The sequence below is a fragment of the Bartonella sp. MR100HLJHH genome (assembly GCF_042194215.1).
Taxonomy (GTDB): Bacteria; Pseudomonadota; Alphaproteobacteria; order Rhizobiales; family Rhizobiaceae; genus Bartonella; species Bartonella grahamii.
Window position 1 is genome coordinate 1 of record NZ_JBHIMR010000012.1, and the last position, 42158, is coordinate 42158.

At 36.3% G+C, this 42158-nt stretch carries 35 protein-coding genes, 3 tRNA genes and 1 pseudogene; 22 read left to right on the forward strand and 17 right to left on the reverse strand.

The genetic code is table 11. The annotated features are described in order from the left end of the window. Positions 1-364 (forward strand): annotated as a pseudogene (locus tag ACFIJ7_RS07565) (XRE family transcriptional regulator); the annotation flags it as partial. Between the two features lie 89 nt (positions 365-453). On the opposite strand, the gene ACFIJ7_RS07570 reads toward ACFIJ7_RS07565, so the two are convergent. The 3 genes from ACFIJ7_RS07570 to ACFIJ7_RS07580 all read right to left on the reverse strand — a co-directional run bounded on the left by ACFIJ7_RS07570 (position 454) and on the right by ACFIJ7_RS07580 (position 2755). Further along, a tRNA-Val gene (locus ACFIJ7_RS07570) sits at positions 454-528 on the reverse strand. 97 nt (positions 529-625) lie between these two features. After that, on the reverse strand, positions 626-988 hold the full coding sequence (gene cpdR / locus ACFIJ7_RS07575) for a cell cycle two-component system response regulator CpdR (RefSeq protein ID WP_005773448.1): 363 nt from the start codon (positions 986-988) through the stop codon (positions 626-628). An 849-nt stretch (positions 989-1837) separates the two neighbouring features. Continuing rightward, positions 1838-2755, reverse strand: a complete 918-nt coding sequence (locus tag ACFIJ7_RS07580; RefSeq protein WP_375644948.1) for an alpha/beta hydrolase — start codon at positions 2753-2755, stop codon at positions 1838-1840. A 279-nt stretch (positions 2756-3034) separates the two neighbouring features. Between ACFIJ7_RS07580 and ACFIJ7_RS07585 the strand changes: the two genes are divergently transcribed. Further along, the gene (locus ACFIJ7_RS07585) at positions 3035-3502 is read left to right on the forward strand and encodes an Hsp20 family protein (RefSeq protein ID WP_273788169.1); all 468 of its coding nucleotides are present in this window, start codon (positions 3035-3037) and stop codon (positions 3500-3502) included. A gap of 261 nt (positions 3503-3763) precedes the next feature. Here ACFIJ7_RS07585 and ACFIJ7_RS07590 read toward each other — a convergent pair. Further along, positions 3764-3840: transfer RNA gene (locus ACFIJ7_RS07590), tRNA-Pro, on the reverse strand. 569 nt (positions 3841-4409) lie between these two features. Here ACFIJ7_RS07590 and ACFIJ7_RS07595 point away from each other — a divergent pair. After that, positions 4410-4775: an iron-sulfur cluster assembly accessory protein gene (locus ACFIJ7_RS07595; RefSeq protein WP_015856470.1), complete on the forward strand. Its 366-nt coding sequence runs from the start codon at positions 4410-4412 to the stop codon at positions 4773-4775. Positions 4776-4844: 69 nt separating this feature from the next. Here the strand turns inward: ACFIJ7_RS07595 and mazG are convergent, their stop codons facing one another. The 8 genes from mazG to ACFIJ7_RS07635 form a co-directional block, all read right to left on the reverse strand. Then, positions 4845-5660 carry a nucleoside triphosphate pyrophosphohydrolase gene (gene mazG / locus ACFIJ7_RS07600; protein WP_375644949.1) on the reverse strand — a complete coding sequence of 272 codons (816 nt, stop codon included), beginning with the start codon at positions 5658-5660 and terminating at the stop codon, positions 4845-4847. Positions 5661-5693: 33 nt separating this feature from the next. Continuing rightward, on the reverse strand, positions 5694-6623 hold the full coding sequence (locus ACFIJ7_RS07605) for a lipid A biosynthesis lauroyl acyltransferase (protein ID WP_375636125.1): 930 nt from the start codon (positions 6621-6623) through the stop codon (positions 5694-5696). Between the two features lie 6 nt (positions 6624-6629). After that, on the reverse strand, positions 6630-7658 hold the full coding sequence (locus ACFIJ7_RS07610; RefSeq protein WP_375636044.1) for a zinc-binding dehydrogenase: 1029 nt from the start codon (positions 7656-7658) through the stop codon (positions 6630-6632). Positions 7659-7716: 58 nt separating this feature from the next. Further along, a complete protein-coding gene (locus ACFIJ7_RS07615) occupies positions 7717-8991 on the reverse strand; it encodes a beta-ketoacyl-ACP synthase (RefSeq protein WP_375644950.1) in 1275 nt (424 codons plus the stop codon). A gap of 14 nt (positions 8992-9005) precedes the next feature. Next, complete coding sequence (locus ACFIJ7_RS07620; RefSeq protein WP_375644951.1) at positions 9006-10181, reverse strand: beta-ketoacyl-ACP synthase; 1176 nt, start codon at positions 10179-10181, stop codon at positions 9006-9008. Between the two features lie 10 nt (positions 10182-10191). Continuing rightward, positions 10192-10476: an acyl carrier protein gene (locus ACFIJ7_RS07625; RefSeq protein ID WP_005773457.1), complete on the reverse strand. Its 285-nt coding sequence runs from the start codon at positions 10474-10476 to the stop codon at positions 10192-10194. Between the two features lie 189 nt (positions 10477-10665). Further along, positions 10666-12984 carry an NADP-dependent malic enzyme gene (locus tag ACFIJ7_RS07630; protein WP_375644952.1) on the reverse strand — a complete coding sequence of 773 codons (2319 nt, stop codon included), beginning with the start codon at positions 12982-12984 and terminating at the stop codon, positions 10666-10668. Positions 12985-14109: 1125 nt separating this feature from the next. Next, complete coding sequence (locus tag ACFIJ7_RS07635) at positions 14110-18669, reverse strand: hypothetical protein (protein ID WP_375644953.1); 4560 nt, start codon at positions 18667-18669, stop codon at positions 14110-14112. A gap of 647 nt (positions 18670-19316) precedes the next feature. Here ACFIJ7_RS07635 and hfq point away from each other — a divergent pair. From hfq to ACFIJ7_RS07655, 4 genes are all read left to right on the forward strand, one after another. Further along, a complete protein-coding gene (gene hfq / locus ACFIJ7_RS07640; RefSeq protein WP_005773461.1) occupies positions 19317-19556 on the forward strand; it encodes an RNA chaperone Hfq in 240 nt (79 codons plus the stop codon). A 54-nt stretch (positions 19557-19610) separates the two neighbouring features. Beyond that, entirely contained in the window at positions 19611-20954 is a 1344-nt protein-coding gene (gene hflX / locus ACFIJ7_RS07645; protein WP_375644954.1) for a GTPase HflX, read from the forward strand. A gap of 144 nt (positions 20955-21098) precedes the next feature. Next, on the forward strand, positions 21099-22925 hold the full coding sequence (locus ACFIJ7_RS07650; RefSeq protein ID WP_375636050.1) for a hypothetical protein: 1827 nt from the start codon (positions 21099-21101) through the stop codon (positions 22923-22925). Positions 22926-23071: 146 nt separating this feature from the next. Next, positions 23072-24148, forward strand: a complete 1077-nt coding sequence (locus ACFIJ7_RS07655) for a COX15/CtaA family protein (RefSeq protein ID WP_375644955.1) — start codon at positions 23072-23074, stop codon at positions 24146-24148. A 20-nt stretch (positions 24149-24168) separates the two neighbouring features. On the opposite strand, the gene argC is transcribed toward ACFIJ7_RS07655, so the two are convergent. Beyond that, positions 24169-25101 (reverse strand): N-acetyl-gamma-glutamyl-phosphate reductase, encoded by a 933-nt coding sequence (argC, locus tag ACFIJ7_RS07660; protein WP_375644956.1) that lies wholly within the window; start codon positions 25099-25101, stop codon positions 24169-24171. Between the two features lie 321 nt (positions 25102-25422). Between argC and glyA the strand changes: the two genes are divergently transcribed. The 6 genes from glyA to nusB all read left to right on the forward strand — a co-directional run bounded on the left by glyA (position 25423) and on the right by nusB (position 29959). Then, the gene (gene glyA, locus ACFIJ7_RS07665) at positions 25423-26736 is read left to right on the forward strand and encodes a serine hydroxymethyltransferase (RefSeq protein WP_375636053.1); all 1314 of its coding nucleotides are present in this window, start codon (positions 25423-25425) and stop codon (positions 26734-26736) included. Positions 26737-26747: 11 nt separating this feature from the next. Then, the gene (gene nrdR, locus ACFIJ7_RS07670) at positions 26748-27230 is read left to right on the forward strand and encodes a transcriptional regulator NrdR (RefSeq protein ID WP_015856456.1); all 483 of its coding nucleotides are present in this window, start codon (positions 26748-26750) and stop codon (positions 27228-27230) included. Continuing rightward, on the forward strand, positions 27223-28350 hold the full coding sequence (gene ribD / locus ACFIJ7_RS07675) for a bifunctional diaminohydroxyphosphoribosylaminopyrimidine deaminase/5-amino-6-(5-phosphoribosylamino)uracil reductase RibD (protein WP_375636054.1): 1128 nt from the start codon (positions 27223-27225) through the stop codon (positions 28348-28350). The genes nrdR and ribD overlap by 8 nt, the downstream gene beginning before the upstream one ends. Beyond that, positions 28332-28949, forward strand: a complete 618-nt coding sequence (locus ACFIJ7_RS07680; RefSeq protein ID WP_375644957.1) for a riboflavin synthase — start codon at positions 28332-28334, stop codon at positions 28947-28949. Before ribD ends, ACFIJ7_RS07680 begins: the two co-directional genes overlap by 19 nt. Before the next feature lie 81 nt (positions 28950-29030). Beyond that, positions 29031-29486, forward strand: a complete 456-nt coding sequence (locus tag ACFIJ7_RS07685; RefSeq protein ID WP_375636056.1) for a 6,7-dimethyl-8-ribityllumazine synthase — start codon at positions 29031-29033, stop codon at positions 29484-29486. A 2-nt stretch (positions 29487-29488) separates the two neighbouring features. Further along, on the forward strand, positions 29489-29959 hold the full coding sequence (nusB, locus tag ACFIJ7_RS07690; RefSeq protein ID WP_015856452.1) for a transcription antitermination factor NusB: 471 nt from the start codon (positions 29489-29491) through the stop codon (positions 29957-29959). Between the two features lie 78 nt (positions 29960-30037). On the opposite strand, the gene ACFIJ7_RS07695 is transcribed toward nusB, so the two are convergent. Beyond that, a complete protein-coding gene (locus ACFIJ7_RS07695; RefSeq protein WP_375636126.1) occupies positions 30038-30517 on the reverse strand; it encodes an outer membrane protein assembly factor BamE in 480 nt (159 codons plus the stop codon). 219 nt (positions 30518-30736) lie between these two features. Here ACFIJ7_RS07695 and ACFIJ7_RS07700 point away from each other — a divergent pair, with 219 nt between their 5' ends. The 5 genes from ACFIJ7_RS07700 to ACFIJ7_RS07720 all read left to right on the forward strand — a co-directional run bounded on the left by ACFIJ7_RS07700 (position 30737) and on the right by ACFIJ7_RS07720 (position 34630). Continuing rightward, positions 30737-31294, forward strand: a complete 558-nt coding sequence (locus ACFIJ7_RS07700) for a DUF177 domain-containing protein (RefSeq protein WP_375636057.1) — start codon at positions 30737-30739, stop codon at positions 31292-31294. Between the two features lie 150 nt (positions 31295-31444). Continuing rightward, entirely contained in the window at positions 31445-32515 is a 1071-nt protein-coding gene (gene plsX, locus ACFIJ7_RS07705; RefSeq protein WP_375636058.1) for a phosphate acyltransferase PlsX, read from the forward strand. Positions 32516-32564: 49 nt separating this feature from the next. Then, positions 32565-33539 carry a beta-ketoacyl-ACP synthase III gene (locus ACFIJ7_RS07710; protein ID WP_375636059.1) on the forward strand — a complete coding sequence of 325 codons (975 nt, stop codon included), beginning with the start codon at positions 32565-32567 and terminating at the stop codon, positions 33537-33539. A gap of 77 nt (positions 33540-33616) precedes the next feature. After that, on the forward strand, positions 33617-33931 hold the full coding sequence (locus ACFIJ7_RS07715) for an integration host factor subunit alpha (RefSeq protein ID WP_015856447.1): 315 nt from the start codon (positions 33617-33619) through the stop codon (positions 33929-33931). Between the two features lie 195 nt (positions 33932-34126). Next, complete coding sequence (locus tag ACFIJ7_RS07720) at positions 34127-34630, forward strand: MerR family transcriptional regulator (RefSeq protein ID WP_375644958.1); 504 nt, start codon at positions 34127-34129, stop codon at positions 34628-34630. Positions 34631-35680: 1050 nt separating this feature from the next. On the opposite strand, the gene thrS is transcribed toward ACFIJ7_RS07720, so the two are convergent. From thrS to ACFIJ7_RS07735, 3 genes are all read right to left on the reverse strand, one after another. Next, positions 35681-37657: a threonine--tRNA ligase gene (gene thrS / locus ACFIJ7_RS07725; RefSeq protein WP_375644959.1), complete on the reverse strand. Its 1977-nt coding sequence runs from the start codon at positions 37655-37657 to the stop codon at positions 35681-35683. 111 nt (positions 37658-37768) lie between these two features. Next, on the reverse strand, positions 37769-38119 hold the full coding sequence (yidD, locus tag ACFIJ7_RS07730; RefSeq protein ID WP_375636062.1) for a membrane protein insertion efficiency factor YidD: 351 nt from the start codon (positions 38117-38119) through the stop codon (positions 37769-37771). Then, entirely contained in the window at positions 38120-38548 is a 429-nt protein-coding gene (locus ACFIJ7_RS07735) for an iron-sulfur cluster assembly scaffold protein (protein WP_375636063.1), read from the reverse strand. Between the two features lie 125 nt (positions 38549-38673). On the opposite strand from ACFIJ7_RS07735, the gene folE reads away from it, so the two are divergent. The 4 genes from folE to ACFIJ7_RS07755 all read left to right on the forward strand — a co-directional run bounded on the left by folE (position 38674) and on the right by ACFIJ7_RS07755 (position 41526). Further along, positions 38674-39294, forward strand: a complete 621-nt coding sequence (folE, locus tag ACFIJ7_RS07740) for a GTP cyclohydrolase I FolE (protein ID WP_375636064.1) — start codon at positions 38674-38676, stop codon at positions 39292-39294. A gap of 139 nt (positions 39295-39433) precedes the next feature. After that, a tRNA-Leu gene (locus tag ACFIJ7_RS07745) sits at positions 39434-39518 on the forward strand. Positions 39519-39711: 193 nt separating this feature from the next. Continuing rightward, the gene (locus ACFIJ7_RS07750) at positions 39712-40884 is read left to right on the forward strand and encodes an alpha/beta hydrolase (RefSeq protein ID WP_015856441.1); all 1173 of its coding nucleotides are present in this window, start codon (positions 39712-39714) and stop codon (positions 40882-40884) included. Between the two features lie 135 nt (positions 40885-41019). Then, positions 41020-41526 carry a hypothetical protein gene (locus ACFIJ7_RS07755; protein WP_015856440.1) on the forward strand — a complete coding sequence of 169 codons (507 nt, stop codon included), beginning with the start codon at positions 41020-41022 and terminating at the stop codon, positions 41524-41526. Positions 41527-42158 lie beyond the last annotated feature (632 nt).

The window sequence follows — 42158 nt, forward strand, 5'->3', positions numbered from 1 at the left end:
TAAACTTCGCGTTGATCACTCAGAACGCCTCTTAGATATGGCTAAGAAATTAGACATATCTGTAGCATTTTTATCTTTTGTATAGATCAGAAAAAAATCTGTTCCTGTAGGACTGGAGGAAAAGATAATTGAACTCTATGCTTTAGATCAAGGGGTAGCAGAAATTTTGAGAAGAGAATCGGATGCTTGTCGCACAAGTTTTACAATCAAGACTTCTGATCTGTTGAGGCGTGAAATTGTTGGCATGTTTTCTAGATTTATAGATATTTTTACACAAGAGGATTTAGAAAAATTCAAACAAATACCAGAAGTAATTCGCGAATCAAAAAGAGAGAAAAATGCTACCTTTGTAGAGAAATGTTAAAAAACCCTATTCCTCTAACTTTATTCAGACATCCCTCACAGTAAAAAAGATGTATAAATACAGCAAGTTATAGGATAAGAAAAAGAATCTGGTGGGCGTGACAGGGATTGAACCTGTGACCCCTACGATGTCAACGTAGTGCTCTCCCGCTGAGCTACACGCCCATTCATTGATGTTGCATACACCATATAGAATGATAAACGTCAATGCCTAATTTCGTTTTCTCTTTCAAGAGATGCAAATAACTTAAAAAAATACTTTTTAAGCAGCGATAAGGATCTTTTCAACCTCATTGACGAGTTCACGTAAGTGAAATGGCTTAGAGAGAACCTTTGCATCAGGAGGGGCATCACTATTTGAATTGAGTGCTACCGCTGCAAAACCTGTAATGAACATTACTCGTAAATCAGGGTCAATCTCAGTAGCACGTCGTGCGAGTTCGATTCCATCCATCTCTGGCATCACAATATCAGTCAAGAGAAGGGAAAATGGCTCTTCTTGTAAACGTTCATACGCGCTAATACCATTATCGAAATCGGCGACTTCGTAGCCTGCACGTTCTAAGGCTTTTACGAGAAAGCGACGCATATCGTTATCATCTTCTGCGAGCAGGATTCGTTTCATGATTATGTTCCAATGGCTCCATTTGTCAGAGTTTTGCCGCATCAATTATACAATATAGAGTATTTATAAAAAAGACGGTAAAATGCTCATAATTGAAATGAATGGCAAAATGGTTAATTCTTACATTCTTATTCAGAATACAGCATATTCGTTGTGAGTTGGTTAAATTCAAAATATATGTGATTTTGAAAAAAGAAGGGGTTCTCTAAAACTTTTAAGATGATTCATTGCTATCTTTTCTTTTAAATTCGCTGATTATTATCAGAATTTCATTAAAAAACTTATGAAAACCGTTACTGTAGGGACTTGCTATATAGAGAAATTAGAAGAATATTATGTTAATTTATTGTTTTTTAAAAATTCTCTTAAGAAATAGAAATTTCATAGTTATTTGTTTTTATAGAGATTTGTAATAAATATTATAAGTGTGCTTTATTTTCAGTTTTTTCCTTAAATAGATGAAAAATATTATTTTTCTAGATATAATATTAAATTAACACTTAATAATAGATCAAAAATAGTATTTTGATGCTTTATTTATAAGTATGTATCATGTTATATTAAGCAGATTTATTATCTTCATTTTTATTAATTATACAAAACATTTTTTTATTAAGTTATTTTTTATGATGTAAAATAATGTTGTTTAATGTAACGATATACTTTGTATATTAGTTTTTTATTAGAATGCGTGGTGAATATTTAGGTCATGGCTTGCCTGTAGAGGCTAGAAAACGAATCATATGAGTGGTTGGAAAGTAAAATCCATTATATTAAAAAGTGTTTGTAGATCCAACGCTCGTAGAAATTTTCTTTTTTTATGGGCGGAGGGGAAATTAAGATTTAGTGTTATTTTACAAATACATTATCGGGAATAAATGCATCAAATGCAGCCCAAAATTGCTTTTTATAATTTTCGTTAACCATAATTGTATCCAGTTTAGCGCCTGTAATAGTAATACTTTCTGTCAGGCGTGTGTGTTGGCATAATTGCCGCACTTCAATGTTGTTTGCAATATTGTTTTGATTGGCTAGAATAAAGAGTGTTGGAATTCGTAAATCTCCGTGGAGTACATTTCTCTTCATAGAATCGATCGCATTAAATACCGATGCCATCCATTGGGATGTTGGGGGCTTAATGGAATGGAACGGCACTTTATGCATGTGTTCCGATTTTATATTGTTTTGTTTTTTTTTGTTTAATTTTTTCCCATCTTTCGCTGGTATAAAGCCAAGACCTATATCAGAAAGAAATTGTGTTAATTTATGTTGAAAACCATTCGTTTTATTACCGAATGGAGCAAAAAGGGGAGAAACACAGAGCAATTTATTAAACTGATAATTAATGAGATCTAATCCGCTAAGTGCTATCAATCCACCTATACCATAGGCGAGCATAGAGTAAGGAGGCGGACAATTAGGATAAACAATATTTTTAAGAAATTTATATAAGTCATTAATATCATTATTCATATCAAAACAATGATGTCGGCTTTGTTTTCTTATCTTGAAGGATTTTTTTTCTTGATCAAACCAGTCAAATATTGCTGTATGAAAACCGCGTTTAGAAATTTCATTTATTAATAAAAAATATTTTTCTAAAGTACTTGCGTAGCTTTTGAGAATAACAATTGTTCCCTTAGATTTTTCCACCTCAGGATATGTTATCGCAAAACGAATTTCGTGATCTATTGCTATTTTAAGAGTACCATGATGGATATTAGGAGGAGTGGAAGCCCAGTCTATGGGATAAATAGGTGTTTCCAATTGAAATCCTTTACAGTGTATTTGCCGCTTAGTGCAACGTGAGATAATGAGAGGACTTTGACATTTATGTAATGAAGAAAAAGGATTTAAAAAGGGGTATATTGCTTTTTAGATAGTTTTTATCAATTTAGGTTCCAAAGAGTTGAAATAAAGAAAAACAATTACCAGATAATATAGTGTGGTTGCCATGATGGGGCCGCAGGTTCACAAGTAAGTTTGCCATTTGGGAACTTTGTGAATTAATTATAAATTATAGTCGCTCTAGAGGAGGGCAATATTATGCGTCAAGTAGATTTTTCACCATTTTATCGTTCCACAGTAGGTTTTGATCATCTTTTTAACTGGTTTGATTCTAGAAGACAACCAGATGAAGTTTCTTCTTATCCCCCTTATAATATCGAGCGTTTAACTGAAGATTCTTATAGAATTTCTATGGCTGTTGCTGGTTTTTCTCAAGATGAAATTGATATTGAAACGCATTGTAACCAGCTGATCGTTAAGGGAAACAGAAAGTCTGAAAATGATGATGAAGAGCGAGAATTCCTTTATCGAGGCATTGCTTCGCGTGCTTTTGAACGGCGTTTTCATTTGGCTGATCATGTTAAGGTTATTGGAGCAGAACTTGGAGATGGGCTTCTTCATATTCAGCTTAAAAGGGAAATGCCAGCTGAATTAAAACCCAAAAAGATAACCGTACAGATGTCACCATCCATTACAAAAAATGATAATAGCGACATTGTCGTGTAGGAAAATTTAGAAAATATAAGACCGAATAATTATAAATTTTTCTGAAGAATAAAAAACGCGAGGCAAAAGGTCTCGCGTTTCGTGTGTGTGTTTTCCTAAGAACGAAGCTTATTTTAATAAAACAGCTTATTTCGAGTTTGTGATAAAATGTTATTGCACATTATTTTACGTTGAAGAAAAAATTCATGTATGTGCTAATTGAAATGCATAATAATTCACTTTTTAAGTAAGCTTATTTTTTATTTTATAGCATTTGAAAAATGGTCGGAGCGGCGGGATTTGAACCCACGACCCCTTGACCCCCAGTCAAGTGCGCTACCAAGCTGCGCTACGCTCCGAGTTTGTGTAAAACGATTAAATGACTGTTTCTTTAAAGGCAAGAGAAAAAATAAACAGAATAAAATCTAAAATGCTCTTGCACTTAGAGCTTTTGAAAGTAAAAAATTTTGGACATCAATATCTTGTTATCAATTCAAGATACGTAACAAATCTGTAAAATTCTTTGTAATCATTTTGTGAAGGGGTAAGATTGGTGGATTTAGGGGTATGAATTGGAGAAGGAGGGGAGAAAATGAGTACGGGGGGTATATTTTTTCCTTATCTAATCGTTACTTTTCTAAAAAGATAAAGATTTTTAAAAGGAGAGGAGTGAATGTATGGTATTGAAACGTTTTCCTTTGTTTAGAGTTTTTATAGACGAAGTATTTTGTGTTTTATGTGGACAAAAAATTGTAAGTTCTGGATTGTATAATCATAAATCTCATTTTATGGGTACGCGTTTTTATCCAAATAAACAAGGTCAGAATACTTTAATTTAGGTTTTGTTGTTTTTTTTCTAAAATACTAGATACAATATTATAGAGGAAAAACTTTCAAAATGTTTATTGAACTAAGAAAAGAGTAAACCATGAGCCGTTTTTCGGTAATAAATTTGACGGAAGCAGCAGTGGATCGTGTTAAAGCGATTATGGATGCAAAAGATGCACAGGGTATTCTTGTTGGTATCAAAAAAGGTGGTTGTGCAGGGATGGAGTATACAATTACTCTTGTCAAAGAAAAGGGGATAGATGCGGATGTTGTTGAAGTGAATGGTGCCCGTGTTTTCGTAGCACATGATGCGGTATTATTTTTATTAGGGACGCAGATGGATTATGAAGTGACAACGCTTCGTTCTGGTTTTGTCTTTAAAAATCCTAATCAAGTTTCAGCATGTGGGTGTGGCGAATCGGTGGAACTTCGTCCTGCTACGCAGGATCAATATAAAACAAATTGAGCTGAGCTGAATTATAATTCAGTAATTTTAGAGGGACTTGTTCTTTGAGGTAGAAAAAATCTAATATTTTTATTGTTCATTTTTAGCTTGTTTCCAAAGTGCTTCCATTTCATTCAAGGATGCGTCAGTGAGTGTTTTAGATTGAGTGGATAGCTTTTCTTCAATATAGACAAAACGGTTTCGAAATTTTATATTCGTTTTTTTTAATGCTTTTTGTGGATCAATCGCTAAGTGGCGTGCGAGATTAAGGAGAATAAAGTAGAGATCTCCAAACTCTGCTTCTATCTCTGAATTTTGTTTATTTTTGATGGCTTCTTTGAGCTCTTCGAGTTCTTCTTCTATTTTTTCAAAAACTTTATCACTTTTTTTCCAATCAAAACCTACTTTAGCTGCTGCTTCTTGTAAAGCAAGTGCCTCTTGGTTTGCTGGCTGGATTTGTTTTACTTGTGCGAGTATGCTTGTGGAGGAATTGTTGTTTTTTTCTTCGCGCAATTTTTTTTGTTCAACCTGTTCTCTTTTTTTTATATATTCCCACTCTTCTTTTATAAATCCTCGTTTTTTTTGCTCGGCATTTCCAAAAACGTGAGGATGGCGTCGAATCATTTTTGCCGTGATTGCATAAACAACATCTTCAAAAGTAAAGCTGCCTTCTTCTTGTGCAATGGTAGCATGATAGATAACTTGTAAAAGAAGATCTCCAAGTTCTTCACAGAGATCCTTTCGGTTTTTTCGTTCAATGGCATCGATTACTTCGTAAACTTCTTCGAGCATATAGGGTATGAGGGATTCAAAAGTTTGTTTTTTATGCCAGATACAACCGCTATCAGAATTTCGTAATGCACTGATAATTGCAATGAGATCTTTGATGTCTTTTGAAGCTAACATTTGCACTTCCTTTGTAAGCAATAGAGCTTTATGTTAGGTGTCCCAACGTCTATGTAACCACATCCATTGTCCAGGATATTCACGGACCCAAGATTCAACAATATCATTTAATTTTTGCGTAGAAGCAGCTATATCGATATCATTTTTTTCATCACGTGGAAGTTCTATATGTTCATATAACTCTAAACGATGACGTCCATTAGGCAAACGAATACAACGTGCTGGATAAATATCACAGTCATATTGTCGAGCGAGTTTTATAATTAAGGGATTTGTTTTAAGAGGTCTGTTAAAAAATGTTCCCATGATACCGCGGCGAAATTTTTGATCAACGAGCATACCAACATTTTCACCTTTTTCTAATTTGGCTGCTAATGCCCATGCTGCACCGGCCTTGGAGGGAATAAGATGCCCCATAGAAGTTTGTCGTGCTTTAAGGACTCGTTTGGCAACATAGGGATTATTGGGTGGTCTAAATAATACTGTAACATTAAGATCAAAACTTTGTGCACAAATAGGCAGAAGTTCAAAATTTCCAGTATGTGCGGTGAAAAAAATATGTGGTTTTTTTTCATTTTTTAATCGCTCAAATATTTCAACGCCTTTAACCTCAATGAAACCTGGCTCGTCTGCATGAGGATCAAAATCAAAAATTTTATCAAGAAAAATATATTCGGCTAGGAAACGTCCTATATTTTCCCACATTTCTATTGCAATTGCATGGAGTTCTTGCTCTGTTTTTTCTGGATATGCACCTCTAAGATTTTTAAGTGTGATTTGATGACGATGTAAAAGGGGACCAATTTTTTTTACCAACCAAGAAAAAAAAGAGACTCCCATTTTGGCAGGAAAGCATTTTAGAATAAATAAAGAACCAAAGAGCAGATATGCCCATAACAAGTAGGATATTTTTTTAGCTATAATTTTAATAAGATATATGAGATTTTTAAGAGAAAGCTTCATCATGATTTAATCGATTTTAAGGATAATTTTACCAAAAACATCACGGCTCTCCATTCGTTTTAAAGCTGTATCAATTTCATCAAGCTCAACAATTGTATCAATGACAGGGTGTACAGTTTTTTCTGCCATTTTTTGCATGGCATTTTTCATATTTTCCATACGGCAGCCAAATGAACCGAATATCTTAAGTTGTTGTTGGAATAATTGCATGAGATTTATTGGTGCTGAAACACCAGAGGTAGAACCGCAAGTCACTAAGCGTGCTCCTTTTTTCATACATAACAAAGAACCGTTCCATGTATCTACACCAACATGCTCAAAAACAACGTCAACACCTTTTTTTTGGGTTAATTTACGCACCACACCTTCAAAACGATCTTTACGATAATTAATCACATGATCTGCTCCAAGAGAGTGTGCTTTTGCAATTTTTTCATCTGAACCTACAGTTGTGATAACTGTACAGCCCATGTGTTTTGCAAGTTGAATGGCTGCAGAGCCAATACCTGAACCACCAGCCTGTATCAGGATTGTTTCTCCTGCTTGTAGTTTTGCGTTATCGAAAAGCATATGTTCTACGGTACCAAAAGTAATTGGAGCAACCGCTGCCTGCAATTCATCACATTGGGGAGGTGATGGAACTAATAAACGTGCTGGCAAATTGACAAGCTCACACGCAAATCCATCAAGGTGAAAACCGTAGACTCCCTTTACATGACTGCAAAGATTATCTCGTCCTTCATGACAAGCTTGGCATACTCCGCAGGTTTGTGCACCATAAATTGAGACAATCTGTCCAAGTTGGAGATGTTCAACGCCATCTCCTATTTGTATAACTTCACCAGAGGCTTCTGCACCAATGATGAGGGGCATTTTTCTTTTCGCAAAAGCCATGCCACGCCATCCCCATACATCAATATGATTAAGAGCAACGGCTTTTATCCGCACAGTTACTTCACCTAGACTAGGTGAAGATGGCGGGGAAATATTAGTGATTTCAAGCCGACGATCATCGAAGAGTTGCAGTGCACGCATTACCATTCCCTTTAAATATGTTATTAGGTTAGCGTTATAAAATTTTATTATTAAAGGATTATCCTTTATATGCAGTGATGACAAGACTCATATTTTGACCACCAAATCCAAATGAGTTGGACAAAACTGCATTGACACAGGCTTTACGGCTATGATGAGGAACAACATCTAAAGGGATATCAGGGTCAGGATTATCATAATTTATTGTAGGTGGAAGTATCCCCGATTGAATGGTTAAAAGCGAAAAAACCGCTTCTATTGCACCAGCAGCAGTTAATGTATGCCCAATCATTGATTTATTAGAAGAGACTGGAATATGCTCTAAAAGATCACCGAATACTGTTGATAATGCAAGATATTCCATTTTCTCATTTTCAGGTGTGGAAGTTCCATGTGCATTAATATAATCAATTTCATTGATGGTTATTTTTGCATCATCTAAAGCTTTGCGGATGGATTCAATTGCTGGTGATGCATCGGGTTTTGAACGAGTACGGTGAAAATCATCGGCTGTTTCTCCACAGCCAGCTAAAATTCCTAAAACTGTAGCATTACGGTTTAATGCGCTTTGAAGAGATTCAAGAACAAAAGCACCTGAGCCTTCTGCCATAACAAATCCATCCCGATCACGGCTAAAGGGTTTTGCTGCTTTTTCAGCAGGATCATTTTGGGTTGAAAGAGCAGATAGTAACGAAAAACGGATGAGAGATTCAGCTGAAACTGATCCATCTGTCGCAATTATGAGAGCTCGATTTGTCTCTCCCCGTCTAATAGATTCAACTCCTAATTGAATTGCTGTTGCACCAGATGCACAAGCAGTGGAAAGTGTAACAGGAAGTCCTTTTGTGCCAAATGTTTTTTGAAGTTTTTCTGCAATTGCACCAAATTGTGTGGCTTCAAAAAGCGTTTCATGGAGTTTATTCTTACAGACTTTAAGAAGGTGTGCATAAGAAGGTTCACCATTGAATTCGTCCTCTTGATCAAGACTAAAACGTGCGGTCCATTCAAGTTCAACAGGAGGAGCAGCTAGAAAGAGTGGTCCATTAAAATTTTTTTTATCAACAGCAGCTTGTTCCAAAGCTTCTTCAGCGGAAAGATGTGCAAGCTTCTCAGAAAGAGCTGAAGCACCAAGTGTACTTTCTTTGAGAAAATCAATTGTTCCAGCAATATATGTATTTAATCCCTCAACGGGAAAACGTGTTATTTTGTGGATACCGCTTACACCGCTTGTTAATTTTTGCCAATTTTCATGTTTTCCTTGTCCCAGTGATGTGACGATGCCTGCCCCAGTTATTGCTACAAGTGGACGTCCAAAATGATCATGATATTTCACTATAGAAATTCCCTTCAAACAGCTGTAAGACGCACAATACCTTCAGCTCTTTTTATACCAATAGTTGTAACAAATATTTCACGTACTTCTTTAGAAAAAGGTTTTTCATGAGGACTTAACGCTGGAAAACTGTGTTTTTTTTCAATTGAAAGTGCTGCAAGAGCTAGAGCTAGAGGAAATTGTGCTTCCCGCATATAACCAAATAATGTTGTAATGCCACGGTAAGATAGATCAGCATTATCAAGAGCATTTTGTTCTGCTTTTGTTGCTTCGTGAGCTCCTGAGGCTGCTGAAATGGCTAGGGCAGATTTAGCGCCCGCAGTTTTTAACATTGTTGCAATTGATTCTCTAAGTGGAATTTTGGTTCTATCTGTTTGGTTTGTAATAATTTGGCTAATTTCAGCATAAGCACGTGCGTTGCGCTTTTTTGCATGTTCTCCACTTTCAAGAACTAGGAAGATACCACCAGAACCGGCTATGATACCGCCGCCGGGGTGGATTTCACGATCCCACACTGGGCTCCATCCATTATGGGTTAAAAGACCACCAAGTTCATGCGCCAACAACATATCATAACTTTGTGCATTATAGGAACCTCCTACAAGAGCATGGGTACTTTGACCTGATTTAATGCGAGCTACAGCAATTTGAAGAGCAGAAAGCCCACTGCCTTCTTCTCCCATAAATGTACGAGATGATCCAGTGACTTTATGAACAATTGAAATGTTTCCTGCCAAAAGGTTTGAAAGTTGTGCCAAAAATAATGTTGGACGAAGTTCGGTTGAAAGAGCAACATTTAACATAGAGGCATGATCGGCAACTGCGCGCGCTTTAGAAAGAATCTGTGTATCAACAGTAATATCACGCTCTCCTCCACTTGCTGCTACAATCATGTCCATTGTTGAAGTGAGGTGTTCATTATTTTTCATGCCAGCATCATCAAGAGCAAGACCAGCCGCATAGGTACCAAGACGCTGCCATGTTCCCATTTGCCGTTGATCACTTTTTTTAGGAATTTGTAAACTCCAATCAATTTCGGGCAATTTATGAACCGTGTAGGGTGAAAAAGTTGTACAATCTAGGTTTGGTGTACGGATTGGATCATTTAAGAGATTCCAATGTTGATCAACTCCTTCCCCCAGAGAGCTTATGAGGCCTATACCAGTGATGAATACAGATTGATCATGCATGGTGAAAAAACTACTCCGCCTGTTTTAAGGCAACGAGATCATCAATTTTTGCACAAAGGTTTTTAAGAACAAAGTATTCTTCTGTTGCAACAGTACCTTCGTTGACTTCTTGTGTCCATTGTTCTAGAGGGACTTTTATTCCGAAAGCTTTATCAATAGCGAAAACAATATCAAGAAAATCAAGACTGTCGATTCCTAGATCGTCAATTGTATGACTTTCAGGTGTAATTGTATTGCGATCAATTTCACTGATTTCTGCTATGATATCAGCAACTTTATCAAACGTGGAAGGCAATGTACGGATTCCTTATTATAGAGTTAGTAAATTCAAAATACATTTAATATCGTTCTTCTAGCCTTTTTTCTCTTAAAAAAAAAGACTTAATCCAGAATATAGCTATCTTTCTCTATAGAGAAAAGAGGTTTACAGTACATGAAACGCTATATCTCAATATTTAAAAAACTTTGAAATTTTATTGCGCATTTATTTTACGAGACTATTTTTTCTATTGGCTGCAAGGACAGCAAGGGCTGTTATATTAACAACTCCCCGTGAAGTTACTGAGGGCGTTAAGATATGGGCGGGACGTGCTGCCCCGATTAGAATAGGACCAACATGGAGTGCATTTGTGAGGCTTTTAACAGTGTTGAGCGTGATATTGGCTGCATCAAGTGTTGGAAAGACAAGCAAATTAGCTTCACTTTTAAGACGAGAATCAGGAAAAACACGATCACGAAAAACTTTGGAAAGGGCAGAATCACCATGCATTTCACCGTCTGCTTCTAAATCAGGGTGTAATTTGGCAAGAATTTCTGTTGCACGTCGCATTTTACGCGCACTTTCTGTGTTTTTAGAACCAAAGTTTGAGTGTGATAATAAGGCTGCTTTTGGTGTTATTCCAAATGCTTCAACTTCTTGAGCTGCCAATACAGTCATTTCAGCGATTTCTTCTGCAGAAGGATTTTCGTTGACGTAAGTATCTGTGAGGAAAAGAGTACGTTGTTGAGAGATAAGCAAACTCATAGCAGAAAAACGATGAACATTAGGATCAAGACCGATAATTTGTTCAATTAATTCAAGTTGACGTTCAAAACGTCCTTCTAAGCCGCAAATCATTGCATCTGCTTCTTCACGCATGACGGCAAGGGCAGCAATAGCCGTTGTTGATGTTCTTACTACTGTTTTTGCCATTTCAGGCGTAACACCACGCCTTCCTGTATAATGAAAAAATAAATTAACATAATCACGAAAACGTGGATCATCTTCAGGGTTGGTTAATTCAAAATCTATACCAGGACGAATTCTTAAACCAAAGCGTTTTAATCTCGCTTCTACGACATGTGGACGGCCGATAAGGAGAGGCGTTGCGGTTTGTTCTTCAATGACAACTTGTGCTGCACGAAGGACGCGTTCATCTTCACCATTAGCATAGATGACGCGTTTACGTTTTGCTGTTTTTGCTGCAGCAAAAACAGGTTTCATTGTTAAACCAGAAAGAAAGACAAATCGATTGAGGATATCATAGTAGGCTTCCATATCTTCAATGGGACGAATGGCGACACCAGTTGCCATTGCTGCTTTAGCAACAGCGGGAGCAATACGCAGTATTAAACGCGGATCAAAAGGAGAGGGGATCAGATAGTCTGGTCCAAAATTGGGTGGTTCTTTTGAGTATGCACGTGCTACAACATCTGAAGTTTCTTCACGTGCAAGGGCAGCAATCGCATGAACAGCGGCCATTTTCATTTCTTCATTAATTGCACAAGCACCTACGTCTAATGCACCACGGAAGATATAGGGAAAACAAAGGACATTATTAACTTGATTGGGATAATCAGAGCGTCCTGTACAGATCATTGCATCTGGTCGTATAGAGCGTGCTTCTTCAGGCATAATTTCTGGTACTGGATTAGCCAGCGCTAAAATGAGTGGATTTTGAGCCATTCTTTTAAGATATTCAGGCTTTAAAACACCACCCGCAGATAGGCCTAGAAAAATATCCGCATCATCAATAATATCAGATAAAGTTCGTGCGTCCGTTTTTTGTGCGTAATTGATTTTCCAACGATCCATAAGGGTCTTGCGACCTTCATAAACAACCCCCTCTAAGTCACTAAGCCAAATATTTTCAACTTTCGCCCCAAGACGAACCAAAAGATTAAGACAAGCTAGGGCAGCAGCACCTGCACCTGAGGTAACTATTTTTGCATTTTCAATTTTTTTTCCTGAAAGAGTTAAGGCATTTAATACAGCTGCAGAAACAATAATGGCAGTTCCATGTTGGTCATCATGAAAAACTGGAATATTCATTTTAGCACGAAGCTTTTCTTCGATATCAAAACATTCAGGAGCCTTAATGTCTTCAAGATTAATACCACCGAATGTAGGTTCTAAGGTTGATATCGTTTGTACCATTTGTTCTATATCGAATGCATCAATTTCAATATCAAAAACATCAATATTCGCAAATTTTTTAAATAAAACGGCTTTGCCTTCCATAACTGGCTTTGAAGCGAGTGGACCAATGTTTCCTAAACCAAGAACAGCAGTTCCATTGGATATAACAGCGACTAAATTAGCACGGGAGGTATATTGAGCAGCAAGATTGGGATCTTCATGAATCGCAAGACATGGTGCTGCAACGCCTGGAGAATAAGCAAGAGCTAAATCACGTTGATTATCAAGAGGTTTTGTTGCTTGTATTTCCAATTTTCCAGGTTTTGGGTGTTGGTGATAAAAAAGTGCGGCACTGTCAAGTTCAGCTTTTGGTGAACTGAAATCACTATTTCGTTCTCTAGACATTTTTATGATATCCAAGTTAGCGTATGTGTATATGAGATGTTCCATCTACGATAAGGTTTTGTCCACTAATAGATCCTCATTTCTCTGAATATCAAAATGCATGAGCATGAGCAAATTCTTCTGGATCGTAAAACCAGTTTGATGATTCTTTTTGTTTGTGTGCATGAATAATTTCATTGATAGCAGCACATTTGTTTTTCTTTCCTTAATAAAACTCGTAAAAGTTGATTATTTTACAAAAAAATAAAATATTTTCTAACGATTACATTATCAAGCCATTATTTTTTTGCAATGTTTACAAAATAAGGAAAGAACAGAAGAACGGTTCCTATCAATTTCATCCATTTTTTATAAAATATATATTTTATTTAAAGTTTTATACGGAGGTAGAAGAAATTTTAAATAACAATTTGTAATTTATAAATTGTTTATTCAGCTATTTTAAAGGAAACTGGAACGTTGAGAATGGAAGTTGTGTTGTTCATTGTTCAATTGGATTCTTAATAGTGAAAGCTGTATCTTTTATATACTGACAATTATGTGTTTTAATAAACAAAGATGTGGCTGAAATGGCTGTAATTGCGGATTTGATACATGAAAATCATATGTTTAGCATAACGCTTTTCTTTATAATTTATAATGCATCATTTCGTATGTTGAATGAGAAATTTGAATACAATAAGATTCTTTTATTTAAAATTCACCTAATATAATAAAAAATATTCAATTACATAATTCAAACGAGAGTAATGTGTGGATAAAAAACGTTTGAAAAATAAATAGAAATGTTTCTATGAGCTATTTTAATATAAGAGCATGGGATTTTTTCACAATTAGCAAAAATAATTATTACCTATTTTGTACCTTTATGAAACTATGAAAAATAAAGGAGTTAAGAAAAAGATAAGAAAATATGCTTATCATTCTTAAAGTGATATGTTGTTTGATAAGTCATTACGCTTCTTTAGGGTTATTGCTTAGGATATCAAAGAAAACCGCATGCCAATTATTCCAGCCTTTGAAGTACAAAGCCGTAGTTGAAAGCAAAGTACTCTACGATGAGCCATTAAAACAACTGGAGAGGAAAAAAGTGGAAAAAATATCTTTTTCCACTTTTCTTATTTTTTATTGGATTCGACCACTTGCATGAGCAAGCATAGTATAAACTTTTCCGGTATCTGATATCAGGTATTTGCGAACTGAGCTGGAAGAACCAGAACTACGCGATATATCACGTAAGAGCTTTTCGAAATCTGTAACATATTGATTCACTGAACGTTTAAACTCAAAATCGCTCATATATTTTCTCTTAATCATTTCAAATATTTTTTGTCCATTTAAGGTATAAAGGCGTTCTGTTACGATGTTTTTTTGTCCACGTTGATAATGATCCCATAGCTCAACAATGGCATTGTGATTAATAGCTTTCACTATACCAGAAGCTAATGAATTAAGAGAGCTGTTTGCAGGAGATGGTTTTGTTTGCACTGATGTTAAAACATCATCACTAGGGGGAGCATCATAAAACGTTTCTTCACGTGAAGCTCTTTCTAAGAGATTTGACACCCATTTATTTGGTCTTTTTTTGCTTTGATCTTGTTGCAAAATAGGCTTAGGTGGTACGATCTTTTTAACGGACTCAGTGGAATTGTCATTTCTTTGATTAAACATTGATGATGCAGGAAATTCTGATATCAGCTGTTTTTTTGCGCTCTTTTGATCATTTTGTATAACACTGACTAGATCTTGTAACGCTGTAATCTGTTCATTCAAAGCTGTGCGAATTGTTTGCGTTGTTTCTTTTGTCTTTTCTGGAAGTTTTTTAACATTTTCATTGATATCATTATTAATCTTTGAAAGCTCTAAACGAACTTCATCAGCGGAGCGACGTATGTCTTCTGCTGCTTCTGAAAAACGCGTCGATGCTTCACTAACAAGCCTATTAAGTGATTGTTGGAATGAATTTGTGGAGTTACGTGCATTCTTATCAGAGCGTTCAAGTGCTGAGTTGAAGATTTTTTCATAATGTCCAATCAATTGATTAATTTCATGAGATTTTGAAACAAGAGCATCGCTTAATACAGAAAGCATATTATGTTTTTCTTCAAGTGTTGCACTAAGTGAATTTTCAGACTGTTCAAGAACATGAATAGTTTGGGAAAGTGTTTTTGCATGTTCACCAAAACTGCTCGTTATATGATTAATTTGTTCAAAGGTATTCTTTGAAAGTCCTTGCAGAATTTCAACATTATTATTGAGCGCTTGATTTGAGGCTGACAAACGCTCTGCTACTTGGTCCGTGTTGCGGAAAAAATTATTCGCACTCTCATTAAACTGACCATCAATATTTTGAACAGCTGATAATAAAACATTACTATTTTCGTGAAAATTGTAAATTGATTGATTCAACTGTGTTAAGACGGATGAGACATTATTAACAAGTTCTTCCTTCATAACCGTTATTGTTTGAATTGTTTCAGAGTTAGCTTTGGTTAAGCTATTCACTAAAAATTCATTATGTGCATAAATTCTTTGTTCAGCTTCTTGTGTGGAGAGAGAGAGTTGTTCACCGATATGCTGTGTTAAAGAATCTATTGATTCTGTCGTATTTTGCGCTGCTTGATTTAAGTGATTTGTCAGCTCTGTTATTTTTCCAACATGTTTTGAAATTTGTGTTGCTGTTTGATTTTCTGCATTTTCCAGACGGCTCGTTACATCAGAGAGCTGATACCCTAAATCATTTTTAAAATTTTGCATAGAGTGATGAAGAACATCACAGCGTTCATTAAGAACTTGCTCTATTGCTGTTGTTGATGTGTGAATGGTTTCATTCAATAATGCTTGTGCATTATGACTGGCTGTTGCGAAAGCTTCGACAGTATGCGCTGTTTGTTCAGACAGAACGGACAGAACTTTTTCACTGGTATCATAAACAGTTTTTTTGACATTTGATACAATGCGATTGCCTGATTCTGAGAGAATATTTTCTGCTTGTGCAGTAACATTTGTAACAGATGAAAGAATTTGTTCACTCGTAGAAGAAAGAATATCAGAAGCTTTTATAATCTTGTTATGCAGATTATCTGTAACTGTATTAACAGAGTCTTCTAAGGTTACACGCATATTGTCAAAACTGCTTTCCAGCGCTTGTTGAATTATCTGACTTTGCTCATTATTAAGCATGAGAGACGTTTTTAACGTGTCAGAACGTTCCTCAATAACAGATGTTTGCATATCAATGGCTTCACAGATTTGGCTAAATTTTTCAGATAATGTTTCCTCTAGCGTTGTTGTCCGTTCAAAAATCTTGTGTGCACGATCTTCTAGATCTGTATCGAATGATTCCATACGTGTTTCAAGGGTTTCAAAGAAAACACCACTCGATTGAGAGAGAGTATTCTTTAAAATTTCGGCATGGCTTTCAAGGTTTTTGATATGATCTTGAACCGTTTCAGTAATGTTCTTATTATTGGCAACAAGTGCACTCTCAACTAAATCTATTTGTTGTTTCAATGCAACATCGACACGTATATCACTTTTTGCAATGAGGTTATGGATTGTTTCCATGCGTTGCTCAAGTGTGCGTGCTTGATCGGCAAGAACTTCATTGAGAGAAAAACTATTAATCGCTAAAGAGTCACGCAGAGCATCGGCACGGATATCAATATTTCTCGCTTGTGCTTCTAAAGCATCTTGGGTTGTATTGCAGCTTTGTACAATGACATCTTGTAGTTTTTCAGTGCATTGAATGATGTTTGTGATATGATTTTCAGCCTGTTTATCAACGACTTGAATATTGTCAGCCAAAACTTTTTCAATATGAGAAGTATTTTGGGACAAGACATCAATTTGATTTCTTAATGTATCCGCAATTTTATTCTTCTCGTTATCGAGCATGTCTGCCATAAGAGCTCGTTGATCAGAAAGTTGTACTTTAAAATCTTGTGAACGTTCTTGTATGATATCAACAATGGCATTGTCGACATACTGAATTTCTTCTCTCAGACTTTCTTTACTTTTATCAATTGCAGAAAGAATAGCTTCACGTCCATTTGTAAATGCATGGGTAATGTCTGCTGTTTTTTCCTGGAGGTTTTCATTTATTTTCAAGACATGAGATTCCAAGAAGTTACCAAGTTTTTCAGCATTATCTTCTAAAGCTTGACTGCGTTCTATAAAGGAATCAATGATCGAATCACTATGTTCTTTAAGAGAAAGATCAACAGTTGCTAAACGTTGTTCAAAGGCTCCAATTGCTTGCGAGGTTACGTTATCAAATTTAGAAGAGAGTTTATGTGCTTGGTCGTCGAGCTTTAAGATCTTCTCATCAAAATTCTGTAGAGATTGATTATTACGATCAATAAGAGCTTTATCCAAGGCTTTAAACTTTTCATCGACAGCGTGCAAAGTTTGATCTGTTACTGCCTGTATATGTGTTGCAATTTTAGCAACATGTACTTCCGCTTTTTCAGCTGTTTCATTAAAGGTTTTTTCTATTTGCTTTTCATTATGATCAAATCGTTTTGCAAAACCATCGAAGTTTTTTCCTAATTCATGAAAAAAATCTGTGTTTTTCTGCTGAATTTGTGTTGTTGTTTCGTTAAATTTTTCAACAAGCTGATTTGTTACGCCATCACCGGCATAGGAAAGTTTTTCAACAAGGTCTTCACCTTGTTTTTGTAAAGTTTGAGAGAGAGTTTGTGCAAGCTTTTCAACATTGGTTACAATTTTAGAGGTAACTAAACCAAATTCATCACTCAGTTGTTCTTGGGTTCCTTTAATTGTTGATTGTACGCGATCTGCGTGATTCAAAATGGCGATGCGTTCATTGCTCAATTCTTTGATTAATGTGTGAATACGTGATTCATTCTCAGCATAGGCTTGTTCTAGGTTGTGAACTTCACCTTGTATGATTGCTTCAAGTTCAACAGCACGTCCGAGGGTACGTTCAATACCTTCGTTCATTGCCGCTACTTCTTCACGAATGGTTTGCCCTATAGCAATAGCTTGTTTTTCAGATAAATGTTGTGGTTCACTAAGGCGTTGTGCAGCATTTGTCATAAGAAGAGCAATGTTATGCAAGTCGTTTGAACGTTTTGTTAATTGAGCAACGCCCCAAGATATAAGGATAGGAATTGCTGTTCCGGCTGCTACAGCGAGTCCTGTTGGGGATGTAACAAAAGTGCTGATATTGGATAAGGAGCTGAGTCCGGTAGGTGCGAGCTTATGCGCAATAAAAGCTCCTCCCGTTGCCCATAAAGCACTAAGCGCTGTTGTATACCAGTAGACTCGAGAGGAAGAACGCTGCTTTAATAGTCCAAAATTTACAGGGGTTGTTATATCATCATTTGCAGGAAGAAGTTTTGTAGACAACAATGTATTATGAACAGTTCCACCTGAAATATCAGGTGAAGGTTTTGGAGCAAAAAGCTGTTCAACAACGGATTTATCAACAACAGCTTCATCATGAATATTAGAAACAAAAGTTGACGTACCGTTTTCAGCAAAGAATTCTTCTTCTGCCATTGCAATTTTTTGAATCAGATCATCGACATTAACAATATTTTCAGAATTATTGGATGATATTGTTTCAAATTCTGTGTCATTGAAATCAAAGTTCATAGCTTTTGTGAGGGCTTCTTCAACTTCAACTTCAAATGTTTGCAATTTGGTTCTGCGTGCCATACTCGCCTCGTACTCTTACAGACGGAAAAGGGATACGTCCTCTTCCACATAATTTCTACATACTAGCTGTTAATTATTTAGAAAGGAATATGCTTAGGAAAAAATTTTAAAAACTTATCAAGATAAAGTTAACGCGGTTTCTTATACCCTGTTTAAAAATGTTATAAAATATAGTAAAAACAATTTATTATTTGAATCTAACAAAAACAAAAATACTGTTTACAACTTGTGTTTATAAAAAACTTTATAAGCCGCTAGTCTTTGAAATAAGGATAATTTAATGGCGGTTATATATACAGTAGGGTGGCGAATACCTCTCTATTAATACCGATGATCGTTAATAAATATTGTTGTCCGTTTACTTTTATTGATTCTAAATGAAGCAGCTTCATCATCACATATAGTCTGTAATAGCTTAGGATGTATAAAAGTATGCCTTTGAATTGTAAGCTCATAAAGTGGAAAAATTTTTAATTTAATATAGCTTTTCGTAAGTTGCGCTTTATTATTGCCTTAAAGAGCCGTTTTTTCTCTAATTTCAGTTGTTTGTTGCTAAATTTTGAAGCTTCTACGTTGACAATTGGATATTTTTCAGTCGATATGCATGCACGAATATTTTATGCAATCGAGATGAAGGTGTAAGAATAATGGCAGAGCGATCACAACACCTGCAAGATGTGTTTTTAAATACGGTGCGTAAGCAAAAAATTTCCCTTACAATTTTTCTTGTCAATGGCGTTAAACTCACAGGTATTGTAACTTCATTTGATAATTTTTGTGTTCTTTTACGCCGAGATGGACACGCGCAATTGGTTTATAAGCATGCTATTTCTACGATTATGCCTGGACAGCCTGTGCAGATGTTTGAGGGTGAAAGTCCTGAGTAAGCATGTCATTTTAAGATAGACCTCTTATCCCATTTTAAAAGTACTTAGATTGCTATGATAAATGAAAATGAGAGATTAGGAGGGATATTTTCGCAGAATACAGGACAGGTGCGCGCACTTGTTTTGATACCAATTTTTCAAGAAAATAGAAGTGAAAGCTCTTTGAGAGAGTGTTCGATATCTTCTCGTGTTAAAGAGTCATTAGGCTTAGCGTGTGCTATAAGGTTAGAAGTTGTTAATTATGAAACGATTAATATTGCAACGCCTCGCTCTGCAACTCTCTTTGGAAAAGGTAAAGTAGATGCGTTAACCTGTTACATAGATGAATATTCTATTGAGCTTGCGATTGTAGATCACTTTTTAACACCAGTACAGCAGCGTAATTTAGAAAAATTATGGAATTGCAAAGTTATCGATAGAACGGCTTTGATTCTTGAAATTTTTGGGGATCGTGCACGAACAAAAGAAGGAGTTTTGCAAGTAGAGTTAGCGCATTTGTCCTATCAAAAAGGGCGACTTGTGCGTAGTTGGACGCACTTGGAAAGGCAACGGGGGGGGCGTGGCTTCTTAGGTGGACCTGGTGAAACGCAAATTGAAGCAGACAGGCGTCTTTTACAAGAGAAAATTATTCGTATTCGACGCGAATTGGAAACGGTTATTAAAACACGTGCACTTCATAGAGCAAAAAGGAAAAAAACATCTTATCCTGTTGTGGCACTGGTAGGATATACGAATACAGGAAAATCAACTCTCTTTAACCGTTTAAGTGGTGCAGATGTTTTAGCAAAGAATATGTTATTTGCAACGCTTGATCCGACTTTGCGCAAAGTTGTTCTTCCCCATGGAAAAACTATTCTTTTGTCTGATACTGTAGGGTTTATTTCTAACTTGCCAACAAATTTGATTGCAGCTTTTAGAGCAACCCTTGAAGAAGTGGTTGAAGCGGATCTCATTCTTCATGTAAGAGATATGTCAGATCTTAATCATCGTGCACATGCTCAAGATGTTTTAGAAGTGCTTTCAAGTCTTGATATCGATATTGATGATATGGAGCATATCATAGAAGTTTGGAATAAGATTGATATGTTGGATGAGCAGGCATTGAATGTTTTACAAACAAGCGCAAAAACACGATTAAATCCTGCTCTCATGGTATCAGCGCTTAAGGGGGATGGACTCGATCAATTATTAAGAGCCATTGAAAAGCGAATTTTTGGAGAGGTGCAAAGCATTGAATATCTTTTAAAACCTCATGAAATGTCGCTTATCGATTGGTTTTATGAAAACTCTGCGGAAATAATGCAAGAAGGACATGATGATGGGTCTGTTACCATTAGAGCCGTTATTACTTCTGAAGCAAAAAAACAATTAGAGAACATCAAAAAAAATATGAATTAAGTTCTTTAAAGCTATTGCTGAACATTTGTGCTTAAATTTTATGTTTTTATTATCTGAAAATAATATGACAGCAAGTTAAGAGGATAGTTACTACTTTCTCTTAATAAAACAATATGAAGAAGTATTTTGCTGGTTAAAATAAAGATGAGTCTTAAGTGTAATAAAAGACTATTCGTACGTACCGTATGGCGAAGCATTTTGATTGTTTTGCTATTACAAGTGCTATGTATATCTTTGATTTGGTTGTATTATTTTGTCCAGCCCCGTGGTTACCAAGCAACTTTAATATTTTCATTATCTGATTCTGTAGGAAAACCGTTACCAATCAAAAAGCAAGACAATGTTATCGCCTTTTTGTTTTCACAGCCTATGTTCTTCAATGATTCGCAATTTTCTTTAAGTGCTTTTAATAAGAAAAAAAATCATGAAAATATCCGTTTATCGCGTCGTGGTGATTTTATCGATTTGACTTTTGAAGCTGAGACACTTGAAGCAGCTCAACGTGGGTTGGAAACTTGGTTTTCCGCATTTTCACAAGCAATCATAAAACAGAAACAATTCTTGTTAAATGATAAATTAGAAGACAAACAATATGATAATACTGCAATCGTTAATATCGTGCAGGGATTTCGTACATCTGTTGAGTCTTTTATTCAGCAGGGTGTAAAACAAACAGAGCTTCATGATCTTTCTATGCAATTAACGGAAGCAACTTTAAAGCGCATTCATTTAACAAGTTTGAACTCAACGATTAACACGATGCGTGAAAAGGGACAGTCTTTATTGTCTTTATCGTTTATTGCAGGTAATTCAGCAATTGTTGCTCTGGAATCTAAACGTGATCTTTTGGAAACGCAAAGAGCACATATGGCGGTGCAATTGGGGTGGACACATCCTCAAATTAAAGCAATGACTGCGGAATTAGAAACAGTTTCTCATCAATTAAAAAATAAAATTTTACAAATCGTTTATCAAGTTCATTCAGATGAGGTTATTGCAACGGAATTAGAAAAACAGCTCAAAAAAAGAATGAACTTTTTTGTAAAAGATCAATCCCAATCTTTGAATGAAATATTTAACGAGTTTGAAAATAAAATAAAAGCAGCAGTCGATGCACAAAATAAAGCGATGAGTAACTCTGCTCAACGAAGAGAAAAAATTATTGGTTCATATCGGAGATTGAGTGATGATCCTCTTCTTTTACAAAACACAAATATCCACGTGGTTATGCCAACAACGTTAGCACCAATTTCTTTTATGGCTCTTTATGGAAAAAATATTTTTGTGAGTGCATTGGCTAGCTTCCTTACTCTTTTACTAGGAATATTGTTATTTTATCCGTGCTTTAAAAGCAAAAAAGATCAACCTTCAGAAGAGGATTTGAGATCAAAAGAAAATGCTCTTAAGAAGAACGAGAGTATTTTAGTCTCTCAAGAAATGAAAAATCTTGAAGCTTTTATTACGATAGAGGGATTATCTGATGTTTTGAAATGGCGTGCTTCGACCATTATTTCAATCATTGGACCAGAGGCTGCACGGACAGCGGCAAAGCTTTCACTTCATCTCACAAAAGAGAACAAAACAATTTTGTTGGTCGATATTTCTGGTCAACAAATAGAGAAGGTCATTGGTCCACATCGCGGACTGAGTGATATTTTAACGGGCAATGCCCAGTTGCATGATGTTATTTACCGTGATTATGATACGGGGGTTGATATTCTTCCTCAGGGGTTAACAAGTGCTATTTCTGCACAAGATTTTTCAAATGACATTTCTCATATATTACAAGAATTTAAAAAAGAATATGACTTTATCATCCTTGAGATGGCAAGCGAACCAAAATATGGATTTGAGCAATTTGCAGAGCTAACAGACTATTATATTTGTAATACTGTTCTTAATGAACAAGAATGGATGATGCGGATGGTAAGCAGCTTTCCAAAGACTGTTTATCGCGTTGTTGCATCATAAACTTCGTAAAAAAGAAATATGTATCACATGTTATAGTAGTACGCTTGTTTTTTGCTAAAGTTATAGTACATACTAAAATACACAAAGATTTGATGTTTAAATTTTAAAATGCATTGTAGTTGGAGAGAAGCGTGGGGCAATCAGAGATGGCAGTAAAGAGATTAAACAATAGCATTTTAACGCCCGTGCAAAAGAAAAATAGAAAACAAATACAGGTGTGGCTTTACTCTATTTTATTGCTTTGTTTAGCAATTGTCTTAGTAGGTGGCGCTACTCGTTTGACGGGATCAGGATTATCTATAACGGAATGGAAGCCAATACACGGCGTTATTCCACCGATTGGTGTGGATCAATGGCAAGAGGAATTTTTAAAATATCAACAGATAGCACAATATAAGCTGCTTAATCCTGATATGACCTTAAGTGCTTTTAAGGTCATTTTTTGGTGGGAATGGGCGCATCGTGTTCTTGGGCGTCTTGTTGGTCTTGTTGCTTTATTGGGGCTCATTTGGTTTTGGGCGACTAAGCGTGTTGAAAAAAATATCTTACTCCCGCTTATTATCGTGCCTATTCTTATCGCCTTTCAAGGCTTTATTGGTTGGTGGATGGTTGCTTCAGGGATTGGGCAAAGCAATTTAACAAGTGTGAGCCAATATCGTTTGGCATTTCATCTTATAACGGCATGTTTTGTTATTGTTTTTGTTACTTATTTATCTCGAGGACTTGCAGAATACTCAGAAAAGCCAGCAAATCAAAAGGTGCAATATTTTGCAGCTTGGCTTGTTGTTCTCGTCTTGATAGAGATTTATTTTGGAGCTTTGGTTGCAGGGCTTCATGCTGGAAAAGTCTATAATACATGGCCTCTTATGGATGGGCAGATTATTCCTGATGGATTGTTGCAGCTTCGTCCTGTTTGGCTCAATTTATTCGAAAATTCCTTAATGGTTCAATTTATTCATCGGTTTTTTGCTTATTTTTTATTTATTGTCTCAGTTATTCATGCTTTCTATGTACAAAAAAACATTCCACATTCAACCCATTCTCGTCGTGCATTTCTTATCTGTGTTATGATTATTATCCAAGCACTCTTGGGTATCTTAACACTGTTACATGAGGTTCCAATAAGTTTAGGGCTCATTCACCAAAGTATGGCACTAGCAGTGTTGTGTTTTGCGGTTGCGCACTGGCGAGCAACGAAAGGGGCATATCGCGTTGTTGAGTAAAAGTTTGTATTTAGGGAGTTTTAGTCGCTTGAAAGCATTAAGTCGAGGTTCTGGATAGCCGCAGCTGATGCGCCTTTTCCTAAATTATCGAATATGGCGCTGAGATTAAAAATACCTTCACGATCATTTCCAAATACGAACAGTTTCATATTATCTTTATTGGCTAAACACTCTGGATTAAGTCTTTGAAGTGAAGCAGTTTCTTCTTGTGATGCAACTAAAATGGTATTTTGTCCATCGTAATGGTTTGCGAGAATTTCGCGCAAATCAGAACAGTTTGCTGATTTTGTGAATAAATGGCGATGCAGAGGAAGATTCACAATCATTCCTTGGGGAAAACGACCAACACTTGGTATAAAAATTGGGGTTTGGTTGATTTGTCCATAAATTTTAATTTCTGGCACATGTTTGTGTTCAAGATTAAGACCATATATAAAATAATTGTCCTGAATATTTTGTTGAGATTGATTTTCCATTTGTAAAATCAACTGTTTTCCACCACCAGTATAGCCGGAGATTGCATTAATCGAGATGGGGTAATAGGCGTCTAGCAGTCCTGCTTCACGGAGTGGGCGAATCAAACTAATGGCACCGGTAGGATAGCATCCGGGATTGGTTACATAATGTGCTGCTTGGATGCGCTTTCTTTGTCCTGCTGTCATTTCAGGAAAACCGTAAACCCAGTCTGGTGCAACACGGTGGGCTGTCGAGCTATCAATAATCCTAATGTTTTTATTTTTTTTAAGCCAATGAACTGTTTCGCGTGCAGCATCATCTGGAAGACACAAAACAGCAATATCGGCTTGATTAAGATAGTCTTGTCGCAGATGAACATTATGGCGATCTTTATGAGCAAGAGAGAGTAGTTTTAAATCTGTACGCCTTTCTAAGCGTTTTTGTATTTGTAGTCCGGTTGTACCATGTTCACCATCAATAAAAACTTTGGTTAGCATTCTTATTTGCCTTGTATTAACTTTGCCTATTATATTCAGCTTTTCACATTATAAATTATTTTTAATCATTAAATTATTGAATTTCTTTAGATTATAGATACCTTTTGTAAAAGGTGTAAACAAATAAGAGTGTAAAAAAAGAAATGTAATCTCATTTTTCACCATTCTTAAGAGGGAAGTTTTTCGCTGTTTTTATAACAAAGAGTAAGATAAATATTTGCATCATTATTTTTGAGTGTAAGTGGTTTAAAATGTTTGGTTTGCATGGTTTGCTGTGTTATCGTTCAGTGACTTTATTTTTTTATGTTAGGAACGTGTTTTATGACCCAGCAAGCAAGTGACGCAGAAAAGCGCTTTTTTAATGATAATTTACAAACTGTTGATGGTGCAATCTTTGATGCAATTAGAGGGGAGTTTGAGCGTCAACAACATGAAATTGAGCTGATTGCTTCAGAGAATATTGTTTCAAGAGCGGTCCTTGAAGCGCAGGGGTCTGTTTTAACTAATAAGTATGCAGAAGGTTATCCAAGAAAGCGCTACTATGGTGGGTGTCAATTTGTTGATGTCGTTGAAGATTTAGCCATTGAAAGGGCAAAACAGCTTTTTGGTGCTGCTTTTGCGAATGTACAGCCTAATTCTGGTAGCCAAATGAATCAAGCTGTCTTTTTAGCTTTACTTCAGCCTGGTGATACATTTATGGGATTAGACTTAAATGCTGGTGGTCACCTTACGCATGGTTCATCTGTTAATATGTCAGGAAAATGGTTTGATGTTGTTTCCTATGGTGTGCGTCAAGAAGATCAGATTATTGATATGGATGAGGTTGAGCAGCTTGCAAAAGAACGTAAGCCCAAACTTATTATAGCGGGTGGCTCATCTTATCCACGGTTATGGGATTGGAAACGATTCCGTGAAATTGCAGATGAGATAGGTGCTCATTTACTCGTTGATATGTCTCATATTGCCGGTCTTGTTGCTGGTGGCGTGCATCCTTCACCTGTTCCACATGCGCATATTGTAACAACAACAACACATAAGTCGCTTCGAGGTCCTCGTGGTGGTTTAATATTGACAAATGATGAGTCTTTATCCAGAAAAGTTAATTCTGCAATTTTTCCTGGTCTTCAAGGTGGTCCATTAATGCATGTAATTGCCGCAAAGGCTGTTGCATTTGAGGAGGCTTTGCGTCCCTCTTTCAAGAGTTACAGTGCCAATGTGGTCGCTAATGCGAAAACTTTAGCAAAAATATTACAGAGTAATGGTTTTAATATTGTTTCTGGTGGTACAGATAATCATTTGTTGTTGGTTGATTTACGTTCCAAAAATCTAACAGGTAAACGTGCTGAATTGGCTTTGGGGCGCGCTCATATTACCTGCAATAAAAATGGTATTCCTTTTGATCCTGAAACGCCATCTATAACATCGGGAATTCGCTTGGGATCACCTGCTGCCACAACACGTGGTTTTTTAGAAAAAGAGTTTATTCAAGTTGGTCATCTGGTTTCAGAAGTTCTTGATGGTCTTCGGAGCGCAAAAAGTGATGAAGATAATTATGCCGTTGAAATGGCTGTTGAGAAAAAGGTAAAAGATATAACGAGTCAATTTCCTCTTTACTCTTATCTTAGTACTCGTTAAGGACACAAAAGATGCGCTGTCCTTACTGCCAATATGAGGATACACAGGTTAAAGATTCACGTCCAGCAGAAGAGGGGGCAGTGATTCGCCGCCGCCGTGTGTGTTCCGTTTGTGGTGGTCGTTTTACAACTTTTGAACGTGTTCAGTTGCGTGAGCTCTTGGTTGCTAAAAAAAGTGGACGATGTGAACCATTCGATCGTGATAAGTTAATGCGTTCAGTTGATGTGGCTGTACGTAAGCGCAATATTGATCCTGATCATATTGAACGAGCAATTTCTGGCATTGTGCGCCAGCTTGAAAGTTTGGGAGAACCAGAGATTGCTTCAGAAAAAATTGGACATCTTGTGATGGAAGCATTGAAAAGAATTGATGATATTGCTTATATTCGTTTTGCTTCTGTGTATCGAGATTTTCGTAATGCAAGCGATTTTCACGATGTTATAGATGAATTGTCAAAGGGTATCGCGGATACAGAATCTCGTTTTGATGAATAAAAAAGTGCAAGATGAACGGTTTATGGCTGCAGCTATTCGTTTAGCAGAACGTCATGTCGGTCTTACAGGTGAAAATCCTTCCGTTGGTACGTTAATTGTGCGAAACGATAATAGTGCGGGGGCATTTATTGTTGGCTATGGCGTAACAGCTATTCATGGGAGTCCTCATGCGGAAGTGCAAGCTTTACATATGGCTGGTTCTTTAGCTCAAGGAGCGACTGCTTATGTTACTTTAGAACCTTGTGCGCATTATGGAAAAACTTCGCCGTGTGTGAATGCACTCATTGATTCAGGTGTTTCTCGAGTTGTTGTTGCGCTGACTGATTGTGACAAGCGTGTTGATGGTCATGGTATTGCTCTTTTGCGAGCAGCGGGTATTGAAGTGGTTGAGGGCATTTTAGCTGAAGAGGCTTTTGAATCTTTATGGACACATTGGTGCATAAGGAAGATACAACGCTGTGCGGTCACTTTTAAAATGGCAATTTCTGCTGATAATGGTGTTGGAAAAAGAGAAAAGGGCAGCGTAAAAATTAGTGGAACACTTTCTCATGCCCATACGCATATTCTACGTGCTCAAAATAATGCTATCCTCGTTGGTATTGGTACTATATTAGCAGATGATCCACAACTCAATTGCCGCTTGCCAGGGATGGAGGTGCGCTCACCAATTCGTATTATTTTGGATGCAGATTTATCTATCCCCCTTGATGCAAAAGTTGTCCAAACAGCCATGAAAATTCCTACATGGGTTATTTGTGATGTGGATCTTTCAAAGAAAAGCAAAAAAAATGCATTGGAGCAATATGGTGTGTCTGTTTATTCGGTAGAGATGAACAATGGTTGTGTAGAACCCTTTGCTCTTTTACAGATGCTTTATAAACATGGGATTAATAGTGTTTTATTGGAAGGGGGCGTAAAGACAGGGGAAACGTTTTTAAATGCTGGTTGTGTGGATCATTTGATATGTTTTTATGCACCCGTTATTTTAGGCGAAGGTCGTGTTGAAGCCCCTCATTTTGGAAATTATCTTTCGCAATTTCATAAGGTTGAATCAAGAATGTTTGGAAATGACCGTTTTTATAAATGGAGACGTAAGACATTATGTTCACAGGGATTATAACAGACATCGGTTGTGTTGAAGATGTACAACCTTTAAAGCAAGGGGTGCGTTTAGATATTTCTACACGCTATGACATACAGAGTTTGGAAATTGGTGCATCGATTGCGTGTTCAGGGATTTGTCTGACAATTGTAGAGCGGGGGGTACAACAAGCGACTGCTGGTTGGTTTGCTGTAGAAGCATGGGAAGAAGCATTGCGTTTGAGTAATCTTGCACAATGGACAAAAGGAACTTTTGTTAATTTGGAACGTTCGCTTCGATTAGGTGATGAAATGGGAGGACATTTGGTTTCTGGTCATATTGATGGTTTGGCTGAAATTATTGATCAAAAAAATGAAGGGGATGCAATTCGTTTTTATTTAAAAGTTGCAAGACAATTTATGCCTTTCATTGTCAATAAGGGATCTATTGCACTTAATGGGACATCTTTGACTGTTAATGGTGTTGAGGATTGTGTTTTTGATGTTCTTATTATTCGCCATACACTCGAAATGACAACGTGGGGACAAGCTAGAATTGGAGATCGGGTCAATTTGGAAATTGATCAACTTGCTCGTTATGCTGCGAAACTTTTTGCTTTAAAAAGAGAAGATGAATAAGCCAAAACTCTATTGATCGTTTTCAGAATTTTATGCTTTATAACCTTGATTTTTTTTGATTCGTTTTTGTGGAATTCCATTATGAAGAAAGAGATACGTAAAAAGCCTCACGTATTGATTGTTGAAGCACGTTTTTATGAGGGGATTTCTGATGCGCTTTTGAGAGGTGCAGTGAATACTTTGCAAAAAGCTGAAGCAAGTTATGATGTTGTAACGGTTCCTGGAGCATTAGAAATACCAAGTGCAATAGCTTTTGCTGAACAAAATAACATATCTTATGATGGTTATGTTGCTCTTGGTTGTGTTATTCGGGGCGAAACATATCACTTTGAAATTGTTGCTAATGATTCTTGTCGTGCATTGATGGATTTAACTGTTCATCAGCATTTGGCTATTGGAAATGGTATTTTGACTGTTGAAAACGAAGAACAAGCATGGGTGCGTGCAAAACTAGATGACAAAAATAAAGGTGGTTTTGCGGCTGAAGCTGCTTTATGTATGATCGCTCTAAAAAAGAGATTTGGAGATAATCGTTAAATATGGCTGATATAAAAAGCAGACATTTTCCGCGTTCAGCCAATAAACGTGGAGCAGCAAGACTCGCTGCAGTTCAAGCCCTCTATCAAATGGATATTGTGGGTTCGGGGGTTATGGAAACAGCAGCTGAGTATGAAGCTTATCGTTTGGGAAAAGATATCGATGGAGACCAGTATCTTGAAGCTGATTTTCAATGGTTTTTGGCTATTATAACGGGTGTTGTAAAAGATCAAAAGCAGCTTGATCCTCTGCTTCATCAACAGCTTTCTGCTGAGTGGTCTCTTTCACGTCTTGATTCTATATTGCGAGCAATTTTACGAGCAGGTTTATGGGAGTTGATCAACCGTAAAGATGTTCCTGTTGCGGTTGTCATGAATGAATATGTTGACATAGCGAAGGCGTTTTTTGAAGGTGATGAGCCAAAACTTGTTAATGCAGTTCTCGACAGTATGGCAAAAAAAGTCCGCCTATAAGAGCTAAAAATCCCCCCTATTATTAGGTCTGATAGTATCAGACCTAATAATATTGAGACGGTATGTAGACTATATGATTTAGTTATGGGGTGGCAAATTCGCAGGGCCTTTTATAATTTGAATTAAGAAAGGATGTTCTTTTGTTACAGTTGGCGTTGTTTGTGTAATAAAATCAAATACTTGACCGTCTTGTAATCCGTAATTAGCAACTTTTGCAACCTGATTATTTTTATTGAAGTAAATGGCTAAAACTTTGCGATCAATAATCTTTGTTTTCATAAACTGCATCCCACGATAGCGTGTCTGTGAGATGTAATAAAAAACTTCATTATCATATTTTGTTTTTAATGAAGGGGTCCCTAAAGTTAAAAGAACTTGCTCTTGACTTGAGCCAATAGCAATAGAACTTAGAGCATTTTTATCAAGAACATAGCCCTCTCTATAAATTTGGCTCGAACCTGAAGAATCGAGAAGACTACATCCCGCAAGCATTCCTATGCTTGCTATTGATAGACCAATCAATAATTTACGTTTGATTAAGGCTATTATGTGAGGCATTTGAAACAATGATATCTCCTTTTTATACTGAGGTGTAGGACAAGAAGGCAACCTCAAGTTTTTTCTTTTTAGCTTAATCTACCGTAGCTTACACTGAGTTTCCCTGTTATAAAGCAAATTATGCCATATAGAATTTCTTTAGAAAAGAAAAAAATGCATGAATACTTGAGATAAATAAAAACACAGTATTTTATGCGTTTTTATGTTTGGGAGTTGTCAATGAATGTTCAAAATGTTCCTCAAATGACATTTGCTTTGGCTTATCCAATATCCGTACGTTCTCTACCTGCTAAAGGTATAAGGGTTCATTTTTGTGCAAACAAAAAAGAATGTACACATTTAGCTCAGAACCATGATTTAATTGAAGTAAAATCTTGTGAGGGAAATTTCCATATTTTCCCGTGGAAAAAACGCGGAGTGCGTATAAAAGGTCTGTTGCAAGCGCGCATACTACAGTTATGTGTTGTTACATTAGAACCATTAGAAAATATCCTTTGTGAAAATATTGAGGTTGTTTTTGTTCCTGAAGATTCAAATTTGATGAAGCCGAAAACATCAGAGGATACAGGGGAATTGTTTTTAGATGTGGAGGGGCTTGATACTCCTGAAGTGTTTTATGATGATAAAATTGATATTGGTGCAATCATGGAAGAGTTTTTTGAGTTGTCTATTAATCATTATCCACGTAAAGAGGGGATAAAGATGGATATGGTTGAAAATTTAGAAGAAGCAGAGCAAAAATTCTCGCCATTTTCTGTTTTGAAAAATTGGAAGTGATTGTAAAAACATAAAAAAAATATCTATTGTATGCTAAACGGTATTTTCTGCGGAGCGATTTTTGCAAGATTTGCTTTGTGAGTGTTCAGGAGCCAAAAAATCATAATATGTGTTTAAAGATGTAAATGAAAAGATGTGGGATATGCAAGCGTGATTAGAATTTCTGTGGATGTCATGGGCGGTGATTACGGTCCAGAAGCAGCTATTGCAGGAGCAGCAATTGTACAAAAATATTTATCAAATATTTATTTTCTGTTTTATGGAATAGAGGAGGACGTTCGTCCGGTTTTAAAAAAATACCCTTGTTTGGATTCTGTATCGCGCTTTTGCCCTACAGAAAGTTATACACGCATGGATGAAAAGCCAAGCCAAGCACTTCGTAATGGACGTGGTAAATCATCAATGTGGTACGCCATTGAAGCGGTAAAAAATGGTGAAGCTGATGCTTGCATTTCTGCTGGTAATACGGGTGCACTTATGGCCATGTCTTATTTTTGTTTGAAAATGCTAGCAGAGGCTGAACGTCCTGGTATTGCGGGTATCTGGCCAACACTTCGCAGTGAGAGTATCGTTTTAGATATTGGAGCAACAATTGGTGCCTCTGCTAGTCAGTTGGTTGATTTGGCGGTTATGGGAGCGGGTATGTTTCGCGCTTTATATCACACTGAAAGACCAAGTGTTGGGCTTTTAAATGTGGGGGTGGAAGAGGTTAAAGGACTTTATGAAATAAAAAAAGCAGGAATGATATTGCGTGAAGTGCAATTAGAAGGATTGGAATATAAAGGATTTGTTGAGGGCAATGACATTGGAAAAGGAACAGTCGATGTTGTTGTAACAGAGGGGTTTTCTGGTAATATTGCTTTAAAAACCGCAGAAGGAACCGCGCGACAGATAGGAGAGATTTTAAACTCTGCACTGCGCAGTTCTTTTTTAACATCTCTTGGTTATTTTTTATCGCGGGGTGCTTTTCGTACGCTGAAACACAAAATGGATCCCGAGAGGGTGAATGGAGGAGTGCTTTTGGGGTTGAATGGTGTTGTGATCAAAAGCCATGGGAGTGCTAATGCTAACGGTTTTGCTTCTGCTATCCGCGTTGGTTATGAGATGGTTAATAATGGACTTTTGAAAAAAATAACAGCTGATTTGCGACGGTTTCATGAGAATAAAGAAACACTTTTTGATCAAGAAGGTGAAGAGACAGTGAATGGAGAGTCCTTATGATAAGCTCTTATAATAGAAATGAAAAATTTGAAGAAAAGGTAAGAGCTGAATGATTCGGTCAATTATACGTGGTGTAGGAAGTGCTTTGCCGAAGAGAAGTTTATCAAATGATGAGATTGCAAAGTTTGTTGAAACGTCAGATTCATGGATTGTTCAGCGTACAGGAATACGCCAACGTTATATTGCCAGTGAAAATGAAACAACTGTTTCTTTAGGAGTTGAGGCTGCGCAAGCAGCACTTACAAATGCTGGTTTAACAATAAAAGACATTGATTGTATTATTTTAGCAACGTCCACCCCGAATCGTACTTTTCCTGCTTCTGCTGTTGAAATTCAGTGTGCTTTGGGAATGAACCATGGATTTGCTTTTGATATTCAAGCTGTTTGCTCTGGTTTTATTTTTGCTTTAACAACAGGAGATTCTTATTTACGGTGTGGAGCGGCTAAAAGAATTTTAGTTATTGGATCCGATACATTTTCTCGGATTTTAGATTGGGAAGATCGTACGACATGTGTTTTGTTTGGTGATGGTGCGGGTGCTGCTATTTTGGAAGCACAAGAAATTGAGGGGGGTATTGCTTTTGAGCGTGGTATATTGTCTGCGAAATTGCGCTCTAATGGTGCTTATATAGATAAGCTATATGTTGATGGTGGACCTTCAACAACACAAACGACAGGCTATTTGCGTATGGAAGGACGAGAAGTTTTTAAATATGCTGTTGGTATGATAACGGATGTGGTTGATGATTGTTTTGCAGCTGCAGGTATGGATTCTTCACAACTAGATTGGTTTGTACCTCATCAGGCTAATAAGCGCATTATTGAAGCATCTGCTAAAAAATTGGGAATTTCACTAGATAAAGTTGTGATTACCGTTGATCAACATGGTAATACGTCTGCGGCATCAGTTCCGTTGGCTTTAACAACAGCTGTTTGCGATGGAAAAATAAAAGAAGGAGATCTTATCATGTTAGAGGCCATGGGAGGTGGATTTACATGGGGAGCAATTCTTATTCGTTGGTAAATTATGGCTACTTGACCATATTTCAAGAAAACGTATAAGTCATTTTGTAATTTTTAATATTTTAATAGGTGGTTATAATGACAAGTAAGACAGTAACGCGTGCAGATTTAGCGAGCGTAGTTTGTAAAAGAGTGGGCTTGTCACATACTGAATCAGCAGCTTTAGTCGAATTGGTTTTGGATGAGATTTGCAACTCACTTGTAAGAGGTGAAGCGGTTAAATTATCCTCTTTTGCAACTTTTCAGGTTCGCAGTAAAAATGAACGAGTTGGACGCAATCCAAAAACGGGTGTTGAAGCACCTATTCCGCCGCGACGTGTTGTGACGTTTAAGGCTGCTAATGTCCTTAAACAGAGAATTTTAGATTCGCATCGTGCAAGACAGAAAAAATGATATCTCATAAATGAATGCCATGATATGTTTGGTATTTGTTAAAAAAATGATAAAATAAAGGTCTTTGTTTTTTAGAAAAAGACAGTTGAGTAAGTCGTCAATGATGGTCTTATTTTTGACTAATCTTGTTGAGAAATTGAGACAGAATGAGTCATTGTAAAGTAATTTATTTTGTTTTAAATAAGGTGTTGCAAAATGGATAAAAGCTCTGATGCTTTTCGCACAATTAGCGAAGTAGCCGAGTTATTGGAGCTGCCGCAGCATGTCTTAAGATTCTGGGAAACACGTTTTAGGCAGATTAAACCAATGAAACGTGGGGGAGGAAGGCGCTATTATCGTCCGGTCGATGTTGATTTGCTCAATGGTATTAAGCAGTTATTATATGATCAGGGTTATACGATAAAAGGTGTGCAACGCCTTTTAAAAGAAAATGGTGTTGCTTTTGTGATTGCATTGGGTAATGGTGATCTTGATGCTATGAATGTAGTCATAGAGAAGAAACATGCAGGACAAACTTCTGAAAATGCTAGCAATAAGCCTAAGAAATCTTCTTTTGGGCTTTTGAGTTTCATGAGGAATGAGGAAGAAACATCTGTTGGTTCTGTGAATCTTTATAAAGATAAAACTGATAAAGCATTGTTGCAAGAAATCCTATTTGAACTCATTGAATGTAAGCGTGTTCTTGATAGAGCACGATAGCAATAATATTTTTTGTTTTATATGTGTTTCGTAGATATTTAGATGTTTTATGGGGGTGCCCAGAGTTTTATACGTTCAACGAATAGTAATGTATCGTATGTGTATATTTAACGAGTTTTTTATAAGAGTTTTTAATTTGGTAAAATATAAAGAGGGGAAAGAATAAACGCTGAGTTTTACCATTTTTCTCTGATTGGGCTTTATAAAAGTTAAGGCAATATCTCATCAGTGTAGATTGCGGGATATAGAATGCTATTGGTTTACCAATTTATGTGCTTGTTTTAAAGAGATGTTTCTTAAGGCTCCTTAAGCTTATTTTACCATGATTCCTCGTGAATCATATAATGCTAAACCCGTTGAGTACCGCTATTTTTACACTTATGAAAGAGCAAGTCGGCATCATCATTATAGTTTAGCTTGCTCTCAATGATTGCAACAATCTTAGCACTTGAGGCAGTTTATTGTGAGCATTTTAAAGTCCTTTCTCAATAATTTTTATCCACACACTCATTCCGCTTATTTCGTGCAAGCGAATGATTTTGATAGATTCAACATAAACATATTTAAAATGAGAAAGCCCTATGATATTCAAAATCTTATTTAATATGAATAACGATATATTATCATTATAAATCAATATCTTGTCTTTTTTATAAGGGCTTATTTTACGAACAAGACATATCATTGTTCAGCTAATTTTACATATTTTTTATTTAATAAATATGATCTTGTTTTCAGTCTTCTTGCTTGATGTTGCTATAATTATCGTAATGATCTATCCATGATAATAGCGCCATCTTTTCATTACAAAGGTAAAAGATTAATGTTATTATTAATATTCAATTGTCTATGATTTTTTCATTTAAACAGCTTATAGCTTACATTCAACTTTTTCACCAATCCACTCTGTAGAGAGTGATCACGTGATTCTTTCTGGTAATAGATAATTGTGCATGAAACAAAAATGCACTACAATATCAAATCATTTCGTTTTGTACAAAAATTGAAGATTTATAGTAAAAAATTAACGTATTACCATCTTCTGTGATGTTATGCATTTATTACACGCTGCAAATCTGGAGGTGTTGCTTCATTTGAGAGTTGCTTAATCACATCTTCTACAGATAAAAGGGTTTTATTTGTACTTCCTAAGCGGCGCATATTTACGCTGTTTGTTTCAGCTTCACGTTTACCACATACCAAAATTACGGGGACTTTTTGTAACGAATGTTCTCGTATTTTATAGTTAATTTTTTCATTGCGGAGATCTATTGTTGCGGAAAGCCCAATAGCTCTAAGTTTTGCCGTTATCTTTTGGGCATATTCATTTGCTTCGGACGTAATTGTTGCAACAACAACTTGTTCAGGAGCAAGCCAGAGTGGCATATGTCCAGCAAAATTTTCGATTAATATACCAAGAAAACGCTCCATTGATCCAAAAATAGCGCGGTGGATCATAACAGGTTGACGTTTTTCTGAATCTTTATCAATATAGAATGCACCAAAACGTTCAGGGAGATTAAAGTCTATTTGTGTTGTTCCACATTGCCATTCACGACCGATAGCATCCTTTAATGTATATTCAAATTTTGGACCATAAAATGCTCCTTCACCTGGAAGGATGCTTGTTTTGATTTGTCCTGCAAATTTTGTTTCAATCGTTTTAAGAACAGATTCCATGATACTTTCTGCATGATCCCATAATGCATCAGACCCAACTCGTTTTTCTGGACGTGTTGAAAGCTTAAGACTGATTTCTTTAAAACCAAAATCAGCATAAGTTGATAAAATAAGATCATTAATACTGAGACATTCATCGGCTAATTGTTCATCAGTACAAAAAATATGCGCATCATCTTGCGTAAAACCACGCACACGCATAAGACCATGTAAAGAGCCCGAAGGCTCATAACGATGAACAAGTCCAAACTCAGCAAGTCTAATAGGCAAATCACGATAAGATTTTAAACCATGTTTAAAAATTTGCACATGACCAGGGCAATTCATTGGTTTAAGGGCATAAACATTCCCATGATCTGAATCTTCTGCTGCTGGAATTACTTTGAACATATTCTCCTTATACCAGCCCCAATGGCCAGATATTTCCCAGAGTGACCTATCCAGAACTTGTGGTGCATTAACTTCAGCGTATTGATGATCATCAAGGCGTCTACGCATATAGTTGATCAAATTTTGGAACATTTTCCAACCTTTTTTGTGCCAAAAAATCATTCCTGGCCCTTCTTCTTGAAAATGAAATAAGTCCATTTCACGTCCCAAGCGGCGATGATCACGTTTTTCAGCTTCTTCTAGCATATGGAGGTAGGCTTTTAAGTCATTTTCATTTGCAAATGCTGTTCCATAAATTCTTGTGAGCATTGGATTATTGGCATCGCCACGCCAATAAGCTCCTGCGACTTTCATTAATTTGAAAGCATTCCCAATTTGCCCTGTAGATTGCATGTGCGGTCCGCGGCAAAGATCAAACCATTTTCCTTGATAATAAATTTTTAAATCTTGATTTTCAGGAATGCTATCAATAAGTTCAACTTTATAAAATTCCTTTTTCTCAGAAAAAATTTTTCTGGCTTTTTCACGAGACCAAATTTCTTTTCTAAAAGGCTTATTGCGTTGGATAATTTCACGCATTTTCTTTTCAATGACGGTGAGATCATCTAATGTAAAAGGTTGTTGGCGTGCAAAATCATAATAGAATCCATTTTCAATGACAGGACCTATTGTTACTTGCGTTTCAGGAAAGAGTTCTTGCACTGCTTCAGCAAGGACATGGGCGCAATCATGTCTTATGAGTTCAAGAGCACGTGAATCTTCTCGGGTAATAATCTCTACTTGACCAGATTGTTCCAATGGATCCGATAAGTCTCGCGTGATACCATCAAGACTATAGGCAACTGCTTTTTTTGCGAGTGATTTAGAAATGGATTCTGCTAATTCCAAACCAGTCATTTCGGGGGGGTAATTACGTTTTGAACCATCAGGAAAAGAAAGAGAAACAGAGCAAGACATAAAAACACCCTTTTAATCCAATTCCGCTAACGATTGCGGATGGTTTTGTGAAAATCGAGTAAAAAGCTTATAGAATGATTTTTTATCAATACATACGAAAAAAGAAAAGGATTATTTGTTGTGTTTGTCAGAAATTTTCCAGTAACGCCAAGGTTTATAAAAACAGCAAGAATTTCCAAGAGAAATAGGTACTGGATCAAAGCCATCTGTTCCAAAGGGCCCACAACGTATGATACGAAAGAGTCCCATCCATGCACCAGCCCAAAGCCCATGGCGTGCAATCGCTTCATATGTATATTCTGAACAAGTCGGAGCATGGCGACATTGATTGCCTATAAGACTTGAAAGTGTTATTTGATAGAAACGTATTAAGAAAATACCCAATAATCGTCCAGGTGTTTTTTGCCAAGTGCCTGTGTAATTTCGAGTTATTTTTTTTTGTCGAGATTGTGATTTGAACATTTATTTTTCTTCAATTTTTTGAATGCAGTCTATCGTTGCATCAAAGGGTAGTAGTGTTGCTGCATGGCGCATTTTATAGTCTTTAATGGGCTGTAAGCAAGAAAAATCCTCAAATGGAGCTTGAGGAGAAGGACCATTTTGCGTTAGCATTTGATAAATAACTTCACGCAATATTTTAAGATCTTGTGTTGTTTGTCCGATGATATGAGATGCTAAAAGTGAAGCCGATGCTTGCCCTAGCACACATGCGTGTATTTCATGGGCAAAATCCGTAACAATACCATTTTCCACTTTTAAATCTACAGTGATTGTCGAACCACAAAGGTGTGCATGTTTTCTTGATGTTGCATCAGGATTATTAAGACGCCCAATTTTGTCTATATGTGCAGCATATTCAAGTATTTTATCATTATAGATATTATCAATCATGCGCTATTACCTGAAATTTTGAGAGTCGTGATTGTTTAAACTTTTAATTCGCTTATATAGAGATTATACAAAATGAAATAGGTATGGAGCAAATGCTTTGTATAGAGTAAGCTTGGAGTTTTTGAATGCGTAATGTTGTTAAAGAAGACGCGAAGGATTCTTTTTTATCTGAAGAAAAGCGTCCGAGTATTGAAGAGGTGGAAGAAGCGATTCGTACATTACTCTTATGGATAGGGGAAAATCCAAATAGAGAAGGGCTTTTAGATACTCCAAGACGTATAGCCAAGGCATATCGCGAGCTTTTTAGTGGTTATAGTCAATCGGTTAAAGAAATCTTAGGTACAGTTTTTGAAGAGGTTTCAGGATACAATGAAGCCGTAATCGTAAAAAATATACCTTTTTATTCACACTGTGAGCATCATATGATCCCAATTATTGGGAAAGCACATATAGCATATCTTCCTAATGACAAAATTGTTGGCCTTTCAAAAATTGTACGTGTTGTAGATATTTTTTCTCGTCGTTTACAAACACAAGAAGCTATGACAGCGCAAGTGGCTCACGCGTTAAAAACGTATCTGAAGCCTCATGGTGTAGCAGTATTGATTGAGGCTGAGCACATGTGTATGGCTATGAGAGGAATCCAAAAACAGGGCTCTACAACAATTACAAAAAACTTTCATGGTTATTATGAAAAAGATCAAGCTGCACAAGCACATTTTATGATGATGATTCAAAGATCGTAGTAAAGTCCATATTTTTAGTAATCTCTATTAAGTTATAAATTGTCCGGATAAAAATAAATTATGAGAAAGAGAAAATTGGCTTGTACCTTTCTTTATGATTTGTTAAAGGCTAAAAACCAAAATGTTTTTCTTCCCACGTGCGGTCGTGGCGGAATTGGTAGACGCGCAGCGTTGAGGTCGCTGTGGGGCAACCCGTGGAAGTTCGAGTCTTCTCGACCGCACCAGTTAGCAGTGAGTCTCTCTGTAATGAGATGAAGTTATGTAGAGAGAGGGGATTTACGGGCATTATAGAAAAATCTTTTTTGTATGTTATTTGTTGATGTGTTGCTAATAATGTTTCATTTTTTATTACTTTATCTGTGCATTTGAAATGTTATATTTTTATAGGGTGGGGGTGAAGTTGCAGTGAGAAGTATAATGATTTTGAGATATTTAACACTTCTTATTTGTATTTCTTTATTGTCAGCATGTAGTGATTCACGCGCTGTGCTTTGGCATGGAGTGCATGCAACTCCTTCTATGACTGCAGTAGAAAGGGAAGTTGAAGGGAACCCGATTTCTCCAAAAGCCATCATTCCAGTGTATGTTGCAACAAGTCGTATGATGCAAAATAATTACGCTCAACCTTATGGTGCAGAGCGATCAAATAAAGTACATTACAATCGCGTTGATGTAGGAATTCCTCAGCAACATATAAAGGGAGTTGTTGAAATAAATGCGTATAAACCTACGCATGATAAGTATTTTGCAGCAGTAGCATTGCAAAAATACGATAATAAAGAACAGTTTAAACAGCAATTAAATGCTGCTTTAGAAAAAAAGCCAAAAGGAAAAAGAGAAATTTTTCTTTTTATCCATGGGTATAATAATAATTTTGCAGATGGTACATTTCGTACAGCACAGTTTACACACGATTATTCTTTAAATGTTGTCGCTGTGCATTATTCTTGGCCTTCTGCCGGATCTGTTCCTCTTTATATTTATGATCGTGACAGTGCTAATTTTGCCCGTGACGGATTGATAGAGCTTTTAACACTTATTAGTGAAACCAATGCTGATCAGATTTCGGTTATTGCGCATTCTATGGGCAATTTTGTTATAATGGAAGCATTTAGAACTTTAGCTTTACAGAAAAAATATAAGCCTATTCGTCGTATTACAAGTTTATTAATGGCGGCACCAGACATTGATGTTGATGTATTTGAGCGCCAACTTAATGATATAAAAAAACTTCCGCAGCCAACAGCTATTTTAGTATCCAGAGCGGATAAAGCTCTCGCGGTTTCAGGACGTCTTACGGGTGGACATCATCGTGTGGGCGATGGCTCAGATATTGAAATGTTGCGTAAAAATGGAATAGCTGTTCTTGATTTCTCTCATGTGGATGGGGGAGCACACAATGTCTTTGCATCTTCGCCAACGTTGATGGCTCTTTCTCGGGAAGGTTCTTTGGCTTCCACAATTATGCAAGGTACAGAATTGTCACCTAGTCAAGCCCTTCTTGCTGACGGTAGTAGTGTGTTGGAGAAAACAACACATCTTATCCTTTATACACCTGTACGTTTTCTCTCTCCACGGATTCCACGTTGATAGTGAAAAGAGAGAAGGGGACATCGAATAATGCATTGGAGGTAATATTTTTTAGCACTTTCTTTAGAATGGCTTTGTAAAATGAAAAATAAATAGCGGGATGAATGTAAAAAACAGTCATTAGGTGAGTTTGTGATGATTGCACGGAAACGCTATGTTAATACGCCTACAGTTGTTGATTATTTATCTCATTCCGCAATTAAGTTGTTAGATATTCATGCTATGCTTGTGAAGGTGAGAAAAGGTGATATGGGGGAAAAACCAAATTTATTGCGTCAAATTGATTCTACAAAAAAACAGTTAGATGAGATAAGCCATGCTCTTATTTTAGAATATCGTAAACGCCAAGAAAATGAGCGTTTTTTAAAACAAATTCTGCTATCCATTTCCGATCAACTTTTTGCACTTAACAATGGTTTTAAGGAAACAGGACGTCTTTTTTTTCAAGAAGTTAGAATACTTCAATCTCAGATGCAATGTTTATATGAGGGAAAGGAGAGGCTGCATTTGTTGAATAGCCAAGAATCTTTTTGTTCTCCATCAAAGATTGATGAAGTCATTAAACAGTTACAGAAAGCACGAGAAAAGCTTATTCTTGAAAGCCCACATCTCTTTGAAAAAAGCACAAAAGCTAAACAATAAAAGTTCTTTTAGTTGAGCAGGTAGATAATTTGAGTTTTACAGCAAAAAACGCTGTTAGATAGAAGGCTATAATCTTATTAAAGAAAAGAACTTTCTTTAATAAATGAGACACATGTATTTTATAATCACACTCTTTATCGCATTAAAGCTTTAAAAGACTTTGGTTATATCTTTGCTAAAGTTAAGGCTGATGCATTAGATGGCTTTATTGAAGAAAATATTTGTGGAAAGAAACTTTACAAAAAACTTTCTGATTCTTTTAATAACGGCTCACTGGATAATTTTGCCAATGTTATGGAGTTGTTAGTATATTCATTAGAAACTTAAACTCTAATATTTTCCTTGGTAGGAATTGGCTGAATTTAAAGCATTAAAAAAGAAATTTGATAAAAATAACACGTTTTTTAAATTCACGCCCAGCTCTATCTTCTCCTGAATTTAAAAAGGATCGGAAAATGAATAAGCTACACGTAATTAAAAAATCATATGGTGCCCCCAGAGAGCGAATCAGGCTTTAGCAACAAGATTCAAAGTATATAAAGATGTGTAAGAGCATATTGATGTCTATAGCTTTTTATGATTCAATAAAAAAAGTAAGTATTAAAGAAAAAATCTCAAATCAGAAATTAAAG

Coding starts and splice junctions, on each gene's coding strand:
- ACFIJ7_RS07610 (WP_375636044.1), bottom strand. CDS start 7,658: ATGCGTGCACTGCAACTCTTCGATGATCGTCGGCTTGAAATCACTAAT.
- ACFIJ7_RS07650 (WP_375636050.1), top strand. CDS start 21,099: ATGAGTCTTAAGTGTAATAAAAGACTATTCGTACGTACCGTATGGCGA.
- ACFIJ7_RS07655 (WP_375644955.1), top strand. CDS start 23,072: ATGGCAGTAAAGAGATTAAACAATAGCATTTTAACGCCCGTGCAAAAG.
- ACFIJ7_RS07715 (WP_015856447.1), top strand. CDS start 33,617: ATGACAAGTAAGACAGTAACGCGTGCAGATTTAGCGAGCGTAGTTTGT.
- ACFIJ7_RS07700 (WP_375636057.1), top strand. CDS start 30,737: ATGAATGTTCAAAATGTTCCTCAAATGACATTTGCTTTGGCTTATCCA.
- ACFIJ7_RS07635 (WP_375644953.1), bottom strand. CDS start 18,669: ATGGCACGCAGAACCAAATTGCAAACATTTGAAGTTGAAGTTGAAGAA.
- ACFIJ7_RS07710 (WP_375636059.1), top strand. CDS start 32,565: ATGATTCGGTCAATTATACGTGGTGTAGGAAGTGCTTTGCCGAAGAGA.
- ACFIJ7_RS07695 (WP_375636126.1), bottom strand. CDS start 30,517: ATGCCTCACATAATAGCCTTAATCAAACGTAAATTATTGATTGGTCTA.
- nusB (WP_015856452.1), top strand. CDS start 29,489: ATGGCTGATATAAAAAGCAGACATTTTCCGCGTTCAGCCAATAAACGT.
- glyA (WP_375636053.1), top strand. CDS start 25,423: ATGACCCAGCAAGCAAGTGACGCAGAAAAGCGCTTTTTTAATGATAAT.
- yidD (WP_375636062.1), bottom strand. CDS start 38,119: ATGTTCAAATCACAATCTCGACAAAAAAAAATAACTCGAAATTACACA.
- folE (WP_375636064.1), top strand. CDS start 38,674: ATGCGTAATGTTGTTAAAGAAGACGCGAAGGATTCTTTTTTATCTGAA.
- thrS (WP_375644959.1), bottom strand. CDS start 37,657: ATGTCTTGCTCTGTTTCTCTTTCTTTTCCTGATGGTTCAAAACGTAAT.
- ACFIJ7_RS07720 (WP_375644958.1), top strand. CDS start 34,127: ATGGATAAAAGCTCTGATGCTTTTCGCACAATTAGCGAAGTAGCCGAG.
- ACFIJ7_RS07755 (WP_015856440.1), top strand. CDS start 41,020: ATGATTGCACGGAAACGCTATGTTAATACGCCTACAGTTGTTGATTAT.
- ACFIJ7_RS07735 (WP_375636063.1), bottom strand. CDS start 38,548: ATGATTGATAATATCTATAATGATAAAATACTTGAATATGCTGCACAT.
- mazG (WP_375644949.1), bottom strand. CDS start 5,660: ATGTTAGCTTCAAAAGACATCAAAGATCTCATTGCAATTATCAGTGCA.
- cpdR (WP_005773448.1), bottom strand. CDS start 988: ATGAAACGAATCCTGCTCGCAGAAGATGATAACGATATGCGTCGCTTT.
- ACFIJ7_RS07595 (WP_015856470.1), top strand. CDS start 4,410: ATGAGCCGTTTTTCGGTAATAAATTTGACGGAAGCAGCAGTGGATCGT.
- ACFIJ7_RS07685 (WP_375636056.1), top strand. CDS start 29,031: ATGAAGAAAGAGATACGTAAAAAGCCTCACGTATTGATTGTTGAAGCA.
- ACFIJ7_RS07680 (WP_375644957.1), top strand. CDS start 28,332: ATGTTCACAGGGATTATAACAGACATCGGTTGTGTTGAAGATGTACAA.
- nrdR (WP_015856456.1), top strand. CDS start 26,748: ATGCGCTGTCCTTACTGCCAATATGAGGATACACAGGTTAAAGATTCA.
- hflX (WP_375644954.1), top strand. CDS start 19,611: ATGATAAATGAAAATGAGAGATTAGGAGGGATATTTTCGCAGAATACA.
- hfq (WP_005773461.1), top strand. CDS start 19,317: ATGGCAGAGCGATCACAACACCTGCAAGATGTGTTTTTAAATACGGTG.
- ACFIJ7_RS07620 (WP_375644951.1), bottom strand. CDS start 10,181: ATGCATGATCAATCTGTATTCATCACTGGTATAGGCCTCATAAGCTCT.
- ACFIJ7_RS07605 (WP_375636125.1), bottom strand. CDS start 6,623: ATGAAGCTTTCTCTTAAAAATCTCATATATCTTATTAAAATTATAGCT.
- ACFIJ7_RS07630 (WP_375644952.1), bottom strand. CDS start 12,984: ATGTCTAGAGAACGAAATAGTGATTTCAGTTCACCAAAAGCTGAACTT.
- ACFIJ7_RS07750 (WP_015856441.1), top strand. CDS start 39,712: ATGATTTTGAGATATTTAACACTTCTTATTTGTATTTCTTTATTGTCA.
- argC (WP_375644956.1), bottom strand. CDS start 25,101: ATGCTAACCAAAGTTTTTATTGATGGTGAACATGGTACAACCGGACTA.
- ACFIJ7_RS07585 (WP_273788169.1), top strand. CDS start 3,035: ATGCGTCAAGTAGATTTTTCACCATTTTATCGTTCCACAGTAGGTTTT.
- ribD (WP_375636054.1), top strand. CDS start 27,223: ATGAATAAAAAAGTGCAAGATGAACGGTTTATGGCTGCAGCTATTCGT.